The sequence below is a fragment of the Desulfospira joergensenii DSM 10085 genome, from assembly GCF_000420085.1.
Classification (GTDB): Bacteria; Desulfobacterota; Desulfobacteria; order Desulfobacterales; family Desulfobacteraceae; genus Desulfospira; species Desulfospira joergensenii.
The window spans coordinates 1,840,507-1,898,177 of sequence record NZ_ATUG01000001.1 but is presented as its reverse complement, the minus strand read 5'-3'; the positions used below and the strand labels follow the sequence as shown (position 1 = coordinate 1,898,177).

Here is a 57,671-nt window from a genome sequence, read left to right as displayed (position 1 = left end):
GAAAGACCTGGGAAGACAATTTCTATCCATCGGGCTGCATTCCAGGTTGTCAAAGGCATTTTCAGATTCTGTCCGGGGCTTAAGACGGATGCGGCCCCATAAAATGACAAAGCCAATTTTAAGAATGCCGGTCAGCCAGAAAACCGCAATATAAATCATGCAGAGTTGAAACCCCAGAAGAGGAAGGACAACGGGGAGTTGAAATGTGAGGGTCTCCTTAAAGTGGAAAGGAACGGTATTCAAGACCCCGGTCAGCAAAAGCTCCTGGTCGGACATCTTATGGTCGGCGCGGAATTGGGCAGCCATGGTGTGGGCGGCGATCATGGAGCCGATGGCGGCCAGAAAACTTAAGGCGCTTTCAGAGGGAAGGTTTGCAAGTCTTGCCACCGGTGTTCCAATGGGCTTAAGGTATTTCATCAACCCCATCTGCATGAACAATTCGATCCCGAAAAGACTGATGAACATGATTGAGCCCATGCGGAGAACGAGGGACAGAGTGGATTCAAGTGAGTATAAAAGGGGTTCCATGGACTCCTGTGCATTCCAATGGGCAATCATGTTCTCATCACTGCCGGGATTAAAGCCTATCTCCAATAGGGGCCTTTTGGCCCGATTTCTGCGGTGCAGGAAACTTTTAATTATTAGAGATAACCTAAAAGCTTTACAATACAATAATCAGATTACCGGTTCTGCCAAGGGTTGAAAATCCGCATTCAAGACTTAAATTAATCCGTATCAGGACAGGAGATCCATGGTTGATGAAAAGACATGGATCCTGACAACCTGTCCTGGGAACCTTAATCAAATCGTCCTGGGCCAAAAGGAGTTTCCAATGAAACCATTGTCTTCTTCTGACCGGGTCGACCTTTTCATTGACATCTCGTGGGAGCAGGACGGGATCAAGCATCAGGAACGGTATTTCGCCGACGGGTTGAACTGCTGGCGGGATGTTTTTCCCGGTTCCCCAATGGAAAGTCTTCTCAAAAACAAAAATGCCCCAAGCCTCTCCGTCGAAATCAAACCCGGAGAACTTGTTCCTGCCCATGATCCCAATAAAGTCCTTTTTATCCCCTGGTCCCGGCTGAACCGGGCCGAACCGGATCTGTTCCGGCCGGGACGCTTCTATCCCCAGGGGTTGATATCGGGGCAGCCGGGCATATTCAGGGAAAACCGGAACCCCTTCCGCTGTGTCGAAAAGGATTCAAAGGGCATTAGAGCGGATCTGAATCATCCCATGGCGAAAATTCCCCTGACATTGAATATGGAGGTTCTGAGCCGGTCCAGCAAGCTGGAGGAACGCGGCGGCGCCTGTACGGACTGGATGGAGCTTGCCCTGTCCGGGCCGGGCATGCAGGCCCGGTGCAGCGGCATTCCCACGGATTTTTTTTCCGGGAACAGCCTGGACCGGAGAAACCCGGATCCGGATCCGGATTTTTACCGGATCCACCGCTTCGTCCCTCATATTGATGCAAGGGCCAGCCGGAATCTGTCTGAAATATATGCGGAGCTGCTTTGCCCCGGGGCAAGGGTCCTTGATTTAATGGCCGGATGGGAATCCCACCTTCCCCGGGATCTTGATCTTTCTTCGGTTCACGGCATCGGGCTCAATAAAAATGAACTGGAAAGCAATCCCTGCCTTTCCTCCCATCATTTGCAGGATCTCAATGAAAACAGAGATCTGGATTTCGAGGATCAAACCTTTGATGCAGTGATCTGTTCCTTGTCCGTTGAATATCTGGTTCATCCCTTTCCCATCTTCAAGGAAGCGGCCCGGATACTGAAACCCGGGGGAGTCTTTGCGGTCACCTTTTCCAACCGCTGGTTCCCGGAAAAAGCGGTCCGCATCTGGGAGGATCTCCATGATTTTGAGAGGATGGGAATGGTAAAGGAGTATTTCCTGGGATCCGGGAAATATGAATCCGTTTCAACCCAGTCCCGGAGAGGCTGTCCCAGGCCTTACCAGGACAGATACTACCCAAGGATGAGATTGTCGGATCCGGTCTATGCCGTTATCGGGAAAACACCCGGAGGATAGGCCGGGGAAACCGGGAAAACTCTTTTGCAGGAAAATTCTGCTTCCCGGGCGCGGGCCGGTTCATCCTTTATCCAGTATCTGACGGATTTTCAGGGAAAGATCCTGGATGCCCACGGGCTTGTATAAAAAGCCTTTGATTCCATAGGATGCCGCCTTTTCCTCGGACATGGTTTCGCTGTAGCCCGTGTACAAAAGGATCGGTATATCCGGGCGTATTTTTAAGAGCTCAGCTGCGAATTTGTCCCCGGGCAATTTGGGCATGGCCATATCCGTGATGACCAGATCAAATTTTCCGGAGTTGGCCCGGAATGCCTCAAGGGCCTCTATGCTGCTGACCCGGGAAGTCACTCGATAGCCCAGGCTTTCCAGTATCTGCTCTTCCATTTCAATCACGTACTCTTCATCGTCCACCAGCAGAATGGTTTCCCCTTTTCCCGGAACCATTTCCGGAACCATTTGATCCTGTTCTCTAAGGGAAACTTTCTCCGCCGGAAAAAAGATATTGAATTCAGTCCCCTTGCCGGGTTCGCTTTTTACCAGGATCTCTCCCTTCATGTTTTTAACGATGCCGTGCACCACGGAAAGCCCCATTCCCGTGCCCTTGCCCAATCCTTTTGTCGTGAAAAAAGGGTTGAATATCTTTTTGATCGTATCCGGGTCCATCCCAATGCCCTGATCGGCAATACTTAACAGGGCATAACAGCCGGGTTCCAATTCCGAATTTTCAAATCCCTTTTCTTTGATCTCAATTTCCCTGAGGCTGATCTTCATCACACCTCCCTCATTTTCCATGGCATGGTAGGCATTGGTGGACAGGTTCATTATGATCTGATGGATCTGGGTCGGATCTGCCTTAACCGGACTGCAGTCGTCCTCGATATCTTTTTCGATGTCCACGGTTGCCGGCAGAGTAGACCGGATTAATTTTAATGCCTCTTTGATTACGGTTTGAACTTTCAGGAGTTTAAACTCGGTTTTTTCCTGCCTGGAAAAGGTCAGGATCTGATTGACCAGATCCTTTGCCCTCAGGGAACTGGTATAAATTTTATTTAATCTGTATTTGAGGGGGGTGTTCTCTTTGCCGATTTCCCCCAGCAGCATCTCGGTATAGCCCAGAATAGGGGACAGGATATTGTTGAAATCGTGGGCGATGCCCCCGGCAAGGGTCCCGATGGCCTCCATCTTATAGGACTGCTGCAATCTTTCTGCCAGTTTTTCTTTTTCCTTTTCAGCGTTTTTCAGGGCCGTAATATCTTCCACACTGGACCAGATAAATCTCTCATCCTCCCTGACCACGATCATCCCGTTTATTCTCACCGGCACCAGATGTCCGTCTTTATGGAAATACTCTTTTTCATAGGGCCCGTATTTTCCCGTCAATTCGATTCGTTCCATCTGCTCCCGGTCCTTTTGGACGCATTTGGAGGGGGTGAGATCCCAGAAGGTGGAGTCTAAAATTTCATCGATGCTGTATCCCATGATCTTTGCATAGGCAGAGTTGACCGATACAAATCGGCCGTCCATCCTTGTCAGTGCGAGTCCGATGGGGGATTGTTCCACCAGTTCCCTGTACTTGGCTTCGCTGCCCTGGAGCGCTTTTTCCGTTAGTTTCAGGGATTCATTTTCCCGGTGGAGCATCCTGTTCTGCCGGTGAATTTCCTTGACCGAAGCCCGGATCTGAAAAAAGATAAGAATCAGCAGGATCAGGACGGAGCCGGCGGTTTTGCCGATATATATGAGCTGGCTTCTGCGCAGATCTGACATGTACTGGCCGGTGCCGATATAGCAGCCCAGTTCCGGGATGCCCATGACAAAGGATATCTTTTCTTCGGGAGCCGGCTGCCCCGGCCGCTGGTAATAATACGAAACATAGCCCCGGCCTTTTTCTGATTTTGCCGTTTTTACCAGTTCCCTTATAATATAGGTCCCCCTGGCGTCTTTCAGGTCCCACATATCCGTCATCTCTTTTTGGGGTTCAAAGGGCTGAACAAGCATGATTCCGTCATAGGCACTCATGAAGATATAGTTCTTGCCTTCATGGTCATGGTAGACCATTCTCCGGACAAGGTCACGGACCTGTTCCAGGGTGTCCTCCATGGAGATGTCCTGGGAACGGTATTCAACCAGTATCGGTTCAATGGCATTCCTGGCAATATTAACGGTTTGCTTCAGCTGATCCAGCCTCTGGTTTTTTGTTTCTTCCATGTGCTGATGGGCCAGATAAACGGAAAGAACAATAAAAGCCGAACCCAGGATGAATCCGATACTGATCACTTTGGTTCTGGCTGACTTGAATAATGTACTGCTTTCCGTGCTGATCATACCGCCCTCAAATGTGGATTGTTGGATAGAAGAAAAGCATACGATAAAAAAGGATCAAATGCAAAAAAAAGGGAAATGCCCCAAGGGGATCATGGTTTATTCTTTCCGTCCGGCAGTCCGTTTCGGTCCTTTCCTGCCGCGGGAATTTCGGCAAAAAGAAAGCGCGGCGTTTCAAAAGGATTTGAAACACCGCGTTTTTATACGGCCAATGGCTTCCCGGTCATCTGTCCGGGGTTCTGAAACCGTTTCAGAAGACCTTGAAGGTCTTTTTACCGGGTTCAGGCAAGATCAAAACGGTCAAGGTTCATCACCTTGTTCCACACCCCTACAAAGTCGCAGAGGAACTTGCCCTGGGCATCCTCACTTCCGTAAACCTCGGCCAGGGCCCGGAGCTGGGAGTTGGACCCGAAGATGAGGTCGACACGGGTGCCGGTCCACTTGAGATCGCCGCTTGCCCGGTCACGCCCTTCGAAGACGTCTCCATCTTCCGAGGCCGGTTTCCAGACGGTTCCCATGTCGAGCAGATTGATAAAGAAATCATTGGTGAGTGCCTCGGGCCGCTGGGTAAAGACGCCGTGCTTGGACTGTCCGAAGTTGGTATTCAGGACACGCATGCCGCCGACGAGAACCGTCATTTCAGGGGCGGTCAGGGTGAGCTGCTGGGCACGGTCAACCAGAAGTTCCTCTGCCGATACACGGTATTTGGTTTTGAGATAGTTGCGGAATCCGTCCGCAGCCGGTTCAAGCACGGCAAAGGCCTCCACGTCGGTCTGTTCCGGGGAGGCATCTGTCCGTCCCGGCGCAAAGGGGACAACCACATCCTCACCGGCGTTTTTGGCTGCCTTTTCAATGGCTGCGCAGCCGCCCAGGACAATCAGGTCGGCAAGGGAGACCTTTTTCCCGCCCGACTGTGCATCGTTGAACTCCTTCTGGATCCCCTCGAGAGACTGCAGTACATTCATCAATTGGGCCGGCTGGTTTACTTCCCACTCTTTTTGGGGTGCCAGACGGATGCGGGCTCCGTTCGCCCCGCCGCGCTTGTCAGAACCGCGGAAGGTGGATGCCGACGCCCATGCCGTGGAGACCAGCTGGGGAATGGACAGGCCCGAAGCAAGAACCTTGGCCTTGAGATCTGCAATGTCTTTCTCGTCGATGAGCCCATGATCGACTTCAGGCATGGGATCCTGCCAGATCAGTTCCTCGGCCGGGACTTCTTCCCCGAGATAGCGGGAACGGGGGCCCATGTCCCGGTGGGTCAGCTTGAACCAGGCCCGGGCAAAGGCGTCTGCAAATTCCTCGGGGTTCTGCTGATAGCGCCGTGCAATGGGCTCGTAGATGGGGTCAAATTTGAGGGAAAGGTCGGCCGTGGTCATCATGGGCCGATGCTTTTTAGACGGATCATGGGCATCAACCACCATGTCCTCTTCGTCCACGTCCTTGGCCAGCCACTGATTCGCACCGGCCGGGCTTTTAACCAGCTCCCAGTCGTATTTGAACAGAACCTTCAGATAGCCCATGTCCCACTGGGTCGGGTTGGGCTTCCAGGCGCCTTCAATGCCGGAGCCGATGGTATCTCCGCCCTTACCGCTGCCGAAACTGCTCTTCCAGCCCAGACCCATCTCCTCAAGGGGAGCAGCCTCGGGCTCCGGCCCGACCAGGGCGGCATCTCCGGCTCCATGACACTTGCCAAAGGTATGTCCTCCGGCGACCAAGGCCACGGTTTCCTCATCATTCATTGCCATACGCGCAAAGGTCTCCCGGACATCCCGGCCCGAAGCCACGGGATCCGGGTTGCCGTCCGGTCCTTCCGGGTTTACATAGATCAGGCCCATCTGAACGGCCGCCAGGGGATTTTCAAGGTCCCGGTCGCCGGAGTAACGGCTCTTGGGCTTGTCGCTGGTGGCCAGCCATTCTTCTTCGGAACCCCAGTAGACATCCTCTTCCGGCTCCCAGATATCCTCTCGTCCTCCGGCAAATCCGAAAGTCTTGAATCCCATGGACTCCAATGCGCAGTTTCCGGCGAGGATCATGAGGTCGGCCCAGGAGATCTTTCTGCCGTATTTTTTCTTGATGGGCCAGAGCAGACGACGGGCCTTGTCAAGGTTCACGTTGTCGGGCCAGCTGTTCAGGGGAGCAAAACGCTGGGAGCCGGACCCTGCGCCTCCCCGGCCGTCGCCCATGCGGTATGTGCCTGCACTGTGCCAGGCCATTCGGATGAAAAGCCCGCCATAGTGACCGTAATCGGCCGGCCACCACTCCTGGGAGTCGGTCATCAGGGCATAAAGATCTTTTTTTATTGCCTGCAGGTCGAGTTTCTTGAACTCTTCAGCGTAGTTGAAATCCTTGTCCATTGGATTGGACAGGGTGGAATGCTGGTGCAGAAGATTGAGTTTTAACTGGTTCGGCCACCAGTCCCGGTTGGCTGTGCCGCCACCGGCAGTGGGGTTGCTGGTTTTTCCCGTTACCGGGCATTTGCCGTTTTCGCTCATAATGTTTCCTCCTTTTGGGATTTGAAATGATCTACCCAATTCTTTTGAATAAAGTGATTCAATGGGTTTTGTCTTTTTCGGCTGTGGATTTGTCATTTGATCCCGGTGACAATGGGCAACGTGAAAGCCTGTTAAAGAAACACCCCATTTTTTGGGCGCAAGATCCGGGGCCGTCTATCAATGGTTTTGATGCTCAGCCACAGAGGCGCCAACATCATGGATCAGTTTTTTCTTCTCAAACATATTGACCTCCTCATCTATCGGGTTAAAGAAACAAGATATTATATGATAATAAATATCAACTACTGACAAAAAAATATATTATTCTTTTTCAGACATGCAATCCGTGCATATGCCGAAAAAGTCCAATCGGTGATTCAGAATTTTAAAATGGGTCTCTGATTCGACCTCGCTCTTCATATCATCCAGGCTGTCAAGATCCGGATCGACAATTTTTTTGCATTTTATACAAATCACGTGGGGATGGGGATAGGGCCTTTTCCCGTCGTACCGGTTCCTCCCATCCGGGAAGCCTATTTCAAGAACTTCACCAAGTGATTTAATTAATACAATATTTCTGTATACCGTGGCAAGACTCATGGTCGGAAAATCTATTTTAATTTCAGCATGGATATCTTCCACGCTGGGATGCCCGATGCTCTTGGACAGGATCTTGGCAATGGCCAGGCGCTGGGGGGTTATCTTATGGTGATGATCCCTCAGCTTTTGGGTGATGGCTTCAAATCTTTTTTGATGATCAGACAAAATGAGTTCCCGTATCTTAAATGATAATCTTTATTATTTGGCATTTATTATTCCTTGTCAAGTTTTTTAAAATTTTAATTGTGTATTTTAAAGCAGGATTTTGATGAATCAGGAAGATGCCCCGGTCCGCCGGTAGGCGTCACCAGGATTCAGACCGAAAGAATCCCCGGAAACAGGTCCATTTTACAGGCAGGGATAAAGGGGGCAGACCCGGTCCATTCAAAAGGGCGGGTCTGCCCCCTTTATTTCCAGTGACAGATCTTTTTATTAATTCCCTGTTTTTATCTTTACCGCCGGCCTTTGATCTGATTCAGGCCGAGCCCGTTTAATCGCCGCAGCATCCGGCCGGACTTTCTTCGGCGCAGGTGCAGCATGAACTTTGGTCCTGATCATTGCAACCCGGTGTGAGACCGTTTTCAATGGCCCCAAGGACATTCTCCAGAACCAGTTGGGCGGTTTCTCGCCGTTCCGCTTCCGGGACATCATCCATGTCCATGATATCCGTATATTTCCTGTAATAGGAAAGGGCGTCAAAGATGAGCAACTGCTCCCGGCTGAAAAGACCCTCCAGAATCCGTCCATGGCAGTGCAGAAAGCAGCCGTCAATCACAATTACTTTATCCGACTGCTGTGCCCATTTGGCCATTGCAGACTGGGGGACTGAAATGATTTCACCGTGGCATCCGCGTCCGTACCCTTCTTGTTTGGCCAGCATATTGGCGGCCAGCCGGGCGATTTCTCCCCGGATACATGATCCCTCACAGGAGATCACCGGGATCTGCTGTTCCTGGATCATTTGTTTTCCTGTGATTTCACCGATCGGGCAGACACTGCCCGTGTTTTCGAACTTTACAGATACATCTGAATACATACTTTTTCCTCCATCATTTGATTCATTCCTTTTATACCTCTTTCTCACCTTCGGCCATGCATGAGGCCATTGCGCCGGCCAAATGCGTCTCATCAAAATCGAATTTTTCTTCACGTACCAGGTGCTGGAAAGCCTCCCTGTTCCTGACATTTTTGACCCGGTCTCTAAATTCCGGATTTTCTTTCATTTTTTTCACGAATAATTTTGCGCTTTGCAGTCCCATATTTATCTCCTGTTGCCTGTTCGGATTTCCATGTTTTGACCTCCAACTAGGCCACGGCCCTGTCAACGAGTCTCAATTTCCTTTTTTCTTTTTGGGGGCTGGGAATAACCCTGCAGTCGGCAAAGGAGATATTCCCCGGCAGTTTAAATTTCAGCTTGGCATTCATAATGCCTGTGAACTCCATGCCCTCAATGACTTTGCAGCCATTGGGATTAACAGCCCCATGGACGGTTTCGGTGGCAGAGTCACATCCCAGAACAATGACGGCTTCATAGGGTTCTGCCTGCCGTTTCAATTCTTTTTGCCGGCCTGCAGTCCACATGCACATGAACCATTGGTGATAGAGCCGGCTTTTGAACACCTTGGTTTTCACCCCATTTTTCTTTAACCGGGTTTGCAGTTTCCCCAGGTAATTTTCAAAGGGCGCGGATTTGAACGGGTTTTTGAACATTTGCATAAACGGTTTTTTCTCTCTGACCGCCACCGTAATGGCCGGGCACATATTGCAGGGAACGATCAGGGCGGAACGGATTCCTGCGGTTTCTGAAATGATATCCAGATCATTAAAGTGCAATGGCATCTGTCTTCTCCTCTCCTAAAGGGTTTGAATGGCGCAGACCTTGGATTTGTTTACCGTGTTTTTACGCCTGCTATTTCCATTGACGCAGGAGGAAGGGAAAAGGATACGCTCTAATTTGGTTTTCCTGAAAAAATCGGGGTGTGAACATCGGATCCCAGGCAGAAAAGCCCGGACTTAAAAAATTATTTGGGAGGCTTGGGCAGGATTTGGGATTGTTTCCGGTCGCAGACCAGGGTGTTTTGTTCATTGATGTAAAAATCGCATCCCTGGTCAAGTAATTTTTTAAGCTTTTTCCTGGCGCGGTGAAGACGGATCTTTGCATTTTCCAGAGAAATGTCGAGGATCTGTGATATTTCCTTGTTCGTCAGGCCTTCCAGCTCACTGAGGGCGATGATGATTCTGTAGTCCGGGGGCAGTTTGTCCACAAATTCCTGGACACATTCACTCATCTCTTTGCGGATCAGATTTTGTTCGGTCGTATTGGATGCCTGCATCGTCCAGATATTCCGGCTTTCAATATCGGATTTTACTTCAATGGGGATGTGTTTTAATGAATGCTGATACGCCGCCGACCGCAGTTTATCGATGGCGGTATTGGTTGCTATGCGATACAGCCAGGTTGAAAGCTTGGAATCTTCTTTCAGGTTTCCAATATGCTCATTTGCTTTGTTGAACACCTCCTGGGCCACATCCTCGGCATCATTGGCCCCGACGATTCTGATCAGATAATGAACGATTTTATCGTGATACTCTTCGTGGATTTCATCGAATGTGTGCCTATCCTTCATGGTAAAATGATATTAAAATAATTTTGTTTTTGCAAAAAAAATCTTGATGCCTCCTGTTCTCCCGGAAAATCATTTCAAATCAAAAGAACAGGGCTTCGCAATCAGAGATTTTCGGCATCCGGGAACCGGGATATCCCGTTTTTTTCGAAAGGGAAGACGGAAAAAATTCCTGGAATCCTAAATGGTTATCAAATTTAAAAAAAAGATATTGAACGGTTTTTCATTCTCGTGGGTTGCGCTTGACAAGGCAAGTGACCCGGTATAAATAGGGAAATATCATTTGCAAGCGGTTCCGGAGCATGGTTCCGGAGCCTTACAAGGGAAAACAGTGAAATCCTGTTGCGGTCCCGCCGCCGTGAATGGTGACCTGTTCTGCCGTATGCCACTGTGTAATCATGGGAAGGCGCAGAAACGGGGATGACCCTAAGCCGGAAGACCTGCTTGTGAATATTGGTTTCTGAACAGCGCGGTACTGTGCAGAGGCATGACAGAGATTTTAAAAACGGAAGATCTCGGGGATTGGCCCCGGGATCTTTTTTTTTGTTACTACCGCAGGAACAAAAGGGATGAAAAGATGAAAAGGACCAATCTGAAATGGATGGGGTTGTTGATCGTGCTGCTGCTCTCTACAACAGGTTTTGCCCGGGATCTGCCGTCTGAAGAGTCTTATGAAATGGATACCGTGGTGGTAACGGCCAACAGAACCAAGGAAAGATTGAGGGATGTCAGTCAGAACATAACCATTTTCACGGAAAAGGAGATCCGGCAGTCCGGAGCGGTTTCAGTGACAGACCTGCTGAAAAAAGCCGGAATCCAGGTTTACAGTGACGGGGGGGCGAGCTACGGTAACGAAGGCGTGGTTATTCGCGGCGGCCGCAGTTCCATGCACGGGTTTGATATTGCCGGAGATATCCTGGTGCTGGTGGACGGCCACCGCACCGGTTCGGATTTTCTGGGAAATATCGGCCTGGAAAATGCAGAACGGATTGAGGTGATCCGGGGGCCCGGCGCAGTCCAGTACGGGGCGTCCGCCATGGGCGGGGTCATCAATGTCATTACCAAACGGGGAAAAGAAAAGCCGGAAGGATTTATTGAAGTCGGTTTCGGATCCTGGGGGGAAGAGCGGTATAAGGCCGGTGCGTCCGGGAAAAAGGGGAAGCTGGATTTCGCAGTCTCTGCGGCTTATTCTTCAAGGGATGACTATGAACTGGGAAATGGTGAAGATTTCGAGAACAGCGATGTGGAAGACCGGATCCGCTACAATTTTAATACCGGCTGGAATTTTAACGATACCAACCGCCTGGGCCTGACTGTCCAGGGAACCGATACCAACGATGCCGGCAAGGGAGAGGATGAGGCCAGAACCTATTATTACTATACCCGTCAGGACCGGGACAACCACTCCATTGACCTCTCCTACGAGGGGGGGAGCGAATCCGGTTCCACCACCTGGCTGACCCGCTATTTTCAGGGAGAGGTCAACTACGATTTGAAGCGGTTCACCAGTTCCAGCACCACCCAGGTGCCGTTGTCGGAAAACGCCAACCAGTTCCGGGGATCCCAGGCCCAGGTCAGCCATGATTTCGGCCTGTTCCGCACCATTGCCGGCATGGACTGGATGTCCTATGAGTTTGACCAGCGCCAGGACGGGGAGGCGGCCAGTGCAGCCAGGCAGAACACGGCCCGGAGCGATTTTGACAATATCGGCGGTTTCCTGCTGGGGGAGGTCCATCTGCTGGAAAAAGAAAACCTGACCCTGTCCGCCGGGATCCGGTACGATGATTTTGATGTTTCGGTGAATGCCCGGAAAATCAGAGAGGATGTGACCGTATCCAGGGATATCGAAAAAGACAGCTGGAACCCGTCCTTTGGGATTGCCTTCAGCCCCATTGATATTCTCAAACTGCGGGCCAATTACGCCCGGGCGTTTAAAATGCCTCTGCCCCGGCAGATGACCGGATACACCATCATGAAGACCACCCCCTTTGTGGGAAATCCGGATCTGGAGCCGGAAAAAAGCGACAACTATGATCTGGGATTTGATCTGGACTGGAAGTCCTGGTTTGTCTCTGCCACCTGGTTTTACAGCGATTATCAGGACATGATCGGATACGAGACCCACAGCAGCGCAGATGAGCATTACAATGCCAAGCATTACTGGTATTATAATGTGGATTCAGCCGAGATCCAGGGCATTGAACTGGGTGTGAAATTTGATCTGGCCCGGACCCTGGGATACACATTCCAGCTGGAACCCTATATCAACTGGACCCATCTGCTGGTGTTTGAAGACGGCAATGGCTGGAAGCTGCCGGACCGGTCCCGGGACAGCATCGGTACCGGCCTGGTCTTTGGGTCCCAGGAGGTCGGCCTGACCCTCAGCCTGGATGCCACCTATTACGGAACCCAGTTTACGGTTGACCGGGAAACCGGAAGCAGTACTGTCGAATCCCAGGAAAAGCTTGCGGATGTCGGAGATGCCTGGGTTCTGGATCTCTCCTGTACCCAGCGTCTTTTCAAGCTTGAAAGACATGGGGAAGTCCGGGTAAAGGCCTCCATCCACAACCTGTTTGACGAGTACTATTCCACCAACGAGGACAATTGGATGCCGGGCCGTTCTTTTTATCTGGGTCTGGAATACCGGCTTTGACGGCAGGCATCCAGGCCCTGGGTTGTACAACCTTCTGACAAAAGAATTGAACCCGCACCACCCGGCCTGGAACCGGGTGATCTTCCGGGAATCCGCCTCCGGCGGATTCCCGGCTTCAACTCTTTCCTGGGCTTTGCCCAGCCCTTTTATTCATAAAAAATCCCGCCGATATAGGTGACGGTATCCGGGCCGTTGTTATAGCTTAATCCGGCCTCCTTCATCAGCTTCATCACCTCAATGCCGTAGGCCTCCACCGAGACAATGGCATCCTCCGGGTTTCTGCAGGGTTCCTGCTGCCCGTAGGTGCATGTGTCGCACAGCTTGCAGGCCCCGGCGCCAAGGGCGAGGAATTCAAATCCGGGATCGGCCTTTTTTATTCTCTTTTTTAATTTGAGTATCCTTGACTGAAAATCCCTGCCGCCTTTCTGCATGCCTTCCCAGTCAAAACTGTCCTGGAGCGGATAGACCTTATCCAGAAGAAGGAAGCGGTGGAACAAAGAAAGCTGCCCTTGAAGATCCTCAATGGAGTCAACAGCCGGGGGACAGGTCCAGCTTTTCCTGAAATTACCGCACATGTTCTGTTCGCAGAGTTTTCGGACTTCCTGGCTGAAGGTCACCTGTGAAAAGGGAATGGCTTTGGAATGGTCAAAAAGATCCTGGATAAATGGCTCAAATTTTTTCATTAAAACTCCTGTATGCCGGTCAGTACCGCCGGCGGACGGCCTGTGATTTTTATGCAAGGCTGGAGTGTATTATAGATCCTTACCCCGGGGTGTGCAATCCTTTGCCGGTTCAAAATCCTGTCCCGGCCCGGATAAAGTCTTCGAATCCTATAATTTGGAATTTTTACACAATCCTTTTCACGGGATAGAATAATTATTTCTATATTTCTATATTTTTTTATCAAATATTCTCACACAATGTATTTTTTAATCAGATATAAATATAAGATTTCTAAATTTTTTTATTGACAATGATTCATATTATTATAATAGAATAGGAAAATCATTTGATTCATTCGGCTCAAAAAGACGGGATTATTATGACAAAAGAAGAAGTCCTTTCAAAATACAAGATTGGCGAACAGGTCAAAGTTGAAAGAAAGTCACTCGGATTAAGACAGGTCGATCTTGCAAAGATGGCAAATTTGCCTGCAAGTCATTTATCCGATATAGAAAGAGGATCTTCAATCCCCACCATTCCTACCTTGTATAAAATCGGGAAGGCTCTGGACAGACCGTTGGAGTATTTTTTTCAGGAGAGCAACGACCTCCCGCGTTCTCTGGGCATGGTCTTCCATGAAACTTCTCTTGCGGGCAGAGCGGTCCTGAAATTTGCCGATTTGGTAAAGGAAAAGTCCAAAGGAGAAGTCAATCTCCATATATATCATCAGGCCTCTTTGGGATCTACCAAGGATCAACTGACAAGTCTTTCCCAGGGAGGAATTCAACTATTTTCCGATACCCCCATCAGCTTTGAATATTATTCCAGAATATCGGGCCCTATCTTTTTGCCTTATTTTTTCAATGACCGGGCCCATTACTACAGGTTCATCCGAAGTCCGGTTTTCAATGATGAAATATATCTTCCCTTGTTGAAAAAAGGCATCCGGATTCTAAATCCGCAGTCCCATTGGGAGTGCGGAGATTATGAACTCTTATTTTCAAAAGAACCTATCTTCTCTCCCGAAGACCTGAAGGGGAAAAAAATGAGGACATATAATTCCGAAGCAGCCATTGCCCTGAGAAATGAACTGGGCGCGGAACCGGTCACGGTGGAATGGGAAGACGTGTTCCACAGCTTTGAAAGAGGAGATATCGATGTTTTTTTATGTCCGTCTTCCTATTTTGATTCCCTGAAGCTTCATCGGGTGGCCAAGTATGCAACTTTACTCAGATATGGATACACTGCGAATCTGATCATTGCCATGAGTGAAAAAGAGTACTCAAAACTGGGACCCTCCATACAAAAGGTTTTGGTTGATTCCGCCGGGGCCGCCGGGATTTATTGTTCTGATCTGGCCAATAGCCAAGCTGAAATAGATCTGAAAAACCTGTCTTCAAAAAACGGAGTCCCGGTCATCCAGCCAAACCACGCCCTTTGGCGCTCTGCGTTTAGGAATGCCATCATCCGTGTCTGCAACAAAGGTTTTCTCGATATCGATCTATACGAAAAAATACAAAATTTATAGGGAAGCCAGATGAAAAACAGGATCAACCAACGATTTTTAAATGCTTTGAACGGAGGAACCGCATTGGCCGTTCCCATTATTCTGGCCGGTGTCATCGTGGCTCTGTTTTTCGGGCCCGCGTTTGAGCGGATTTATATCGTATTTTTGATCAGCTTAATGGTTGTTATCGGGATGGGCGTTTACAGCGGCAATTCAGGGATCATGAGTTTTGGCCATCTGTCTTTTATGGCCGTAGGTGCCTATATATCAGGAATCTTAACGATTTCTACAAATTTGAAAAAGGTGTCTCTTCCCCTGCTGCCGGATTTTTTAAAAGGGATTGAGATCGGGCTTGTGCCTTCCATCCTGGTCGTCATCGGTATTACAATCGCCTTTGCCTGGATTTCCGGAAAAATATTGTCCAGGCTTGAAGGTTCCGCCGCCAGTATAGCAACACTTGGTTTATTGGTAATCGTCCATGGTCTGGTCATTGCCGCCAGGGAATTTACAAGGGGCAGTCAATCTTTTTTCGGAGTTCCCAGGGACACGAACCTGGCTCTTTGCATCGTCATATCAGCCCTGATCATTATCATTGCCCGTCTGTTTCGGGACTGTCTTCCCGGCCTGCAGCTCAGGGCATCCAGGGATGATCTCGCCGCAGCAGAATCCATCGGTATCAACGCAAAGAAGCGAAGACTTCAGGCCTGGATCATCAGTGCTGTGATGGTGGCGGTTGCCGGGGTTCTCCTGGGTCATTTTCTAGGCACATTCTCCCCTAAGAAATTCTATTTTGTAGATACATTCGCCCTTCTTGCCATGCTCATCATAGGGGGCATGGAAAGTGTCAGCGGTGCAATCTTTGGTACGGTTCTGATTACCATCGCATCTGAATTTCTGCGTCGCCTTGAAACCGGGTTTGTGGTGTTCGGCGTCCAGATACCGGAAATTTTCGGCACAACACAGGTGGGAATAGGGCTTGTGATACTTTTTGTAATGTACTTTAGATCCGACGGTCTGCTGGGCCGGTTTGAAATCGATCACCTGTTCAGAAGGAAAAAATCCTTTGCGCCGAATAGAGAAAACTCTGTTGATTTTGAACAGATCGTTGGCCGCCAAAGCAGTGAAGGATGTCTCCAGGCGGAGAATGTCGTGATGAACTTTTCAGGCCTGAAGGCCGTTGACCAGGTCAGTATGAAGCTTTTTCCAAATGAGATCGTCGGTCTTATCGGCCCCAACGGGTCCGGGAAGACCACTTTGTTGAATATCTTGTCCGGAGTCCTCGAGAGTACTGCCGGCTCTGTTTCCATAGACAAAACGGATGTTACCGGGATGAAATCATATGAGATTGCCCGCCTCAATGTCTCCAGGACCTTTCAAAATATTAAGTTGTTTTCGGGACTGACCGTCAGGGAGCATATTGAGGTGGCAGCCGTGAGTTCAGGGGGGGGAGATGATTCGTCAGCCGGGGATCTTATCTCTGCGCTTCTCAGGTTCATGGGACTTGAAAAAGAGGCTTCCCGGCTTGCCGTTGAGCTTCCCTACGGACTGCAGAGAAAAGTTGAGATCGCAAGAGCTCTGGCTCTTAAGCCAAAGTTTTTACTCCTTGATGAGCCGGCTGCGGGAATGAACTCGGACGAATCCCGGCAATTGATGAAGGAACTATTGAAGCTCAGGGATGATATGGGGATAGGGGTGCTGATCATTGACCATGATATGGACATGATGATGGACCTGTGCGACCGGTTGATTGTCTTAAACGAAGGTCGTTTGCTTGCCCAGGGGACACCCCGGGTGATCAAAAATCATCCCGGGGTCATTGAGGCCTACATGGGAAGGAAAAGGAAAAATTAAACAACGGAAAACAACCTCTATTACAGGTTTGACTGAAACTCTAAATCAAATGAAGGAGAGACAAATGGGGAATGTAAAAAGACTGCATCAACGGATTGTTATTGTGACCGCTATTTTTCTTATGGCTTTCAGTGCGGCAGATGCCCAAACGCTCCGGGTAGGGCTGGCCACCGCCCAGACCGGGGGACTGGCTCCCTATGATGCGCCGGTAATGGAAGGTTTTAAAATTGCAATTGATGAAATAAATCAAAAAGGGGGCATCAACGGAAATATAAAAATAGAACTGGTGATGCGGGATGTCCGTTCCGATGTTGCCCAGACAGCGGTCGCAGCACAGGAATTGATGGATGCAAAAGTGGACATCCTGGTTACCCCCTGTGATGCAGACCCCTCCTTTGCCGCATCACAGATTGCCCAGGAAGCCGGTGTTCCGGCATTTTCAACATGTGCTTCTTCTCCCACGCTTCCACTCATGGGCGGCGATTATATGTTTGCAAATTTTCCAGGGGATAATGTGCAGGCGACGGTTTCTGCCTCTTGGGCAATCGAACAGGGGTTCAAGACCGTATATCTGCTCTATTCTCCTGATACCCAATATACCACAATGCCTCTATATTTCGGGGATGTCTTTACAAAATTGGGCGGTAAAATCGTCGGCAAGGATGAATATAAAATGAGCCAGCAGAACTTTTCATCCGAGGTGGCAAAGATCAAGCGGTTAAACCCCCAGCCGGATGTGATCATGACCTCTGCATATGAACCTGATTTTCCGGCGTTTATCCGTCAGCTGCGGGCCGCCGGAATCAAATCCCAGGTCATCGGAAGTGACGGGATTGATTCCCCGACAACCTTTTCCTTGGGTGATGCCGTGGAAGGCCTGGTATTTACAACGGCAGGTCATGCCCTGCCGGGAAATGCCCTGGACAAGTTTAACCAAAAGTATGAAAAAGTATATGGAAAAAAATCGGAAACGGTTTTCAATGCCATCGGGTATGATCTTGCAAAAGTAATTGAAGCGGCTGTTATGAAATGCGGATCAACAGAGGGAAAAAAGATCAGGGATGCCGTGGCCGAACTCGAAAATGTCCAGGGTGCAACCGGAAAAATCACATATAAAGGAACCAATGGAATGCCTCTGCGCCAGGTGGCGTTGATAAAAGTTAAAAAAGGCGGCCGGGAACTGGTGGAATTGAAATCACCCGACGCAGCTCTTGTTCCGGAAGCCCGAATGAATTAAGTCTGTCATGGCGATATTAAACATAAAAAATCTATCTGTAAACTATGGACCGGTGGCGGCCGTGAAGGGGATTGATCTTTCCGTGGCACAAGGAAAGATCATCGCCATTCTCGGTGCAAACGGCGCCGGAAAATCTTCAACGGTCAATGCAATATCCGGACTTGTTGCCCATCATGCAGACCGAATAAGCTTCAAGGAAAAAAGTATCCTGGCCCTGGGAACGGAACAGAGGATAAAGCAGGGAATTACCATGATTCCCGAGGGACGGAGGGTTTTTCCCTCCCTCAGCGTAAAGGAAAACCTTTTATTGGGCGGATATCTTTTAAAATCAAATAAGGCCGAGCTGGAAACCACCCTGGAAAAAATGTACGCGCTTTTTCCCATCCTTGCGGAACGGAACACCCAGCTTGCCGCAACACTTTCCGGCGGACAGCAGCAGCAGCTTGCCATTGCAAGGGCCCTGATGAGCCGCCCGGAAATCATCATGTTTGACGAGCCCTCCCTTGGCCTTGCCCCAAAGATCGTTGAAACGATTTTTGATCTCCTGGTCAAGCTGAAGGAGGATGGAAACACCCTTCTTGTGGTAGAGCAGAATGTCGGGATGATTCTTGATGTGGCAGACTATGTCTATGTTATGGCCAACGGAGAGATTCGCTCCCAGGGAACCGTGGATGAGCTGGGAGAAACCGAGGCCATAAAAAGAGCATACTTGGGAGGAAAGCCATAGATGGATTATTTTTTTCAACAGACAATCAACGCCGTTTCCCTGGGGGGGACCTATGCCTTGCTGGCACTTGGAATGGCGGTGATTTTTTCGATAATGGGAATGATCAATTTTGCCCATGGCGAGTTGATGACCATTACGGGATATGCGTTGTTTTTCTCCATAACATCAGGAATCCCATGGTACTTTGCGGTTCCTTTGGGACTCCTGGCCGGGATACTTGCGGCAACGGCAATGGAGGCCATCGCATTTCGTCCTGTCCGGGGCGCAAATGGAGCCACTCTTCTTGTGACGAGCTTTGCCGTCAGCGGAATCCTTCAGGTCCTGTTTCAGAATCTGATATCCACCCGGCCCAAAGCGGTCCCGCTTCCCGAGTTCCTGAGCAACTCCATCGCCATTGGGCCGCTGAGTATCGGAATAAACCAGACATTATCCATTTTTGCCACCATTTGCACCCTTGCTTTTTTGATTTTCTTTTTTAAAAAGACCTTTATCGGGATGGCAATGCGGTCTGCCGCTGAAGATTTTCCGGTGACCAGGCTCATGGGTATACCGGCCAATGCCGTGGTCTCCGGAGCATTTGCCATTTCAGGACTGTTGGCGGCAATCGCCGGAATTCTGTGGGTGGCCCAGCGGGCTTCCGTTGACCCTTTAATGGGATTTGTGCCGGTGGTCAAAGCCTTTATCGCAGCGATTCTGGGAGGACTCGGAAGCCTGACCGGCGCAGTTGCCGGGGGCTTTTCCCTTGGTTTTATCGAAATTTACCTTTCGGCATTTCTTCCCCATGCTCTTCAGGCTTACAAGGAGCCCCTGGGGCTTTTTCTGGTGATATTGATTCTGGTCTGGAAACCAAATGGTCTCATTCCCGCAGTAAAGATGGGGATTGACAAATGATCACGCCCATCCGGCCGGAAGAAAAAATGCTGCTGCCAGAAGAGCCAGACCCTGTGGGTATATATAACCCGGTGGAAAATGCATCCTTTCTTTTTCTTTGTGAACATGCGGAAAACCGTATCCCGGCTGCTTTGGACATGCTGGGCCTGCCCCGGTCGGAAATCAACCGACACATCGGATGGGATATCGGTGCATTGGAAACGGCAAAGGCGCTTGCAAAAAGATTAAATGCTCCGCTGTTTTTTCAAAGGTATTCCAGGCTTGTCATCGACTGCAACCGTCCCCTGGAGAGTGGGGGGCTGATTCCCCAAAAAAGTGAATCAACCCTCATCCCGGGCAATAAAGAGGTTTCAGAATCAGAACGGATACAGCGGATCGATGAAATATGGAATCCATACCAGCAGGCGGTTCGAAACTATCTGGAAAAAAAGAAACCACCCAAACCGTTCGTTATCACCATGCATAGTTTCACGCCGGTTTTCAGGGGTGAAAAACGACCCTGGGAGGTCGGCCTGCTGTACAACCGGTGTCCGGAAACGGCGGCCGTATTAAAAGAACGGCTGCGGGTCAATGCGCCCGGTGTGAACATCGGAATGAATCAACCCTATTCCGTTTCCGACGAAGAGGATTATACAATTCCGATATTTGGAGAGACCATGGGGTTTTACCATGTCCTTGTTGAAATCAGGCAGGATCTGATTGATGAGAGAGCCAAACGCGAAAAATGGATCAATCTTTTTTTAAAAGCGTTCAGGGATCTGGAAAATTATTTTTAGGAGAGACAAAAAAGCAAATGGGAAAGCTATCGCGCAACGTTCCTCTCAGGAAGAATAAAAGTGTCCTGTTGATTGTGGATGTTCAGAATTTTTGCTGCACAAGAGAAGGGGGGGAATATCAGGGCCTGACCCCGGAGGAATTTGAGAAACACGACTATTTTTTCAAGAGACTTCAAAATGAAGTGCTCCCCAATATAAAAAAGATCCAGACCGCTTTCAGGAATGCGGATATGGAAGTCATGTTCACTGTTATTGAAAGCCTTACTGAGGACGGGCGTGACAGGGGGCTTGACTATAAGATAACCGGTTTTAATGTCCCGAAAGGCTCTCCGGATGCAAAGGTTGTCAAGGAAATCGAGCCTTTCCATGATGAAATCATCATTCCCAAGACCTCATCCAGTGTATTTAATTCCACCAATATAGATTATGTGCTGCGCAATTTAAACTGCCGGCATCTGGTGGTCTGCGGTGTTGTCACAGACCAATGCGTAGAAAGCGCGGTCAGGGATGCATGCGATTTAAATTATCTGGTCACCCTGGTGCCGGATGCATGTGCCACCATCACCCCGGAACGCCACATCAATTCTTTGAATGCAATTAAAGGATACTGCAGGCAGGTCAGTACGGATGATCTGGTTCATGAGATCCATACCCATATAGAGCAGGAGAAAAAACAATGATCAGAACCGATTTGGTAATGATAGTGACCAGCGATATATCAGGACAGGTCCGGGGCAAGGGGTTTCCTGTTTCAAACCTCGAAAAAAGACTCAAACGGGGAATGGGATGGGTCCCGACAAATGTTCAGATTACCTGTTTAAACAGTATCGCGGAAAGCCCCTATGGCTCGGTGGGGGATCTCATCCTTGTGCCTGACGAAAAAACCGAAGTAAAAGTGGATTTTGAGGATAACGGGGCGGTTGAGCATTTTTTCATCGGTGATATCCTTCATTTGGACGGATCTCCATGGGAATGCTGCACCCGGGGCCTTGCCCAAAAAGCCCTGGCAGATCTTGAAGAAGAAACCGGATTGTTTTTCAACTCCACGTTTGAGCATGAGTTCTTTTATACAGGAGCCGATCAGACCGGTTGGAACGGGTTCGGTCTGGAGAGCTACCGGAAAAATTCTCTATTTGCCCAGACCTTTGTATCTGCCCTTGAAAAAGCAGGGGTGGATACAGACACTTTTCTGCCTGAGTTCGGTCCGGGACAGTTTGAGGTGACCACTTCTCCCTGCGTGGGAATCCGATCTGCAGACCAGAGCCTTATCCTAAGGGAGGTTGCCCGGGCAACCGCAGATAGATTCAATGAACGGGTCAGTTTCTCACCAATGGTCAAATCCGACAGTGTTGGAAACGGGGTTCATATCCATTTCAGTCTGCTGGACAGGGAGAATAAAGCTGTGACCTATGATCGATCCAATAAGCAGGGGCTCGGTGAGAAAGCCGGCATGTTCTGTGCCGGTGTTTTAAAATACATGCCGGCCATTACCGCATTAATGGCCCCGGGCGTTCTCTCCTATCAAAGATTGACCCCCCATAAATGGAGTGCCGCATTCAATAATCTGGCTGTCCAGGACAGGGAAGCCGGACTCAGGATCTGTCCGGTCATAGAAATCAAAGGGAAAGCAGGGAAAACAGCGGATCAGTATAATCTGGAATACCGTGCGGCTGACGCATCTGCCAGCCCCTACCTTCAAATTGCAGCCCTGGTAAGGGCCGGATTGCAGGGGATCAAGGATCAACTTCCCATACCTGAAGCGACTCAAGGCGATTTAAGTCTGATGTCCAAGGAGGAGTTAGAGAAAATGGGGGTCACAAGGCTCCCGCAATCCCTTGACCAGGCACTTGAGCTTTTTGAAAATGAATCGATAATAAAAGAATGGTTTCCCGGAAATTTTCAGGATGTCTATCTAAAACATAAATATCAGGAAATAAAAGATACCCGTGAAATCGAACCGGAAAAACTCTATGCGCTTTATGGCAGGGTATATTGATCACCCAAAGGCTGTGGATAATCAATTCATTACATTTGGACTCTGCGCAGACTCAGGGAGGAGCAGAGGTTTTCGCGGATTGGATTCCTTCGGGCGGCAGGACGTCGCGGGAGAAGGGATCCCCCTCGGAGAAAATCATGGATGATTTTCGAGAATGAGCGCAAAATCTTTGCTCCTCCCGGAATGAATCGGAATGTTATTTTCAGAACTGCTATAAAACTATATTTTTTTAAGCATCTTTTCAACGATGGTCCCGAAAATCTGCTGTTCCTCATCGGTTAAATCAGCGACAATCTCCCGGGTCATTTGAATATGAAAATGGTGGTGCTGCTTAAAATAGGCCCGGCCGGATTCGGTTAATTCGATGAGAAAGGCTCTTCGGTCGGTTTTACAGGGGTTGCGGACCAGCAGCTTTTTTTCCTCCAGCCGGTCCACGGCAACGGTCAAAGTTCCTGTGGTGACCCCGATTTTCTGGGCAAGGTCTTTCATCTTGATGGGGCCGGCATGGCCTACGATTTCGATGGTGTGCGCCTGGGCCGTGGTCAATCCGGAATCCCGGACAACGGAATCTTCCCAGGAAGAGAGCCTTTCATAAAATTCGACAATGATCTTCGATAATTGGGTAAGGTCCATACTCTTTCCTGATCCTGATTAAAATAAATTTTCTTTTATCTATCATAAGTCATGTCCCATGACAATAAGAATTGTTTGATTATCAAAATACTTGACGACCCATATGATTTTGTGTATTTAGCTCTTCTTATATATTGAGGTGCAATATATTTGATTGTCAAACAAAGAGGGTTTTATGATTGGAAGACATGGAAAACTGAATGTTTATAAAGAGATCTTTTCATCCGAGGATTTTATAAAAACAGCGGCCGGGGCGGCATTGATCCCTGCTGCCTTTGTGTTGAAATCCGTTCGGATCCAGAGTATTCCCCTTGTCACTCCCATGGATCTTATCCTGATTCTGTCGGTGGTGATCAATGGATTTCCCATTATCATCGAGGCGGTCAAAGGCATCATGAAAAGACAGGTCAACGTGGATGAGCTGGTCTCCATTGCCATTGTCGCCTGCCTGCTCAACGGCAACTTTCTGGAGGCCGCCATTGTTTCGGCCATCATGGTCACCGGTGCCCTCATTGAAGAGGCGGTCAGCGATTCGGCCAGAAATGCCATTGAGGGGTTGATCCAGATGACTCCGGATACAGCCATCCGTGAAAAAGAAGGAAAAGAAGAAGAGGTTACGGTTTCCCGGATCGCCAGGGGCGACATCATGATTGTCAAGCCGGGAAGCGTTATTCCGGTGGACGGAATCGTGATCGAGGGGATCACGGCCGTGGATGAATCCGCAGTCACCGGTGAACCCATTCCCAAACAGAAAAATCATGGAGACCAGGTCTGGGCCGGGACTGTGAGCACCGATGGATTTATCCGGGTCCGGGCCGAACGGGTGGGGGAGAATTCCACCATGGGAAAGATCGTCTCCATGGTCACGGCAGCGGAACAGTCCAAAGTGGAAACCGCCAAGATCGTGGATAAATATGCGGGATGGTTCACACCGGTGATCCTTTCCGCAGCCGTTTTGACCTTTCTGGTCACCCGGGACATGGAAAGGGCCGTCACGGTTTTGATCGTGGGCTGCCCCTGCTCCTTTCTCCTGGCCGGGCCCGTGGCCACGGTTTCTGCCATAGGACGGGCGGCCAGGGAGGGAATCCTGGTCAAGGGGGGAATCTATCTGGAAAATATCGCCAAAGCCACAGGGGTGTTTTTTGATAAAACCGGTACCTTGACCCAAGGGGTTCCCGAGGTGAAAAAGGTCATCCCCCTTCCCGGTACAGATGAAGATTTTCTGATTCAGACGGCAGCTTCCATTGAGCAGAAGATGAATCATCCCCTGGCCCGGGCCATTGTCCGGAAGGCAGAGGAACTTTCCCTGACGCCTTCCCGGGCCTCGGATGTCGTCAATATCCCGGGCCTCGGGATCAAGGGGCTCGTGGAGGGACTCCCCGTTGAAATCATCACAACGGAAAAGCATTCAGACCCGTGCTACACCTGTGTGGAAGTCAAAGTGAATCATGGGATCAGAGGATATATCTGCATGCAGGACCAGGCCAGGCCCGCTGCCGCGGCAACCATCCGGGAACTCAGATCCCTGGGTGTGGAAGATATCGCCGTGATCTCCGGAGATCAGGATGAACCGGTAAAGGCGGTCTGTGACAAGATCTGCATTGAAACGGCCCATGCCCGGCAGTCCCCGGCGGATAAGCTGGACCGGATATCCGGATATAAAAAAGGCTGCCTGGTCTATGTGGGGGACGGGATCAACGATGCCCCTGCCTTAAAAGCCGCTGACACCGGGATCGCCATGGGCCTGAACGGATCCGACGCCGCCCTTGAAACCGCTGATATCGTCCTCATGAACGACCGCCTGGATAAACTCGGCTTTCTCTTTTCCCTGAGCCGGACCATGTGCCGGGTCATCCGGATCAGCATCTGGATCAGCTTTCTCATCAATCTGTTTTCCGTATTTGCCGGATCCATGGGATGGCTCACACCGATCCTGGGGGCCGTCACACACAACATCGGATCCATCCTTGTGGTGGGGCTCTCGGCCTCCATCGGCTATTTTGCAAAGATGAAAAGCCCGGATATTTCATGAGATTGTAACGTCCTTTTTTTGGGGAGCCGGAGGAGATTTTTCTTAGGCTCCCATTTTTTCTCCTTTGACACCTTTGTCCTGCTGCCGGCTCCGGCACTTTCCAATGATCGCTAAAACAGAAAAACCGGTCAGCCAAAACCGGTCAGGTTCGTTTTTAGCAGATAAACGGTAAAAAAAGGCCGATTATCTGCCATGAACTCTTGTTTCCGGCAGAATCGGCAAGTGTTTTCCTGTCCGTTGGTTCAATTTTGTGTGATTCTCCCTCAATCATAAGGAGTTATGAATGGGTATTGATTTGCTGATTTTTTTTCGCAAAGCATCCGGGTCACCAAAAATATGGGATTTTCATGGAAAATTTTCGATTCGGGCGCGGTCATAAAATTCAAATATTTTTATAACCTATTAAAAATACAATAAATTCTATTTATTCCCAATAAATTTCTTTTTAAATTATCCCTGGCACCCCCTTTGCAATACCTATGGAGTCCCGCCGGATCTTCTCCTTCGGATTTGTTGAAGAAAGGGCGGTTGGATTCTGTAGAAAAACAAACCAGGGGTGAACCCAGAAGCAGACTTTGGATCAGGGGGATGAGCCCAGATGAATAAGGAATCGGCCAGCCGGTCCGGGAACCGGATCACAGGCTATGATATTGCCAGGGGCACAGCTGTTTTGATCATGCTGATGATCAATTTCAACGGCACCCTCTCCTTGGGCGGAGCCGGTCCGGAATGGCTTTTGGAGCTGATGGATTTCCTGAACCGGCGGGCCGCCGTGATCCTGGTCATGGTATCGGGAATCGGATTGTCTCTGTTTCTGGGGCCTTCCGCCCTGGAAAAGGGAGACCTCCGTACCACCCGCCGCAGGACATTGATGGACAGGGCCGCATTCCTGTTCATCTGCGGATATCTTTTGACTCTGATCTGGTCCGGGGATATCCTCCATTTTTACGCGGTCTTCATCTTCACGGGGATCTTCCTTTCCTCCAGGTCGCGCCGTTTCCTGATCCTCACAGCCATGATCATCTGGCTGGCCGGTTTTATCCAGTTCTTTGAGATCTTTGATCTCCTGCGCACCGAAAATCAGGCAGGCTTCTTCGCAGCTCAGGTGACCGATATCTTTTTTTCCGGGTATTATCCCTTTTTCCCGTGGGCCGCAATTTTTATCCTGGGCATGCTCCTGGGCAGGCAGGATTTTTCGGATAAAAGAAAAAGACAGAAGATGGCAGCCGCCGGAGCTGTCCTGTTTGTTTCTTCGGAACTTGCCTCAAGAGGGCTGGAAAACCTTTCCCTTGCCGTTTCCGGAGCCGCCGGCCAATATCCGGGATGGGCCGGAAAAATCATTTTTCTCCTTGGAGATCTCTCCTCCATGGATTTAAGTCAGCCGACTCCTTTTTCCGTCATCTCCGGCGTGGGTTTCGCCGTTCTTGTCATCATGGCCGGGTTGTCCCTGCCCCTCCGCCCCCGGACAGGAATCACCAGCGCCCTGGTGATCAGCGGCCGGAGTTCTCTCACCCTCTATATCGGACATATTCTTTTCCTGGTGGCTCTGGTCCAGGTCTTCAAGGGAACCCAGAATCTGATCCCTTTGATATCCGGCTCAGTCCTCTTTTTCATCATCTATGTCAGGATCATGTCGGCCTGGCTGAAAACCCATGGGAACGGTCCCCTGGAGACCCTTATGCGCAGCTTTTCCCCGGGCAGGATAATTTCAAAACCCCGCCGGCCTGCTGTGAACCAGGCATGATGAATATTCCAAGAAAGGGTGGCAGCTCGTTTCACTCAAACAGGCCACCCTTTTGCCGTTCCAAGCCGTCAAGAGCCCGTACAAAATTCCCCTTATATCTCCTCTGAAGTCCCTGCGGCCTTTGCACCGGTCCGGCAAGCCTTTTAAAAGGGAATCAGTTGCTGAAGATTTGATCTGTCAACGGCCGGCAGATCTGCATGCGATTGACCTGACCCGAACCTCCGGCCCGATTGCCTTTCCTTCCATCTTGGTTTACACTTTACCGGATCTGAATCAATCAATGGAAAGGACAGGGCATGAATGTCTGTGTGGAAGGAAATGTATTAAAAGAACTGCTGGGCCTGTTGAGCCTGGAAAAGATAGAAGAGAATATTTACAGGGGACAGAGTCAGGATCTGGGCTACGGGAATGTGTTCGGAGGCCAGGTGCTGGGGCAGTCTCTGTCTGCGGCTTCCCGCACCCTGTCCAAGGAGATGGCCGCCCACAGTCTGCACGGGTATTTCATGCGGCCCGGCGACGCCACCCGCCCCATTGTCTATGAGGTGGACCGCATCCGGGACGGCCGGTCCTTTGCCACCCGCAGGGTCAAGGCCGTGCAGAAGGGGCGGGCCATCTTTTCCATGTCCGCCTCCTTTCACAAGGGGGAAGAGGGCTTTTCCCACCAGGATCCCATGCCCGATATCCAGGGGCCGGAAGGCCTTGAATCGGAACTGGACATGGTCAAGCGGCTGTCCGAATACATCCCGGCCAAAATCCGTGAAAAACTGCTGTGCAAAAAGCCCATTGAGATCCGGCTGGTGAACCCGGTCAATCCCTTTGACCCCAAACCCAAGCCCCCGGAAAAATACATCTGGTTCCGGGCCATTGACAAGATCCCGGATGATGCAGCCATCCACCGCTACATGCTGGCCTATGCCTCGGATTTTCAACTGGTCACAACGGCCCTCTACCCCCACGGCAAGACCTTCTGGAGCCCGGATATGCAGGTGGCCAGTCTGGACCATGCCATCTGGTTCCACCGGGATTTTCGGATGGATGACTGGCTGCTCCATGTCATGCGCAGCCCCAGTGCTTCCAGCGGCCGGGGACTGAGTATCGGCGCCATCTATACCCGGGACGGAATGCTGGTGGCCAATGTGGCCCAGGAAGGGCTGCTGCGCCATCTGGAATAGAGCTATTCCGTCACTTGATTCTGCCCGGCGGCTTTGATCTGCTCATAAATGTCCATGGGGCCGGTCTGGTTGTTTTCGGCGATTTTTTTAAGGGTCAGGCTTTCCCCGGCCTGGATTCCGGCTTTGGACAGGTCCCGGATCAGGGTTTTGATGTTCAGGTTGAATTGGGCGCTCAGATCGGCCAGGGTCATGTTCCCGGTTCCGGGAGGGGGATCCCCGGGAAGTTTAACCGCCTTTCCGGCCGGGATAATCCGGGTCTCTGATTCTCCGGCCTTGGGCTTCATGGTCAGATAGATCTGCTGGGGAGGTACATGGTTCTTTTCAGCGATGTCGGCCAGGGTCTGGCCTGTATCCTCAACGGCAAATCCGGCCTCCCTGATCTGCGCCAGACTCTGGTCCAGGTCGAGTCCCGTTTTCCGGGCAAAGGTTTTTAATGAGGACAATTCAGCATGACCGTAGGGCGGTTCTCCGTATTTTTCAGCGGCCCGGTCTTTAATGGATTCGCTCACGGTCAGGATGCTTGAAAAGGGAGGGATTTCAAAATATGTTCCCAGGACGCAGACCAGGGTCAGGGCCAGGGCACCATTGAACTCCCGGGTAAAGATCTTCAGGTCTTTTGATCTGTTTTTAAGGTAGTTCATGATGGGAGTCCAGTTGTAATAGATGTGGAGTCCCAGGGCCAGTAAAAACAGGATTCCCGTATTGATGTGGATATTGCCCCATTGCTCTTTGCTCAGGCCCCAGAGCCGCCAGTCAGCCCAGTAAGCGATCCTTCCCTGGGGAACGATGTAGAGAACGATGCTGGTGAGAACCATCACGAGAAAGGCGAGGCCTGCCGTCAAGGATGTTATTTTTCTGAGTTTCATTTTTATTCTTTCCCGTTAATTCCTTCGGGTTTAAATGGGTGAAAAAAGGCCCCGCCGGGAGCAGGGCCTTTGGGTGAACAATCTGGAATCAGGTCTTGTCAGGCAGTTTCCAGGCAATGAGCATGAAAAGAATCCCGATACCCGCAGCCAGGAAAGCCCCCGGTATCATGGGCAGCAGGGCCTGGAATTTGTCTGATCCCGTGGCCAGCATGACCTTGCCTCCGGCGATTTTGTCAAAGAGCCAGGTTCCTTGGATGGAGCCGTAGACCAGGGTGTAGATCAGGGCACCCAGCAGGCCGCCGCCCACAAAGAACAGGGCGTCCTTCCTCCCGTCTGCCAGGGCAGTCAGGCCGGTTCCCGGGCAGTAGCCGGCCAGGGCAAAGCCCAGGCCCAGGATGGCCCCGCCCACAATCACTCCGATGTAGCTGCTCTTTACGGAGAGGTGGCCGGCGTCAATGAGGCCCATGGTCATGAGCAGGAATAAAAGGGTGCTGCTGAGGCCGATGGCGAAGAAAATCGCCTTCATCAGGTGCAGGTCCTTCAGACGCAGCATGTTGATGATATTCTGGGGATTGGTGGCCCCGACCCGCTGCAGGGCAAAGCCGAAGAAAATTCCAAGTATGATGGCAAGAACGATGGTCATGAAACACCTCCTATTTTCTCTTGTAGACCAGTACGGCAGCGGGAACCGCTGCGGCAAAAGCTCCGGCGGCGAACAGATACCCGCTCAGGGAAGTCTGCATCATCCCGCTCATCATGTGGCCGCTGGTGCAGCCGCCGGCCAGGCGGGCGCCGAAAAGGACGAGCACCCCGGCAAAAAAGACCGTTGCGTACCGCAGCAGGGGACTCTCCCCAAAGCGCTGCCGCCAGACTTCCGGGGCTCTCCGGTCCGGGCCTGTGGGCTTGGGCCCCCCCAGGCGGGAGGACAAAAAGGCTCCCGCGACCATGGCGATCACAAAGATAAAACTGTAGTTGACCGGGTTGGCCACGTTTTTGGCATATTTTCCCCCGCTCTTATTCAGATAGGCGTTGGGGCTTGCATAGCCTGATTTGCTTTCAGGTTCTTTTTGGATCACCTTGTCTGAGACCAGGTTCCAGACCATGCCGTCGGCGATGACAAACTGGGTGGATACCCCGATGGGCTTTACAAAAGCCACGGCCAGAAGAAAGGCTGCCCCCAGTAAGAGACCTCCTTTAAACCAGTTTAATTGTCCGTTCATAATTCTTACTCCTCGTTTTTGGTGGTGCAGTAGATGCGGTAAAGGGCCTCAAGGATTCCGGATGCGGCCCGGCTTTTGAGGCGGTAATGGATCACCTGGCCTTCCCGCCGGGTCTCCACAAGACCTGCCCGGCGCAGGCCGGCCAGATGCTGGGACAGGGCCGACTGGCTCAGGGGGATGGCCTGATTGAGTACACTGACCGGGCACTCCCCCCTCATGAGGTGGCACAGCACCATCAGGCGGCTGGGATGGCTCATGCTTTTGAGCAGTTGTGAGGCCTTTTCCGCGTTTTGTTCCAGTTTTTGTGGATCAATCTGTTCCATAAATTCTTTCCGGTTTTTATATTAGTCTTTTCTAATTTAGAATAATCTAATATATCCCTTTGTCAAGGCGGGATTTGAAAAAATTCGGTTCTCAAGACACAAGTTCCATTGACCCCGGGAGGGGCAAAATTTTACTCCCACCCAAAGAAAATCATCCATGATTTTCTTTGGGTGGGGAAACCTTTTCCTGGGGCCTCCTGCAGCCCGAAGGAAGACGCCCTCAATTTTTTAGAATAATGCTTTCGGCGGTATGATTTTAGGAAGATACGCTCAGTTTTTGAAGTGTATCCTTGGCTTTTACAAAGAGGATTTTTCCATCTTTCCATACAGGAGTTGACAGGTTCAAGGCATTCAGGTCGGTTTACCGTCAGGCATCGGCCCGGGGCAGTTTTTTAACGGCCATAAGGGCCAGAATGAGATAGAGCAGGGCGGCAGATGCAAACACGCTTCGGAGACCGAACCAGACGGCAAGCCCGGCACCCAGGAGGGGGGAAAGGGTCCTGGCAGCCGAGGAGATGGAGTTGTCCAGCCCGTATACTGCCCCTTCCTCCCCTCGGCCGGTGTGGGCCGAAAGCAGGGCGCTGATCCCGGGGACAAGGCCCCCGAATCCCAGCCCGAAAAGCGCCTGGAGCGTTAAAAGCTGCCATCCTGTTGAGACAAAGCCCTGAAAGGCCAGTGTGATGCAGCAGAAAAGGGAGGTGAAGATGACTATTTTCCGATAACCGATCCGGTCTCCCAGCCTCCCCAGATATATGGTGCTGGCTGTCATGGTGGCGGAGGTCACCCCGACCACAAGGCCGGTAAAGCTGTTGACCGCAGTGCCCGGGCCGATAAGCGTCTTAACGAAAAGGGGAAGTATGGGTAGAAAGAGCATCCGGCCCAATTGATTTGAAAATCTAAAAAAGAAGATTGTGACCACCCCTTTCTCATTGAGCACATGGCGCCAGTCGGAGATGAAATTGATCGGGGCTTTTTTGTTGGAGAGGGCAAAATTTTCATTGACCCCGTAAAGGACCAGTATGCCCGAGATAAGGAGCATGGCCCCGGTGATATAAAAGGCGGATCTGTACCCGAACAGATCTGCCACCACCCCGCCGATGAGAGGGCCTACGGCAAGCCCCAGGCCGGTGCCCATCTGGAGGACCCCCATGGCATAGCCGATCTTTTTTTTAGGAACAGAGGCGGCAACCAGGGCATTGGCTGCACCCACCGTACCGGTGACAAGCCCCTGGACCGCCCTGAGAAGGACCAGTTCCTCGGCAGACCTGGCAAAGGCCATGAGGGTCAGAATAAGGGAGCCCCCAAAGGTGGCCCTCACCACCATGGGTTTTCTGCCGTACCGGTCCGAGAGCGTCCCCCACACCGGAGAGATGATCATCATGGTAAAGGCCGGAACGGAAAATACAAGCCCCACGAGAAACTCCATTTTAAGGGAGGATACCTTTCCGATAGATTCAATATAAAAGGGCAGAAAGGGGAAAATACTTGAAAAACCGATCATATTGGTCAATTGAGAGAAAAACATGATCCACAATGTCTTCTTCCACAAGACAGGAGACGGGGAATTGGATAATTTCGATGCCATGATCCTAACCTGATCAAAAAAAGGACTCCTAATACCATACTTTTTCCTGTTTTGCCATTTCCTTTCCTGGTTTTATTTGAGCACCGCCTTTCAAGCCCACTTGACGGGAGGGGCGAATCCTCTGTTCGCACGGGATGGATCGAAAAAAATAGAGGATCTCTTCTGCACTTTGGGAGATGCCCTCCTATTGCCGCTCGGCTGGCCTTTTCCGGACAGTTCATCAGCCCTTGCCTTACTTCGGATTGTAGGGGTTGGCGCTTTAGTCCTTCTGCCACCGGGGTTTCTTCCTGAGATCGGTCCAGATCCCATGCGGATTGAACGGCGCCATAGAGGGCACTGAGTCGGTAGGTGAGTTCTTCCCCGATTCCTTTTCCAGAGTCATGGAGAATTCCATAAAATCGGATAGTGGGGGCTGTTTGAAGTTCACGGAGACATGAATACAGTCCCGCCCCAGGGAATTGAGGATTCCCTGTTCGCCGGCAGCCGCATCTTTGCTTTTATCAGGCATAGAATCGAAAGCAGCCTCATACCCTGTTGAATGACGGGCCAAAGGTTTGATCTCAAACCCGTTTTTACCTGGAAGTCTTGAATTCCGATTTTTTTTTATTGTACAGCAATTGCAAGGTTTCCCAGAGCAGGGTTGCAAGGTGCATGTTTTCATTATCATACCGGACCATCAATCCGCTTTCCCGCGTCAGTTGAGGGGTGCAAAAAGGATGGCAACGGAACTCATATAAGACACGGGTGTCAATATACGGCTCCGGAACGATTCCCACCCCCAGGTTATGGTTGACCATCATGATAATGCTGTCATAGGCGTCCAGTTCCATGAACGCGGGCAGTTGAAGTCCCCGTCTTTTCATAGCTTTATCAATTATGGTTTCCTGGAGCTTGAATGGTTTGAACCGTAAATACGGGCCTTCAAGAAGAAGCTCTTCATCTGTACCCCCGGTATATTCCGGAGGGGCAATAACGTAATACCGTTCCAGGGAGATGGGCCGCCAGAGAACACCTTTTGGCATTTGTAAAGGACCGACACCAAGGCTGACGTCAATTTCCCCGTCCCCCACCATTTGGGCCAGGTGTTTGGATACGCCTCCTGTATTGACCAGTTTAATGTTCATCTGGGGATATTTCTCCCTCAAGTGACGGATGGCCTGGGCAAAGATGCTGTTGACTGCGCTCCTGATATATCCCACCAGCAATTCTCCAGAAATCTCCTTTTTTCGATGCTGCTCCTTGAAATCTTCCCAAATGCTGATCATGGTCCTGGCAGATTTCAGCAGGTTGGCGCCTTCCTTGGTCAGGCTGACAGGGCGCCGGCTGCGGTCCAAAAGGGGAAAACCGGTTTCCCTTTCAAGTTCCCTTAACTGCTGGCTTACAGCCGACTGTGTCAAATTCACGGACTTTGAGGCCGCCGTGAAGCTGTTGAGTTCTGCAACGGCAATAAATGATTTTAACTTATCAAGGTCCATTCCCGTCTCCATTAAGTTTGTTACAAGAAGGTCCTAGTTATTATCACATTTTTTAATAAAGTTTATTAAAAATATTAGTTTTAATTTTACTGAAGGGCTGTGCTATAGGAGGCTATAATGATGAGAACAAGTTTCCATCGGAACCGGCCGCGGAAACTCAAAATCTTTTACATCCAAAGGAGGAGGGAAAAAAATGAAAAAGACAAGCAGAATTTTATTGCTTTTGATCCTGGCTGCGGGTTTTCTGCTGCCAGGCGTGGGGCAGGCTGTCGAACAGGCGAAGAATCAGAATTTAAAACTTGGGCTTCCCATCAGGGATATCCGAACATTGGATCCCGCCTTTTCAACCCTTACAGGGGAAAAATCCATTGTGGGCGAAATCTTCAGTGGACTGCTTCGCATGCCCTACGGCAAGGTGGATATTGAGCTGATCCAGGGAGACCTGGCTGAGAAATACGATATAAGCCCGGATGGACTGGTCTGGAAGTTTACCCTCCGCAAGGGGGTCAAGTGGCATAGAGGATATGGAGAGGTCACATCTGAGGATGTGAAATATACCTTTGAAAGGGTTAAGGATCCTGAACTGGCCTCCCCCTGGGCTAAAAAATACGACAACCTGGACCGGGTCGAAATCGTTGACAAGTACAATCTGAAACTCCATTTAAAAAAACCGAATCCCTTTTTCGGACTGAGCCTGGTTCCCTACCATGGTGGACAAATCGTATGTAGAAAAGCCGCGGAAAAAATGGGAAAAGAATATGGATTCAGCCCCATCGGATCAGGCCCCTTCATGTTTGAGGCCTATGACAAGGGCCAAAGCGTTTACCTGAAACGAAACCCTGACTTTTACAGGGGCGCGCCTATTCTCAAGTCCGTAGACTATCTTTTCATGCCGGACAACAGCAGCCGTCTTCTGGCCATTGAAAAGGGGGAGGTAGATATCAGCCGCGGCAAGCGCAAAAGGGAGTGGGCTGAAGCGACCATTAAAAAAGGAATCCGACTGGCCCCGCCCAACCCGCCCCAGCAGCAGCTTCTGATCATGAACATGACCCGCAAGCCCCTGGACGATCTCCGCGTGAGAAAGGCAATCGCCTATGCCGTTGACAGGGATACCTTTGTGGACATCATCGGCCCGGTTCTCGGCGGTCCCCAGATCAGCCCGATCCCCCCAGGCTATTTCGGGCACACTGAAAAAGGAATGGAACCCTATGACTTTGACCTTGAAAAGGCCAAGGCCCTTTTGGCGGAAGCCGGTTATGCAGACGGATTTGACCTGGGCTCCCAGTTCTGCTCCGAGTCGGACAATTACCTTCGCCCCATGAAGATCGTCCAGGAGCAGCTGCGGCAGATCGGTATAAAATATGATATCAAGGTGGTCGACCACTCAACCTACCATAAACTGATCCGCCAGGATAAAAACGCTCTTGTCATTTACGGCGGTGTCCGCCTGCCCATTGCAGAAACCCTGTTAACCCAGTTTTATGCGAAAAAGTCCATTGTCGGTACCAAAACCGCCATTACCAACTTCAGCCACTATGGAGAGGCTGCTTCCGGGATCGACCAATTCCTGGAAAAGGCGCAAAATACCAATGACCTGGAACAGAAAAAACATTATTATGAACAGGCCCAGTACAAGATCATTGAAGATCTTCCGGTCTATCCGCTCTATCTGAACCGGGTTGCCCTCTGTTATCAGCCCTGGGTCGATTTGGGGTATGATGTTGAAAATTATCAGACCCTGTACTACACCATTGAGATAAGTGAAAAGACAAGGTTGTTAAAGCATTAGCAGAAAAACAGGGGGCTGCTGATTTATTGGCAGTTCCCTGTCCAACCTTTTTAGCCCTGCGCAACATATTCCCGGGCTGCCGCCCGGGAATATGTTGCGCAGGGGATAATTTTGGTTTTTCCGGAGGCCTAAGATGTTCGCATACGCGATAAGGCGGATAATTTTTACCATCCCCATGCTGTTTTTTGTTTTTACCATCATCTTTTTTGTCATGCGGATGGCGGGAGGGGATCCCACATACGCGATTCTAGGGGATCATGCCAGTGAGGAAGCCATCGTGCAACTACGGCTGAAACTGGGACTGGATGATCCTGTCAGTGTCCAGTACATGACCGCCCTGAAGAATCTGATTAAAGGAGACCTTGGCAACTCGTTGATCAATGACCGGCCCATTGCCCCCCAGATCATGAGAGTGCTGCCGTATACCATTGAGCTGACGGTAGCGGCCATTATCATCGGCCTTGTGATAGGCATTCCGTCGGGCGTGGCCGCCGCCCTGAAACGGAACAAGCCCACAGACTACATCCTAAGGGTATGCAGCCTTGCAGGTCTGTCCATGCCCTCATTTTACCTGGGGATTCTTCTTTTACTGGTCTTTGCCGTGCAGCTTGACTGGTTCCCCATTATCGGGTTCACCCGGAGCGACAGCTTTTTGGAACGGCTCCACTACCTGTTTCTGCCGGCCTTGAGCCTTGGGCTGAACAAAGCTGCCTTTGTGTCCAGGGTGGCACGTTCAAACATGCTGGAGAGGATGGGCTCCGACTATGTCAGAACGGCGAGAGCAAAGGGACTGAGCGAATACATGGTGATCTTCAAGCATGCACTCAAAGACTGCATGATTCCCATTGTCACGGTCAGCGGGGTTTATGTCGGGGTCCTTCTGGGCGGAGCAATCCTTACAGAGAGTATCTTCAACCGCCCCGGGCTGGGAAAGTTCCTGGTGGAAGCCATCAGCCAGAGGGACTACAATGCTATCCAGTCCGGGCTGGTTTTTTACGGAATCGTCATCGTGCTGGTGAACCTGGCAGTGGATCTCGTCTACGGGTTTATTGATCCGCGGGTGAAATACGAATAAACGGAGAAAACAATGCTGCTATTTGACAAAAAAGCCCTTGCCGCATTCAGGCAGAATAAAATCGCGCTCGTCGGCCTGGGCATGCTGGTGATAATTGTGGGAACGGCGCTGTTTGCAGATTTTATCGCTCCTTTTGACGTGCGGGATCAGCACGTCAAGGACCGGTACCAACCCCCGAGCATGGAACATTTCATGGGAACGGACGAGTTTGGCCGGGATGTATTTTCCCGGGTGGTCGTGGGATCCCGCATATCAATGATGGTGGGAATCATATCCATTTCCCTGGCAATGGTGGCGGGCGTCCTCCTTGGCGCCTATGCGGGATTCAAGGGCGGATGGATCGATCAGGTCCTGACCAAGGTTATTGACGCCCTGATGACCTTTCCCTCCCTGATCCTGGGCATTCTGGTGGTATCGGCCTTGGGGCCAGGAGAAAGGAACGCGGTTATCGCCATTGCCATTGCCTTTGTTCCCAGGTTTGCCAGGGTGGCAAGGGGACCTTCCATTGTATTGAGGGAAAATGAATTTATCATGGCATCCCGTGCCTGCGGGGCAACCGATTTCAGGGTGCTCTTTGTTCACATTCTGCCCAACCTGGTGGGTGAAGTCGTGGTGATGGGCAGCCTCTGGGTCTCTACGGCCATTATCATAGAGGCCAGCTTAAGTTTCCTGGGCCTTGGTGTACAGCCGCCTACTCCCTCATGGGGCATGATGATCAAGGCCGGTGTAGAGGAGATTCAGATGGCCCCCTGGCTTGCCATTTTCCCGGGGCTTGCCATTTCATTCGCAGTGCTGGCCTTTAATCTTCTCGGGGACGGCCTTCGCGATCTTCTTGACCCCAAACTGCTGAAATGATCGAAGGAAACCAGATGAAACCGATATTGGAAGTAAAAGATTTAAGTGTGACGTTTCAGACCTTTGAGGGGAAAGTACAGGCGCTTGACCAGGTCAGCTTTGATCTGTTTCCCGGAGAGACCCTCGGTATTGTCGGCGAGTCCGGGTGCGGAAAAAGCGTGACTTCGCTTAGCATAATGCGCCTGATTCCCGATCCTCCCGGGAAGGTCGAACAAGGTAAGATACTGCTTGACGGCAAAGAACTGCTCTCCTATTCACCGGCACAGATGAGAAAGGTCAGGGGAAATCGGATCTCCATGATTTTCCAGGAACCCATGACTTCGCTCAGCCCTGTCTTTACTGTAAAAGAGCAGATCGCAGAAGTGTTCAGGCTGCATCAGAATCTCTCAAGGAAAGAGGCGGTGCGCAAAAGCATAGAAATGCTTGAACGGGTGAATATTCCCGATCCTGCAAAGGCTGCAGGGTATTACCCCCACCAGATGAGCGGGGGCATGCGTCAGAGAGTAATGATTGCCATGGCCCTGGCCTGTAAACCGGATATTCTCATTGCCGACGAACCGACAACCGCCCTGGATGTGACCATCCAGGCCCAGGTCATTGACCAGATGAAGGCGTTACAGCAAGAAATGGGCATGTCGGTACTTTTTATCACCCATGATCTGGGGGTTATCGCACACACTGCCAAGCGCGTCATTGTCATGTATGTGGGACGCATTTTTGAACAGGCATCGGCTGCGGATCTGTTTGCCGAGCCCCTGCATCCCTATACCCGGGGTCTTATGGAGTCCATCCCAAAGACAGGGGCAAAACTTACCGGCAAACAAGGCGACTTACAGGAAATCAAGGGAGTGGTTCCCTCTCTTCTGGATCTGCCGCAAGGATGCAAGTTCTGTGAACGGTGCCCGGAAAAAATGGATATCTGTGCCCAAAAGGAACCTGAATTGATACCTGTTTCACCGGAACGCAGCTGCCGCTGCTGGTTATATAAAAAGGAATAGGGATATGACTGACCCCATATTAAAAGTTGAGGCTCTGGAAAAACGGTTTCCCATTAAAAAAGGCCTTTTCCGCAAGACCGTGGGCCATGTCCACGCGGTTGACGGAATCAGTTTTGAAATAAAACCCGGGCAAAGCCTGGGGCTTGTCGGCGAGTCAGGGTGCGGAAAAAGTACGGCTGTAAAATCATTACTGCGTCTTATAGAACCCAGCGGCGGGAAAATAATTTTTAACGGTGTTGATGTCACCCACCAGTCCCTGGACAGCTTAAGACAGCTTCGCCAGGACCTGCAGATTATTTTCCAGGATCCGTACTCTTCCCTGAATCCAAGGCTTAAAATCAGCCGGTCTGTCGGCGAACCCATGGATGTGTTCAAGACCTGTGCAAGCAGAGAGGAGCGCAGGGAACGCATCGGAAGTCTTTTGGAAAAGGTGGGGCTTCGGCCCGAATTTGCCGACCGGTACCCCCATGAATTCAGCGGAGGCCAGCGGCAGCGGATATGCATTGCCAGGGCATTGGCCTTAAATCCCAAAGTCATCATCGGGGATGAGCCCGTATCTGCACTGGACGTGTCCATCCAGGCCCAGGTGATCAACCTCATGAAAAAACTTCAAAGGGAATTTTCCCTCTCCTATCTGATTATCTCCCACGATCTGGCCGTTGTGGAACATATGTGTGACTGGATCTGCGTCATGTATCTTGGCCGGTTTGTTGAGACCGCCGCAGATAAGGAGATGGTTAAAAATCCCCTTCATCCCTATACCCGGGCCCTGCTGTCATCCGTGTACGAGCCTGATCCGGCCCAGGAGCACAAAAGGACCATGCTTGAAGGGGATGTGCCCTCCCCCATCAACCCACCCCCGGGATGCCATTTTCATACAAGATGCCCCCATAAAAAGAAGGTCTGCACTAAAGAGGCGCCAAAGTTAAAGGAGATTGTCCCGGACCATATGGTTGCCTGTCATTTATACGAATAGAAAAAAACTTATTTTTTGTTGTTAAAATTTCCCGGAGGAAACTCATGTCTATTACAGCCAGTCATTTAAGCCAGGTAAAGCCCTCGGCTGTTTCGGTGATAACCGAAAAATCAAATCAATTGGAACGGGAAGGCCAAACAATTATACGGCTTTCCGCAGGAGAGCCTGATTTTGGCACCCCTGACCATATTAAAATGGCCGGGATCAAGGCTCTTGCCGAGGGCAAGACCGGGTATCCTGCGGTCCAGGGAGTTTTTGAACTCAGGGAGGCTGTCTGCCGTAAACTTAAACGGGACAACAGCCTTTCATACACACCTGAAGAGATCGTTATCGGGTGCGGGTGCAAGCAGGTATTGTTCAATGCCATGGCCGCTACCCTGAATCCCGGGGACGAGGTGATTCTTCCCACACCTTACTGGATCAGCTACCCTAATATGGTAGGCATTAACCGGGGTCTGCCTGTGTTTGCAGCCACTTGCCAGGAAAACCGGTTCAAGCTGACTTGTGAGGACCTGGAACAGGCTATAACCCCACGTACCAGGTGGCTTTTCATTAACAACCCGGGCAATCCTTCCGGTGCGGTTTACAGCGAAAAAGAGCTTATAGCCCTGGCCGAAGTGCTGCGAAAACATCCACATGTCTGGATATTATGCGATGATATCTACGAATTCCTTGTATATGACCAGGCCCGGTTCCTGACCTTGCCCCAGATTGCGCCGGATCTAAAATCCAGGACACTGGTGGTCAACGGCGTATCAAAGGCTTACGCAATGACCGGCTGGCGTGTAGGATACGGTGCAGGACCCAAGGAACTGATCAAAACCATGTTTAAAATACAGTCCCAGTCCACCTCCGGCACCAGTTCCATCTCCCAGTGGGCTTCCATCGAAGCCCTGGACGGCGACCATTCCTTTATCGAAAAAAATATTCATGAACTCAAACGCCGTCGTGATGTGGTGGTTTCCCTTCTCAACCAGGTTGAAGGACTGTCCTGCGAATCTCCTGAGGGCGCCTTTTACTGCTATATTTCCTGCAAGGGCGTGATCGGCAAAAAAACACCCAAAGGAAAAACCATTGCCTCGGACCTGGATTTTTCCACCTTTTTGCTGGAAGAGTGCGGGGTCGCGGTAGTCCACGGGGAAGCATTCGGCCTTTCTCCCTATTTCAGGATTTCTTTTGCAACCAAAATGGAACTGCTGGAGTCCGGGTGCCGCAAAATCGCTGACGCCTGCAGGCTTCTCAAGGATTAAATTGCGAACAAAACGCTTTAGATACAAGGAGACATTATGAGCGTTCATATGACAGATACCACCCTTTTTGCAGATTCCGTGGGAACACGGGAAATGCGGGATGTGTTTGATGAGAACAACATGCTTCAAAGCTGGCTGAACGTGGAGGTGGCACTGGCAAAGGCACAGTCCGCTCTGGGGGTGATCCCTGCCGATGCCGGTGATATTATTGCCGCCGGGGCTGACATTTCCCGTATAGACCTGGATGCGGTCAAGGAGTCAGGCAGAGTGACAGGACACAGCCTGATGGGGCTTTTAGGCGAATTCAGAAAGATTATCGACCATGAGTGTGCCCGTTACGTACACTTCGGGGCCACTACCCAGGACATCCTGGATACCGGAATGATGCTGATGGTCAAGGACGGGTACGATATTGTCCTGGCCCAACTGACCCGGTGCATGAAATCCTTGTCAGATATCGTGGCCTCACATGCGGATACCGTGATGGTGGGCCGGACCCACGGCAACCACGGCATGCCCATCACCTTCGGCTTTAAGGCGGCCTCATGGCTGTCAGAACTCGGCCGGCAGAAGGAACGGCTAACCCAGGCCCGGTCCAGGATTCTGGCAGGCAATCTGACCGGTGCTGTGGGCACCTTTGCTTCCTGGGGGGGGAAAGGCGTGGACATCCAGGCAAAGGCCCTTAAAATACTGGGGCTCAACGCACCTGATATTGTCTGGCATTCCTCCAGGGACAGGATTGCAGAGCTGATGTCCCTGTGCGCCCAGCTTGCCGGGTCTTCCTGCCGGATTGGCCGGAATGTCTATCATTTGAGTCGGACGGAGTTCAGGGAGTTAGAAGAGCCGTCCAAGGGAAAGATCGGTTCCAGCACCATGCCTCACAAAAAAAATCCGGTTCACAGCGAATGGATTATGATCCTGGAACGGACTATCCGCGCCAATTCCTCCATCTGCCTGGAGGTCATGGGCCAGGAGGATGAACGTGAGGCCGCCCGTTGGAAAAATGAATGGATCGCTATCCCCGAGACCTTTGTCATGCTGTCCGGAATCCTCAACCATCTTGGTATCATCCTTGGCGGACTCACTGTGAAAAAGGAGCAGATGCTCAAAAACACTGGCATCCTCAAGGGGATGCTTTCGTCCGAGAAAATCATGTTTCTTTTGGAAAAGAAATTTCCCCTGCCCGAAGCTCATACAAAAGTCTACAATGCGTCGGTCAGTGCTGTGGAAAATAATACATACCTTATTGACGAACTGCTTTCGGACATTGAGATCTCCGGCTGTTTCACCCGGGAAGAGTTGGAAAAGGAACTGGATCCGGCAGGCTATGTGGGATTGTCTTCAAGCATTGCCTTAGGGGTCCTGGAAAAAGTTAAGGGCCAGATCGAGCCGGTGGATTAATGAAAAATTCAGACGGCAAACCCCTGGCTGTTCTTTACGGGCAGTTTTCCCAAAATCTTGGATGGACGGATCTGCCCGGGTCTGTCCGGGAAACCGCCCTTGACCTGGTGGCCGACTGGATCGCCAATGCGGCAGCCGGGTTTTCTTCAAAAATAGGAAAGGCATTGTACAAGGCCGGATTGATCCGGGGTGGCAGGGCTCTCCTTCTCGGCAGCCTGGAGCGGGTCGATCCTTTTTGTGCGGCCCTGGTCAACGGCGGAGCCAGCCATGCACTGGAGTTTGACGATGCGTTCAGGGCCGGCCTTTATCATCCCGGGGCGCCTGTGATTTCAGCAGCCTGGGCTGCGGCATGCCAGAACAGGATAAGCGGCCGGCGGTTTTTAACTGCTGTTGTGGCAGGATATGAAGTGTCCATGCGTCTGGCTGAGGCCGTCAATCCCGGGCACAATACCGTCTGGCACACCACGGGGACAATTGGATCTTTCGGGGCGGCCGTCAGTGCGGCCCACTGCATGGGAGCCAGCGCGGACCAGCATACCGGGGCCTTGGGGCTTGCCGGCACCCAGGCCGCGGGACTGTGGGAGATCCTCCCGGATTCTCCCCAGGCCAAGGGGCTTCACGCAGGCAAGGCGGCCGCCAGCGGATTGCTGGCCGCCCGGCTTGCCCGACAAGACCTGTTCGGCCCTTCGACTATTTTTGAAGGCAACAGGGGGTTTTTTAGTGCGGCGGCCAGGGAGGGTGTGGATATGGATACCTGCCGCCAGGGGCTTGGACAGGATTTTTGGATGCCTAAAACAACAATCAAGGCATATCCGGTCTGCGGCCATGCCATGACCGCCATTGAGTCGGCCCTGAAATTGGCCGGACAGATCAGATCCCCAAAGGATATTAAAAAAATCGAAGTCAGAGCCCATCCGGTTTCCTTTGGCATCGCAGGGAATCCAAACCCAGGAAACGGGCTTGAGGCACGATTTTCCATCGCCTATTGCGTAGTTGCCGCTCTGCTCCGGCACAGGATCACTCTGGATGAATTCTCCCCGGCCGCCCTTGAAAATGAGGATGTGACCAGGCTGATGGCAAAAACCACAGTTATCAGCGATGACGTCCTTGTCCATCCTGAAGGATTCCGGCCGGCCCGGGTCTGCCTAACCCTGGCAGACGGAACGATCCTGTCGGAAACCAAGGCCTGCCGCAAAGGAGACCCGGAAAATCCCATGACAGGGAATGAACTCAAAGCCAAATTCATTGGGTTGGTCAAGGATGTATGGGGCCGTGAAACAGGACAAGATGTTTATGAATCGGTCCGCAGCCTCCAGGAATGCGATGATTTCAGCCTTTGGACAAAAAAGACTTTTGAGTCAAAGCAAAAAACAAATCAAATCACAGCAGAATAAGAGGTGAATATGAAAAGAGATGCATTGGTAATCAAGGACAGGGACAACATAGCTACTGCCATAACGGATATCCAGGCCGGTGCGGACGCTGTCGTAGGTATCGGCGAGGACGCCGTGACTGTCCGGGTGTCTGAAAATATCGCCCTTGGGCATAAGTTTGCCGTCACCGACATAGAAGTCGGTGCGGATGTTTTTAAGTACAATTGCGTGATCGGCCGGGCCACCCGGGATATTAAAAAGGGAGAGCATGCCCACGTTCACAATATGGAGAGCCTGAGAGGCCGGGGTGATTTGTAACATTTCAAAAAAGAGGTGAGTTGATGAAATTTTCAGGATATAGAAGGCCCGACGGCCGGGTAGGTACCAGAAATTATGTGGGTGTGCTTTCAACGGTTGTCTGCGCCAATGAAGTTGCCAGGGGCATAGCAGACAAGGTGGCGGGCAGTGTGGCGTTTTCACATCAGCAGGGGTGCTGCCAGACCCCGCCGGATCTGACGCGGGTGACCCAGGCTCTGTGCGGACTTGCCTGCAACCCCAACCTGGCCTCTGTACTGCTCATCGGGCTTGGATGCGAGGGAACACGGATGCCCGAGATCGAAGAAGCTGTCAGGGCTTGTGGAAAACGGGTTGAGACCCTGATGATCCAGGAAGAAGGGGGAGCGGCAAAAACCACGGCCAAAGGCGTGCTCCTGACCCAGGAGATGGCCGGGGAGGCCTCCCGGCTCAAGCCGGTGGACTGCGGCCCGGAAGACCTGGTGCTTGGATTGAAATGCGGTAGTTCAGACACTACCTCCGGCCTGGCTTCCAATCCCTCCCTGGGCGTGACGGTGGAAAAAATGGTGGATGAGAATGCCAGTGTGGTCATGGGGGAGGTCACCGAATTCATAGGAGCCGAGCATATCATGGCAGATCATGCAAAGGACGAGGCCACCGGCAGAAAAATCCTTGATCTTGTGGAACGTATGGAAAACCGGGCCAAGATGGCCGGGGTGGATATGCGGGGAGGACAGCCCACACCGGGCAATATTGCAGGCGGCCTTACCACCATCGAAGAAAAGTCCCTGGGCGCCATTGCAAAGGCTGGAAACGCCGTGGTCCAGGAGGTGTATGAGTACGGAGAGCGGCCAAAAGTAAAAGGCCTTGTGGTGATGGATTCCCCGGGCCGCGAACCCGAACTTTTAACCGGGCTGGCCGCGGCCGGCTGTAATGTCATTGTATTCACCACCGGACGGGGCGCACCCCAGGGGTTCCCCTTTGTCCCGGTCATCAAGGTGACGGGAAACGAAAAGACCTGGCATCATTTGCGTGATCATATGGATCTGTCGGTCCACGGGGTCATGGACGGCAGCCAGACCCTGGGCCAGGCCGGCGAGCTCATTTATCGGGCCGTTGAAGAGGTTGCTTCGGGTGCCCTCACAAAGGCTGAACTGTCCGGGTATGTCCAGGCCATGGATATTTACGTCACCGGTCCGGTAATATAATGTCTGAACGAAGTATTCGTCCAGACACGGGACCGGCCTCGGTTAAAAACTTAAAACAGATTGGGAGAGATCGAAAATGATTCATGTCATGTCCCAGACGCTTGAAACCTTTATAAAAGGCATTCTATCAAAACTTGGCGTGCCGGAAGACCATGGTACAATGACGGCCAAACGATTGGTTGCGGCCCATATGAGGGGATTTGATACCCACGGGATCCCCTGTCTGATAGGATATGTGGATGCTCTTGACAAAGGCCGGATTAAATCTGCTCCTGCACTTAATGCAGAAACTCTCAGCCCCTGGCTCACCCGGGTGGACGGAGACAATGGGCTTGGCCAGGTGGCAGGCACCACTGCCATGGAAGCCTGCCTTAAATCAGCAGATACTTTTGGCATCGGTTGTGCCGTTGTCCGGCGGAGCAACCATTTTGGTGCGGCCAGTGCCTATTCCCTGATGGCCTTGGAACATGATTGTATCGGCATTGTCACTTCCAACGCTTCTGCAGTTACGGCCCCGTTCGGGGCGGCGGAACGGCTTTTGGGCACAAATCCTTTGTCCGTTGCCGTTCCGGCGGGAAAGAACCCAGCTTTTGTGATTGATATGGCCACAAGCGAAGGGGCCATGAAAAAGGTGCGTAAGGCCCTGGAAGAGGGAAAGTCCATTCCACCCGGCTGGGCCCTGGATGAAAACGGCAGGAAAACCATAGATCCTGAAGCCGCACTCAAGGGCGTGATGCTGCCATTTGGAGGGGTCAAGGGGTCTGGGATTACCATTTTAACCGACATCCTTTCCGGGGTCCTGTCAGGAGCCAATTTCGGGGGCCGGGTCTTAAGCGTGTTTACCAACCAGGAGCGGGAATCCGGCAATGGGAACTTTATGCTGGCCATCAAGGTGGCCTCGCTGATGCCCATGGACGAGTTCAAAGCCCGCATGGACGAGGAATTGGACAGGATCATGGCTCTAAAGCCTGCCAAGGGGGTTGAAAAGGTGGCTTATCCCGGATTTTTTGAACATCAGACCCAGGTCCGCCGCATAAAAGAAGGCATTCCCCTGGAAAGAAAGCTGGTTGAAAAAATGAGCCGGATGGGCAATGAACATGGGGTTTTGTTTCCATCAAGCTGAAGGGCAGACCATGACTCATTTAAGCTTTGCACATTCCATTGACCTGGTAGAGTAAATCTGGACACTTTCCCTAGAGTGAAATAATAATTCAGTCAGGAGAGTGTTTATGAAAAGCAAAAAATGAAAAAATTATACGAAGTCATTCAAAGAAGAGGCTGTGAAGCTGAAAACGGATGAGGGGTATTCTTTTGCAGAGGCGGGCAGGAATCTGGGGGTAAACCCAATTTAATAATCAGTCGCTGGAAAAGAGAGGTTGATGGGGGGGAGACCTATAAATGAGCACGGGACAAATGGCAGCCCTCCGGGCGGAACTCAAAGAACTTGGCAAAGAAAATAAACGCCTTAAGATGGAACGTGAAATCTTAAAAAAGGCGGCCGCCTTCTTCGCAAAGGAATCAAGCTAAGATATCAATTCATTGATGTCGAGAAGAAGGCGTATCCTAATAGGCCTGCTATGCAAAACAATGAAAGTCAGCAGAGGTGGCTATTATGCCTGGAGAAATAATGGAAAATCCAAACACCAGAAAGAAAATGAAAATTTGATTCCTGTTGTACTGGAAGCCCATCGTGTATCTTAGGGCAGTTATGAGGTCAGGAGAATGGCTGAAGAAATCACCCAAAATGCGATAGAAATAAAGCACCTTTCTAGAAAAGAGAAATTCAGGATGGTGGATGCCTTGTGGGCGGATTTATTATCAGAGGAAGAATTACTCGAATCTCCGACCTGGCATAAAAAGGCCCTTCAGGTTCAATATATGGAAGATTGAAAGGCAAATCGGGTATAAAGCTCTCTTTTAACAGGAACTCTACCAGGACGGCCCATTCCCGGATGCTCTCCCTACCTTTTCGATCTGTCCCATGTTTTCTGTCCCACACTTTTTAAGAGAAGGCGAAATTATTCCATGGCCATGCACCCAAAAGGAGGGGCCGGGAGATTTTGGGCTTCCAGGGCCTCCCATTATCTGTAATTTGGTTGAGAATTTATAATTCAAGATCTTATCCTGTTTGCTGTGACCCGGCTTCCTGTGTATAATTAAAGATCCAATCCCATCTAATGTGCAAAATGGAGGAAAGATATGAAGAATGCCCGAAAAATAAAACGAGTATTCACCCGCCAGCCCGTCATGGAAGGGGCAGGGGTTCATCTGAACCGGGTATTTGGCCACAGTGAAGCCCCGGCCCTGGACCCGTTTCTCATGCTGGACGATTTCAGGTCAGACACGCCTGAACATTATCTCAAGGGATTTCCATGGCATCCCCACCGGGGCATTGAGACCATCACCTATGTTCTGAAAGGAGATGTGGAGCATGGAGACAGCCTGGGCAATAAGGGGATCATCTCTTCCGGGGATGTGCAGTGGATGACGGCCGGAAGCGGGATTATCCATCAGGAGATGCCCAAGGGAGATGCTGAGGGCTCCATGCACGGTTTTCAACTCTGGACCAACCTGCCGGCATCCCAGAAGATGATGCCTCCCAAATACCGGGATATTAAAGCGGACCAGGTCCCGGAAATCCGGGTCCAGGATGGGGTGAGCATCAAGGTGATTGCCGGGAATGTCCATGGCACAAAAGGCCCCATGGACGATATCATGATTGATCCGGAGTTTTTAGACTGCACCCTCGCGGCAGGCAGAACCTTTGTCCACGGGGTGGATCCTTCATATACGGCCTTCATATATGTGATCGGAGGGCATGGAACCACAGACGGCAGGTCCATTGAAAACGGGACCCTGGTCCTTTACGATACCGGGGACCATCTCTCCCTGAAAGCCGGGGATGAACCCCTGCAATTTCTTCTGCTCATTGGCAAGCCCCTGAACCAGCCCGTGGCCTGGCAGGGCCCCATCGTGATGAACACCCAGGAAGAACTGGCCACTGCCTTTCAGGAATACCGGGACGGGACATTCATTAAAGAGAAATGAGTTTCATCAGCGGTCTGATTCTTTCGGAACAGTCCCTGCTGGATCATCTCATCTGTGAAGGCAGCCACAGGGCGATATCCTGAAATGCAAAAACAAGAACAATCCCGATCATAAGGATCCCTACAAAGGGAACCACACTCTTTATGATAAACAAGAGGGGTTCGTCCACAATCCCCTTGACCGTGAATATATTCAGTCCCACCGGAGGTGTGAGCAGGGCGGTTTCAATGAGCATCATGAGGATGACCCCGAAGGCAATGGTGTCGATCCCCAAGGCCGGAAGCATGGGGGCGATGACGGGAACCGTTAAAACCGTGATGGATCCGCCGTCCAGAAACATTCCCAGGCAGAGGTACAGCATCACAATCAAAAGGATGACTCCCCAGACGGGCAGCCCGGAAGAGAGAATGAATTCCGTCAGATCTGCCGGAACCTGGAGAAGGGTGATCACGTTGGACATCACCAGTGCCCCGACCATGATCATTATGACCATGGTGGACAGGACGCTGCTGTCGATCAGGCACTGGACAAATCCCTTCCAGTTGATGGTGCGGTAGATCAAGGCACAGAAAAGGCTGTAAATCACAAGGATTGCACCGGCTTCCGTGGGGGTGGCAACACCGGTGTATATACTGCCCAGGACAAAAACAGGGCCGAGAATGATGATAAGAGATTTCTTCAATGAGACCAGCCGCTCCTTCCAGGAAAAGGAAACGACCTCGTATTTTCCGCTGGCCCTGCAGCTGATCACGATATAGGCGCTGAACAGGACCACCAGCATGATTCCCGGAACCACACCGGCCATGAAAAGATCCCCAACCGATGTATCGGTCAGAAACCCGTAGACAATAAAACCGATACTGGGAGGGATGATCAGTCCAAGGCTGCTTCCGGTCACGGTGCCGATGACCAGTTTCTTGTCATAACCCCGGTCCAGCAGGGGTTTCATGGCAACAAGGGTGATAATGGCGGTCACCGCCGTGCTCGATCCGATCATGGCGGCCAGGATTCCCCCGGTGATACATGTGCCTACCCCTAAGCCCCCCGGCATCCAGCCGAGCCATTTGCTGCTCAACTCATATATCTGCTCCCCCAGGCCGCTGCGCGACAGGATTAATCCGCCCAGGGTAAAGAGAGGAATGGCCAGTAAAATAAAGTTTGTGGCCGTATTCTCCGCCACGATGGGCAGGGTATTTAGTCCCCCGATGCTCTGGTGAAAGAATAACAGGCCGGTGAGGCCCACCAGCCCCAGGGCAAAGGCAATGGGCACCCCCCAGAACAGGAGTGCCAGGGCAAAGATCAGGATGCCCAGGGGCTGGCTGAAAAAGTATACACAAATGCCGGCCCCTGCGGATAGGAAAAAGCAGGAGACCATTATCCCCGGGGAAAAAACAGAATGTTTAGAAGATTTTTCAGGGCTGTTTTTCATCCGGAAAAGCCGGGTCCTGATTTTTCCTAGGGTCTGAATGGCACTCAGGGCCATTCCAAAGGGAATGGAAAGGAGAACAAGCCACATGGGATAGCGGAACAGGCCGTCACTCATGGATCTGTATTCAACAGCCTCCATGAAATGGATAAAACCGAAAATCCCCAGGGCCGCGATAAAAATCAGGGATGCCGTATCCGTGGCAATCCCGACGGCCTGCCTGCTTGGATCCGGCAGGCGGGTAACAAAGATATCACAGGCAACGTGTTTGTCCAGTTTTATGCCGTAGGGAACGGACAGAAAGGTGAACCAGATAAATATCAGGGTGGAAACCGCCAGAACCCATGAGGTCGGCTGGTCCAGAAAATGGCGGGAAAATGCCTCAAAAGACATGAACAAAGCCACGGACAGCATCAACAGACCTGCCGTCAGGGAAAAAATAAAGGAGATGCGGCCGATCAGCCCCCCTGGCTTTTGTTCATCCATGTGTTCCATTGTATCCATTCTGTTTTTTCAAAAGGGCCGGGACAAACCAGACCCTTTATTTTGATTTTTCCAGCAGACTCCAGAGCTCCTGAAATTGCCCGCCAAGCTGTTCTTTTGCAAATTTTTTCATGACCGGTTTGACCGTCCGGATCAGTCTGGCTTTCTCTTCACCGGGAAGTTCCACAAGGGCCTTTGCCTCTGTTTTCAGGAAGGCAATATCCTCTTTTCTTTCCTTTGCGGCAAACTCTCTTGTCCAGCTTTCGTATTCCCTGGCGGTTTCGGAAATAATCTTTTGATCCTCCCCGGAGAGCTTGGCCCAGGCTTTTTTGTTGATGACCAGCCACATACTGAAATAGGGAATGGTCGGGTCAACGGTCAGATACGGAGCCACCTCATAGAGTTTACTGCGCCGCCATCTGGAAACGCCGGAGCCGGCCCCCTGGATGGTGCCGCGCTGCAGCCCCGTATAGATTTCTTTGGAACTCAGGCTGATGGGAATCACTCCCAGAGCCTGGTAGAGGGTGGCCATGGCGGTTCCGGATGTCCGCATCTTCAATCCTTTAAAGTCATCCACCCTTTCAATGGCCTTGTCCCTGCGCCCGAGCAGACTGGTTCCAAAAGACCAGGCAGAGAGCAGCCTGGAGTTGAAGTATTTTTCAAATTCAGCAGAGGCGATTTCCCGGATTCTGGGGGTATCCAGAAACCTGTAATAGTGGTCATAGCTTTCCCAGCATCCCATGGCGCCAAAGGATCCTACAAATTCGAGTACCGGAGAACGCCGCCCCACAAGTGCCACATGCAGGAGGCCGATATCGATCTGGTTGTTGGAAATGGCCGGCATGATGGACTTGGCATTGTACAGGGAGCCGGCCCCGTAATGTTTAATCTGGATTCTGCCCCCGGTTTTTTGGGCAATGGCCTCGACAAATTTTCCGGCGGCGATTTCATGGTTGCTTTTTGGCGGGGTGGTTGTGGCCAGAGTCAGTGAAATCTGCCCGGCAACCGCATCGCCTGAAGCCGTCATAACCGGACACAGGGAGGCAAATAAGAAAAATGCGGCAAAAATGAATTGTTTCATTTTATTTCTCCTTCAACAGAAAAGCCCTGGGATCTGTTGTATTATGAGTGAAAATAAGTACGCTCCAGGGAGCGCAGGACATCAAGCTCCATCAGGCTGTTAAATTGGTCAAAGGAGACCATCCGGTCCGTGAACCCCTCGGTGGTTCCCGTGGCGGATAATTCAGCCATGAGATCTCCAATGACCTTTGCAATTGCATATGTTGCGGCAACCGGAAAGACAACCGTGCTGTAACCGATTTTTTCCAGCCGGGCAGCCGGCAGCAAAGGGGATTTCCCCCCTTCAATATTATTGGCCAGTAAAGGGGCGTTTATCCGGGAAGTGATTTCCTGCATCTGTTCGATTGTGGTGGGCGCTTCCACAAAAATCAGGTCCGCACCGGCCCGGGCAAATAGATTCCCCCTTTCAACGGCATCTTCCAGGCCGTTGACGGCAAGGGCGTCCGTACGGGCCATGATCACGAAATCATCATCAACCCTGGCATCCACTGCCGCCTTGATTTTGGCAACCATCTCCTCTTTTTCAATGACCTGTTTATCCGCCATATGGCCGCATCGCTTGGGAAAGACCTGATCTTCAATGAACATTCCCGCGGCTCCGGTTCTTTCCATTTCCCTGACCGTGCGCTGGACATTCAGGACGCCCCCGTGTCCGGTGTCCCCGTCCGTGAAGACCGGAATATCGGCGGCATCAACGACCCGGCGGACGCAGTCCGCCATTTCCGTCAGGGTCAGAAAGGATAGATCCGGCTTGCCCAGGATCGAGGCGGAGGCCGCGTATCCCCCTATGGTCAGGGCCTTGAAACCGGCCTGCTTCACAATTTTTGCGGTCAGTGCATCATGGGCACCGGGCATGACCAGGATCTCGTCTTCAAGTATATATTTTTTGAGCAGACGGGTCTTTTTCATATTTCACAGACTCCTTTGTTTGCTATGGGCAAACCTGACAGATAAAAAAAATCACTCCCCGTGTACCGGATTGCAGAAAACCACCAGCACCCTGGCCGGTTTGGGCCCGATGCTCCGGGTCATATGAGGCCGGTCGGAATCAAAGTAGATCGCATCCCCGGGCCCGAGCGTATAGGTCTGCCCGTCATAGTAGAATTCACTCTCCCCTTCCAGGGTAACGGCCAGTTCCTGGCCTCCATGCAGAAGCGGCTTGGGCGGATACTCTCTGCCGATGGTAACCACATAGGAATCCATGAACCTATTGGATCTGTTAAAGGGAAAGGATTCGTAAATGGAACCGGGAGCCGCCCCTGTGTGGGATATGGGCTGGCGCTCATCTGCCCTGACCAGGGCGAATTTTTTCTCCTTGGGCCTGGGGTTCTCTCCGGTGATAAGGGAAACCGCATCCAGGCCCAGGCCAAAAGCGATCTTGGTCAGGGTTCCCAGGGTCGGCGTCTTTTCATCGTTTTCGATCTGGGACAGATACCCTTTGGACAGCCCTGCGGCCTTGGCTAGCTGATCAAGGGTCCAGTTGCGCTCAAGCCTTTTGGCCCGGATGCGCCTGGCAATCTCTTTTTCCAGGTCCTGCCCGTTTTTCTCACTTTGTGTCATATCCCTCTGTTTACTAATGGAAAACAAAAAGGTCAAATACTTTTTGTTGAACTGTGATTGCCGGGCTTGGGATTTGTGGCCCGGTGCTGAAATCAATTATGCAACAGCCAATTTACATCCAAGAGCCTTGGTAACCTTGCTGATAGTGGTAAATTTCGGGTTCGCACCGTCGGCAAGTGATTTGTAAAGGCTCGCACGGGTAACCCCTGCTTTTTTAGCCACCTCGGTCATGCCCATTGCTCTGGCGGCAATGTTCAACGCATGGATAAAATCGGATTCATCTCCAGTATCTGCGACCTCCTGCAAAAAAATGCGGATATCATCAGGAGTGTTAAGGTGTTCTGCAATGTCGAATACTTAGTCAAATACTTAGAATACTTAGGGTCAAAAATACTTAGAAAAATACTTAGAAAAATACTTAGGGTCAGGTCTTGAATAATCACTTTCTTATTTTTCAAGACCTGACCCCGTCTGTGTGTGACCCCGTCTGTGTGTGACCCCGTCTGTGTGTGACCCCGTCTGTGTGTGACCCCGTCTGTGGTGCTGTGCCTCGAGGGCTCAGGTCAGAAAACGAACTGGACCTCGGCCAGGAGGCTGTGGCTTCTGGCGTGCTCCTCCAGGTCGCCCTGGTAGCGGGCGGTCAGGATCAGATTCTTTTCGTCCAGCAGGAAACGGACGCCTGCGCCCAGGCGCAGGGTGTCCTCGGAAGCCTCGGCCAGGGTGTCCGAGAAGACCGTGCCGGGCAGGCCGGTCATGGCGTAGGTGATGGCCCGGTCCTGGGTCAGCCACTGGTGCAGCCACATGGCCGAAAGCTCGGGGATGATCATGCCCCAGCCCGTTTCCCAGGTGCGGTCCACGGTCAGGCCCAGGCCGCTCTCCAGGAAGTTCGCGTCCGTATCTCCCATGACCAGGTTGGCCGCGCCCGCACCGGTTTCGGTGTAGCCGTCCTGGTGGAGGCGGGTGTACTCCAGGGAGGCGCGCGGGGTCAGGCCCCAGGTTCCGGTCTCGAAGCGATACCCGCCCTCGGTCTTGGCCGAGAGGGTGTGTCCGTCCGGATCGGCCGTGGCCGTGGCGTCCAGGGCGGGCAGTTCGCGGTGCAGGTCATGGCGGTTGTATATGGCCGCGAGGACGGTGTCCACGTACCAGTCGTTCCGGAACCAGGAGCCGTAGACCCCCAGGGCGTAGCTGTCCATGGCGGAGCGGCTCCCGCCCTGGTCGTCGTAGTCCGCCTGGGTGGTTCCGTACCCCGCGCTGATTCCGGCCAGTACGCTGTTGCCGAGCACATGGTCGTAGCCGCCGGAGAGGATGAAGGTTTGGTGGTCGTAGCCGCTCTGGCCGCCGTGGCTGTCCATGCTGCCGGTGCGGCCGGCGGTCCGCAGATACAGGCTTTGTGGATTGTCTTCGGGGGAGCGGCCGAGCAGGCCGGAAAGATCGCCGATGGCCGCGGTTAACGGCCAGGACCCGGGATCGTCCGGGTCGGGGGCGGTGGCCCTGCGGCCCAGGTAGGCCAGGTAGGTCCGCCTCCCGGCCATGCGCGACTGGGTGAACAGGGACTGGAGATGCGCCGCACCGAGGGTCAGGTCCATGCCCTGGCCCAGGAGCGGTGAGGTGAGCTGGGCCATGGCCGATTCAGCCTCGGCCTGGCTGTCGGACTGCTCTATGGCGGAGATCAGGTCGGCCAGATCGCCGGTAGCCGTGCCATAATTGTCGTCCAGGGCTTCGGCCACCTGCTCCCAGGTCTGGTCGGTGCCGCGGAACACGTCCGTGAAGCTGTTTTTGGTCAGGTCCACGCTGTTGGCGTTGACCGCGGCGGTGAGGAAGGGGGTGGTGGTATAGGTTCCCGTGCCTCCAAGGCCGCCAGCGCCGGTCAGGGCCGTGAAGGTGGTACCCGTCGCGATGGGAGTGTTCAGGGAAAAGAGCACGGTGCTGTTGTTGGTCACCGTGCCAGTGGCCTTGATCGTGGGCGTGGCGGTCTGGCTGATCTTGACCTGCAGGGTGCCGTCGCTCACGGTCAGGGTGTCGGTAGAGATGGACCCGGTGGTGGACCAGGTTCCCGAACCGGTCTTGGTCAGTGTGGTGATGTTGCTTATGTCGCCGATGAATGTCCCCAGGTCTTCCAGGGTCAGCAGGTTAGTGCCGCCGCCCAGTTCGATGTTTCCGGTAACGGAGGCACCGCTGCCCAGGGTCACGGTGTCGTCGTACGCGCCGCCCACGGTCCAGCCGCCGCTGCCATCTTCGACTCCTGCGGCGATGGCATAGGCCTTTCCTCCACCCGAAGTGTCCGTGGCCTTCAGGGTGCCGGTGACGTTCAGCTTCATGCCATTGTTGGCGCTTACGGCCACGGCCAGCCCGTTCGCCTTGGCCGTGACCTCGCCGCTGATTTCCGCAGCCCCGCCCGAGCTGTTCTGCAGGGTACCGGCGGAATACACGCCGAACGCGCCGTACGAGCCCGCGCTGGCCGTAACCGAGCCGGAAAGGGTGTCCACGGTCAGGTCGCCGCTGACACCGGCGGCGTAGAGCCCGAAGGCTCCATTCCCGCTGTCCGCTGTGGCCGAGACCTTGCCGGACAGGGTGTTCACGGTCAGGGTCTTGTAGCCAAAAAGCCCGTAGGCGTATTGGTTGCCCGCGCTGGCCGAGACCGATCCGGACAGGGTGTTCACGGTCAGGTCGCCATTATGGCTGCGGAGTCCATAGGCGTCTCTGGTGCCCGCGCTGGCCGTAACCGAGCCGGAAAGGGTGCCCACGGTCAGGGGACTGTAGCTGTAAAGCCCATGGACAATTTTGCCGCCCGAGCTGGCCGAGACCGTGCCGGCCAGCTCGCCGGAAAGGGTTTTGTTCCAGCCCCAGAGAAGGGTGGAAATGTCGGAGGCGCCGGTACGGACCAGGGTGACATCCTCGCCGCCGGAAAGGGTCACGGAGTTCAGGTCCGGAAGGTCCGAGGCCAGGGTGATGGTGCCGGACAGGCCCGAGTCGAACTCGATGGTGTCTCCGTCCGAGGCGTTGGTGATGGCCTCGCGCAGGGAGCCCGGGCCGGAGTCGTTGAGGTTGGTGACGGTGTAGGTTGCGGCCCTGGCCATGTCGGGCCCGACCGCAAGAACGGCAATCACCACGGCGACCAGTACGGCCATGGCGGCCAGTGAGGCAATGAATGCTCCGACGATGCCCCGGATACGTATCAGGAATTGTTTCATAGAACCTCTTTTTTTAAACATGCCTGCACCTGTACTCCCCCTGCCCTGCACCGCTTTTCAAGTCTGCCCGTTGGCTGCGAGGGAAGAGGGTTCCTCAAAGCCATGCAAGCGTATTTCATAGAAGAGGGGGCTTTCAAGAAAAATTCACTGTTAAAAACCGTGAAAGTAGACCAAAGATATTGTAATGATAGAACTATTTTCTGCAGAAAAATGAATCCCCCCGCGGCATTGGCTTGACATCGGGGGCTGCCCTAGGGTTAAATACACCCGATTAAGACCCATTTTTATGAAATATTCTCCACAAAGAGGGCTTTTTTAGAGAGGAATGCATGTCTAAAGCGGTAGAAAAAGCAATCAGGGAAATGGTGCTGGACAGACGCGGGAACCCCTCTTTTGCATCAGCGCCTGATTACTCAAAAGCGGACGGCCTGCGGCCCTTTTGGGAACAAATGGAATCAACGGGAAATTTGATCACCATCGTCTGGGACTATATCAAAAATGACTTTCTCTATCTTTCCGACAAATTTTTCAGTTATTTTGGATTCGATCCTGAAAAGGTTTACCGGGAAAAACTGGCCTATCCCTTAAACCGGCTGATCCCTGTTGATGCCATGATCATGATCAACGGATCCGCCTTTGTCTGGGATTACGTGTCCGGCCTCCCGGTTGATCAGCGCAAAAATTACAAGGTGATCGCGGAATACCGGATGCAAAACGACTATGATAAAATGATCCGCGTCCACTACCAGAACATTACGCTTGAATTGACGGATACGGGCGACGTCTGGCTCAGCATGATGCTCTTTGAACTCGCCCCGGACCAGAATATGGAAACCCTTGGCAATATCTCATGTATCGACGCCGTCTCCGGGGAAGCCATATTGACGGTGGAGCAGGTCAAAGAAAACCTTCTCAAAAAAATATTGTCCGGGCAGGAAATCGATGTGTTAAAGCGGATATCAAAGGGAGAGGACACCGGGCAGATTGCCGCCGCGCTGGGCATCAGTGAGAAAACGGCGGACCAGTATCGCATAAAAATTTTCAGCAGACTCCAGGCTGCGGATATCAACGATGCCGCAGCTTTAATCAAAGATGTATGTCTTGATTCAGATCCTGCCCGGAACCAGGTTGTCCACAAAAAAAATCCGGCATCGCTGCCTGAACGTATTGTTGATCTGATGAACCGGACCATTCATTATTGGGTGGAATCCACCGGCCTTACAAAGGCGGACCTGGCAGAGGATTCCAAAATCTGGAGCGTTTATCCCGACCCCAATGGATGGCGGCGGACCCAGACCCTGGATAAATATCTGGATATTCATACCCTGCCCAAAAGATCCCGCATCTCCCAAGTTCTGCAGACCGCCTATTACGTTTTAAAGACCTGCCAAACCCCATCCCCCCGGCGGGATCAGCTTGAGGCCGCAATTCAAAGTGTAAGGGAAAAACAGGGGAGCTGAAAAAAAGGGCTTTAGTATAAATGCCGTGCAAACTCTCCGGCCCCCTCTTGTTTCCCCTTTGGGAGAATAGCTGCGGCCGTAATAACAGTCATTGCACAGGCGTCCCCTGATATTGTCTGAAGAGTAAAGTTCTCCGCGGGATCTTCATGGGCTGGTTGGCCGACAGGGTCAAGCTCCCGCTTTGTCCGCCGGTCCGCTTTAAACAAAATATTTTTAATCCCCCCAGGCCATGCATCTGCGTCCACCCATATCTTCATTTCATCCTCCGGCTCTGATCGCTTGATATCCAAGGGATTTCAGATGCTCCGTCAGCAGGTCCCTGTGATCTCCCTGGATTTCGATCACCCCCTTTTTCACCGTACCGCCGGTGCCGCATTTCTGCTTCAGTTCTTTGGCAAGAGCCTTTAAGGAGGAGGCTTCCAGGGGAAGGCCGGTGATGAGAGTCACCCCTTTTCCTTTTCTTCCCTTTGTGGATCTTTCCACGCGGATCTTCCCGTCTCCTTTGGGAATCATATCTGTTTTCTTCTTCTTGCAGATACATTTATCGGACGGCTTTCCGCAGGACGGACAAATCCGGCCCGATTCTGTGGAATAGACAAGTCTGCTGTTGGTGTCTGAGTTTTTCAATGCAATCCCTTTGTTTCCTGAGAGGTTGTTTGTAATGGTTTGAATTTGTAAAACGCCTTCCCTGGCCTTCAGCAGGGTATCAGATGGAAGGCGCCAAGGGAGTGACGAGTGAGGTGTATAACTCATACTCCGCAGGGAGGAGCGACCGAAGGCAAC

The 57,671-nt window shown here is 51.8% G+C and carries 53 protein-coding genes, 1 pseudogene and 1 riboswitch (1 of these 55 running past the window's edge); of the genes and pseudogenes, 30 read left to right on the top strand and 24 right to left on the bottom strand.

Features of this window, described 5'->3' with window-relative positions; genetic code table 11:
* Positions 1-528, bottom strand: partial view of a hypothetical protein gene (locus F608_RS0109635; RefSeq protein ID WP_022665422.1) — the 5' portion only. Its footprint begins 450 nt before the window's first position; only the first 528 of its 978 coding nucleotides appear in the window; the start codon lies at positions 526-528; the stop codon falls past the left edge of the window.
* A gap of 304 nt (positions 529-832) precedes the next feature.
* Between F608_RS0109635 and F608_RS31340 the strand changes: the two genes are divergently transcribed.
* Positions 833-2,035 (top strand): methyltransferase domain-containing protein, encoded by a 1,203-nt coding sequence (locus F608_RS31340; protein WP_033398404.1) that lies wholly within the window; start codon positions 833-835, stop codon positions 2,033-2,035.
* A 60-nt stretch (positions 2,036-2,095) separates the two neighbouring features.
* Here the strand turns inward: F608_RS31340 and F608_RS31335 are convergent, their stop codons facing one another.
* Together F608_RS31335 and katG are read right to left on the bottom strand one after the other, a co-directional pair.
* Complete coding sequence (locus tag F608_RS31335) at positions 2,096-4,357, bottom strand: cache domain-containing protein (protein ID WP_084681033.1); 2,262 nt, start codon at positions 4,355-4,357, stop codon at positions 2,096-2,098.
* A 278-nt stretch (positions 4,358-4,635) separates the two neighbouring features.
* The gene (katG, locus tag F608_RS0109610) at positions 4,636-6,846 is read right to left on the bottom strand and encodes a catalase/peroxidase HPI (RefSeq protein ID WP_022665418.1); all 2,211 of its coding nucleotides are present in this window, start codon (positions 6,844-6,846) and stop codon (positions 4,636-4,638) included.
* Positions 6,847-6,872: 26 nt separating this feature from the next.
* Here katG and F608_RS36155 point away from each other — a divergent pair, with 26 nt between their 5' ends.
* Entirely contained in the window at positions 6,873-7,094 is a 222-nt protein-coding gene (locus F608_RS36155) for a hypothetical protein (RefSeq protein WP_153307476.1), read from the top strand.
* A 73-nt stretch (positions 7,095-7,167) separates the two neighbouring features.
* On the opposite strand, the gene F608_RS0109600 is transcribed toward F608_RS36155, so the two are convergent.
* The 5 genes from F608_RS0109600 to F608_RS0109575 all read right to left on the bottom strand — a co-directional run bounded on the left by F608_RS0109600 (position 7,168) and on the right by F608_RS0109575 (position 10,073).
* A complete protein-coding gene (locus F608_RS0109600) occupies positions 7,168-7,611 on the bottom strand; it encodes a Fur family transcriptional regulator (RefSeq protein WP_022665416.1) in 444 nt (147 codons plus the stop codon).
* A 325-nt stretch (positions 7,612-7,936) separates the two neighbouring features.
* Entirely contained in the window at positions 7,937-8,482 is a 546-nt protein-coding gene (locus F608_RS0109590) for a putative zinc-binding protein (protein ID WP_022665414.1), read from the bottom strand.
* A gap of 31 nt (positions 8,483-8,513) precedes the next feature.
* Positions 8,514-8,705 (bottom strand): Nif11-like leader peptide family natural product precursor, encoded by a 192-nt coding sequence (locus tag F608_RS0109585; RefSeq protein ID WP_022665413.1) that lies wholly within the window; start codon positions 8,703-8,705, stop codon positions 8,514-8,516.
* Between the two features lie 46 nt (positions 8,706-8,751).
* The gene (locus F608_RS0109580) at positions 8,752-9,285 is read right to left on the bottom strand and encodes a hypothetical protein (protein WP_022665412.1); all 534 of its coding nucleotides are present in this window, start codon (positions 9,283-9,285) and stop codon (positions 8,752-8,754) included.
* Positions 9,286-9,467: 182 nt separating this feature from the next.
* Positions 9,468-10,073, bottom strand: coding sequence for an RNA polymerase sigma factor (locus tag F608_RS0109575; RefSeq protein WP_022665411.1), 606 nt, complete (start codon positions 10,071-10,073; stop codon positions 9,468-9,470).
* 270 nt (positions 10,074-10,343) lie between these two features.
* A riboswitch (cobalamin riboswitch) is annotated at positions 10,344-10,532 on the top strand.
* Between the two features lie 115 nt (positions 10,533-10,647).
* Here F608_RS0109575 and F608_RS0109560 point away from each other — a divergent pair.
* Positions 10,648-12,723 carry a TonB-dependent receptor plug domain-containing protein gene (locus tag F608_RS0109560; protein ID WP_161626841.1) on the top strand — a complete coding sequence of 692 codons (2,076 nt, stop codon included), beginning with the start codon at positions 10,648-10,650 and terminating at the stop codon, positions 12,721-12,723.
* A 146-nt stretch (positions 12,724-12,869) separates the two neighbouring features.
* Here the strand turns inward: F608_RS0109560 and F608_RS0109555 are convergent, their stop codons facing one another.
* Positions 12,870-13,406, bottom strand: coding sequence for a DUF2284 domain-containing protein (locus tag F608_RS0109555; RefSeq protein WP_022665408.1), 537 nt, complete (start codon positions 13,404-13,406; stop codon positions 12,870-12,872).
* A 359-nt stretch (positions 13,407-13,765) separates the two neighbouring features.
* Here F608_RS0109555 and dctP point away from each other — a divergent pair, with 359 nt between their 5' ends.
* The 8 genes from dctP (at position 13,766) to F608_RS0109515 (ending at position 22,371) form a co-directional block, all read left to right on the top strand.
* Positions 13,766-14,914, top strand: coding sequence for a TRAP transporter substrate-binding protein DctP (gene dctP, locus F608_RS34595; protein WP_153307475.1), 1,149 nt, complete (start codon positions 13,766-13,768; stop codon positions 14,912-14,914).
* Positions 14,915-14,923: 9 nt separating this feature from the next.
* On the top strand, positions 14,924-16,744 hold the full coding sequence (locus F608_RS31325; RefSeq protein WP_022665406.1) for a branched-chain amino acid ABC transporter ATP-binding protein/permease: 1,821 nt from the start codon (positions 14,924-14,926) through the stop codon (positions 16,742-16,744).
* Positions 16,745-16,808: 64 nt separating this feature from the next.
* Positions 16,809-17,981, top strand: a complete 1,173-nt coding sequence (locus tag F608_RS0109540; RefSeq protein ID WP_022665405.1) for an ABC transporter substrate-binding protein — start codon at positions 16,809-16,811, stop codon at positions 17,979-17,981.
* 7 nt (positions 17,982-17,988) lie between these two features.
* Complete coding sequence (locus F608_RS0109535; protein WP_022665404.1) at positions 17,989-18,708, top strand: ABC transporter ATP-binding protein; 720 nt, start codon at positions 17,989-17,991, stop codon at positions 18,706-18,708.
* Positions 18,709-19,599 (top strand): branched-chain amino acid ABC transporter permease, encoded by an 891-nt coding sequence (locus tag F608_RS0109530; RefSeq protein WP_022665403.1) that lies wholly within the window; start codon positions 18,709-18,711, stop codon positions 19,597-19,599. It abuts the gene before it with no gap.
* On the top strand, positions 19,596-20,375 hold the full coding sequence (locus F608_RS31320; protein WP_022665402.1) for an N-formylglutamate amidohydrolase: 780 nt from the start codon (positions 19,596-19,598) through the stop codon (positions 20,373-20,375). Before F608_RS0109530 ends, F608_RS31320 begins: the two co-directional genes overlap by 4 nt.
* Before the next feature lie 17 nt (positions 20,376-20,392).
* A complete protein-coding gene (locus F608_RS0109520) occupies positions 20,393-21,055 on the top strand; it encodes a cysteine hydrolase family protein (RefSeq protein ID WP_022665401.1) in 663 nt (220 codons plus the stop codon).
* Positions 21,052-22,371: a type I glutamate--ammonia ligase gene (locus F608_RS0109515; RefSeq protein WP_022665400.1), complete on the top strand. Its 1,320-nt coding sequence runs from the start codon at positions 21,052-21,054 to the stop codon at positions 22,369-22,371. The genes F608_RS0109520 and F608_RS0109515 overlap by 4 nt, the downstream gene beginning before the upstream one ends.
* Positions 22,372-22,590: 219 nt before the next feature.
* Here F608_RS0109515 and F608_RS0109510 read toward each other — a convergent pair whose 3' ends face one another.
* Positions 22,591-23,004, bottom strand: coding sequence for a MarR family winged helix-turn-helix transcriptional regulator (locus tag F608_RS0109510; RefSeq protein ID WP_022665399.1), 414 nt, complete (start codon positions 23,002-23,004; stop codon positions 22,591-22,593).
* Positions 23,005-23,179: 175 nt separating this feature from the next.
* Here F608_RS0109510 and F608_RS0109505 point away from each other — a divergent pair, with 175 nt between their 5' ends.
* The 3 genes from F608_RS0109505 (at position 23,180) to tesB (ending at position 27,952) form a co-directional block, all read left to right on the top strand.
* Entirely contained in the window at positions 23,180-25,036 is a 1,857-nt protein-coding gene (locus tag F608_RS0109505) for a heavy metal translocating P-type ATPase (RefSeq protein WP_022665398.1), read from the top strand.
* Positions 25,037-25,634: 598 nt separating this feature from the next.
* Positions 25,635-26,780: a heparan-alpha-glucosaminide N-acetyltransferase domain-containing protein gene (locus F608_RS0109500; RefSeq protein WP_022665397.1), complete on the top strand. Its 1,146-nt coding sequence runs from the start codon at positions 25,635-25,637 to the stop codon at positions 26,778-26,780.
* A 296-nt stretch (positions 26,781-27,076) separates the two neighbouring features.
* Positions 27,077-27,952, top strand: a complete 876-nt coding sequence (gene tesB, locus F608_RS0109495) for an acyl-CoA thioesterase II (RefSeq protein WP_022665396.1) — start codon at positions 27,077-27,079, stop codon at positions 27,950-27,952.
* 2 nt (positions 27,953-27,954) lie between these two features.
* On the opposite strand, the gene F608_RS0109490 is transcribed toward tesB, so the two are convergent.
* The 6 genes from F608_RS0109490 to F608_RS0109455 all read right to left on the bottom strand — a co-directional run bounded on the left by F608_RS0109490 (position 27,955) and on the right by F608_RS0109455 (position 33,421).
* Positions 27,955-28,818, bottom strand: a complete 864-nt coding sequence (locus F608_RS0109490; protein WP_022665395.1) for a DUF4405 domain-containing protein — start codon at positions 28,816-28,818, stop codon at positions 27,955-27,957.
* Between the two features lie 88 nt (positions 28,819-28,906).
* On the bottom strand, positions 28,907-29,461 hold the full coding sequence (locus F608_RS0109485; protein ID WP_022665394.1) for a DUF6691 family protein: 555 nt from the start codon (positions 29,459-29,461) through the stop codon (positions 28,907-28,909).
* 10 nt (positions 29,462-29,471) lie between these two features.
* A complete protein-coding gene (locus tag F608_RS0109480; protein WP_022665393.1) occupies positions 29,472-30,038 on the bottom strand; it encodes a YeeE/YedE thiosulfate transporter family protein in 567 nt (188 codons plus the stop codon).
* A 5-nt stretch (positions 30,039-30,043) separates the two neighbouring features.
* Positions 30,044-30,361 (bottom strand): ArsR/SmtB family transcription factor, encoded by a 318-nt coding sequence (locus tag F608_RS0109475; RefSeq protein WP_022665392.1) that lies wholly within the window; start codon positions 30,359-30,361, stop codon positions 30,044-30,046.
* 367 nt (positions 30,362-30,728) lie between these two features.
* Positions 30,729-31,946: an MFS transporter gene (locus tag F608_RS0109465; RefSeq protein ID WP_022665390.1), complete on the bottom strand. Its 1,218-nt coding sequence runs from the start codon at positions 31,944-31,946 to the stop codon at positions 30,729-30,731.
* Positions 31,947-32,518: 572 nt separating this feature from the next.
* Positions 32,519-33,421: a LysR family transcriptional regulator gene (locus F608_RS0109455; RefSeq protein WP_022665388.1), complete on the bottom strand. Its 903-nt coding sequence runs from the start codon at positions 33,419-33,421 to the stop codon at positions 32,519-32,521.
* A 193-nt stretch (positions 33,422-33,614) separates the two neighbouring features.
* Between F608_RS0109455 and F608_RS31315 the strand changes: the two genes are divergently transcribed.
* The 15 genes and pseudogenes from F608_RS31315 to F608_RS0109385 all read left to right on the top strand — a co-directional run bounded on the left by F608_RS31315 (position 33,615) and on the right by F608_RS0109385 (position 47,688).
* Entirely contained in the window at positions 33,615-35,210 is a 1,596-nt protein-coding gene (locus F608_RS31315; RefSeq protein ID WP_022665387.1) for an ABC transporter substrate-binding protein, read from the top strand.
* Between the two features lie 133 nt (positions 35,211-35,343).
* Positions 35,344-36,285, top strand: coding sequence for an ABC transporter permease (locus F608_RS0109445; protein ID WP_022665386.1), 942 nt, complete (start codon positions 35,344-35,346; stop codon positions 36,283-36,285).
* 12 nt (positions 36,286-36,297) lie between these two features.
* Positions 36,298-37,140, top strand: coding sequence for an ABC transporter permease (locus F608_RS31310; protein ID WP_022665385.1), 843 nt, complete (start codon positions 36,298-36,300; stop codon positions 37,138-37,140).
* Positions 37,141-37,154: 14 nt separating this feature from the next.
* Complete coding sequence (locus tag F608_RS0109435) at positions 37,155-38,138, top strand: ABC transporter ATP-binding protein (protein ID WP_022665384.1); 984 nt, start codon at positions 37,155-37,157, stop codon at positions 38,136-38,138.
* Positions 38,139-38,142: 4 nt separating this feature from the next.
* The gene (locus F608_RS0109430) at positions 38,143-39,114 is read left to right on the top strand and encodes an ABC transporter ATP-binding protein (RefSeq protein WP_022665383.1); all 972 of its coding nucleotides are present in this window, start codon (positions 38,143-38,145) and stop codon (positions 39,112-39,114) included.
* A 44-nt stretch (positions 39,115-39,158) separates the two neighbouring features.
* Positions 39,159-40,364: a pyridoxal phosphate-dependent aminotransferase gene (locus tag F608_RS0109425; protein WP_022665382.1), complete on the top strand. Its 1,206-nt coding sequence runs from the start codon at positions 39,159-39,161 to the stop codon at positions 40,362-40,364.
* Positions 40,365-40,400: 36 nt separating this feature from the next.
* Positions 40,401-41,765, top strand: coding sequence for a class-II fumarase/aspartase family protein (locus tag F608_RS0109420; protein WP_022665381.1), 1,365 nt, complete (start codon positions 40,401-40,403; stop codon positions 41,763-41,765).
* The gene (locus F608_RS31305) at positions 41,765-43,159 is read left to right on the top strand and encodes an MmgE/PrpD family protein (RefSeq protein WP_022665380.1); all 1,395 of its coding nucleotides are present in this window, start codon (positions 41,765-41,767) and stop codon (positions 43,157-43,159) included. The genes F608_RS0109420 and F608_RS31305 overlap by 1 nt, the downstream gene beginning before the upstream one ends.
* A 9-nt stretch (positions 43,160-43,168) precedes the next feature.
* Positions 43,169-43,456, top strand: a complete 288-nt coding sequence (locus F608_RS0109410) for a UxaA family hydrolase (protein WP_022665379.1) — start codon at positions 43,169-43,171, stop codon at positions 43,454-43,456.
* 23 nt (positions 43,457-43,479) lie between these two features.
* On the top strand, positions 43,480-44,640 hold the full coding sequence (locus F608_RS0109405; protein WP_022665378.1) for a UxaA family hydrolase: 1,161 nt from the start codon (positions 43,480-43,482) through the stop codon (positions 44,638-44,640).
* Positions 44,641-44,716: 76 nt separating this feature from the next.
* On the top strand, positions 44,717-45,763 hold the full coding sequence (locus F608_RS0109400; RefSeq protein ID WP_027362618.1) for an Ldh family oxidoreductase: 1,047 nt from the start codon (positions 44,717-44,719) through the stop codon (positions 45,761-45,763).
* 139 nt (positions 45,764-45,902) lie between these two features.
* Positions 45,903-45,992: pseudogene (locus F608_RS37345) on the top strand (hypothetical protein); the annotation flags it as partial.
* A 46-nt stretch (positions 45,993-46,038) separates the two neighbouring features.
* The gene (locus tag F608_RS37120; protein WP_279615075.1) at positions 46,039-46,167 is read left to right on the top strand and encodes a hypothetical protein; all 129 of its coding nucleotides are present in this window, start codon (positions 46,039-46,041) and stop codon (positions 46,165-46,167) included.
* A gap of 195 nt (positions 46,168-46,362) precedes the next feature.
* The gene (locus F608_RS35660) at positions 46,363-46,530 is read left to right on the top strand and encodes an addiction module protein (protein ID WP_022665376.1); all 168 of its coding nucleotides are present in this window, start codon (positions 46,363-46,365) and stop codon (positions 46,528-46,530) included.
* 309 nt (positions 46,531-46,839) lie between these two features.
* On the top strand, positions 46,840-47,688 hold the full coding sequence (locus tag F608_RS0109385; protein WP_022665375.1) for a pirin family protein: 849 nt from the start codon (positions 46,840-46,842) through the stop codon (positions 47,686-47,688).
* Between the two features lie 43 nt (positions 47,689-47,731).
* Here the strand turns inward: F608_RS0109385 and F608_RS0109380 are convergent, their stop codons facing one another.
* The 6 genes from F608_RS0109380 to F608_RS31290 all read right to left on the bottom strand — a co-directional run bounded on the left by F608_RS0109380 (position 47,732) and on the right by F608_RS31290 (position 55,428).
* A complete protein-coding gene (locus F608_RS0109380) occupies positions 47,732-49,618 on the bottom strand; it encodes a TRAP transporter large permease (protein ID WP_022665374.1) in 1,887 nt (628 codons plus the stop codon).
* Between the two features lie 37 nt (positions 49,619-49,655).
* On the bottom strand, positions 49,656-50,678 hold the full coding sequence (locus tag F608_RS0109375) for a TRAP transporter substrate-binding protein (RefSeq protein WP_022665373.1): 1,023 nt from the start codon (positions 50,676-50,678) through the stop codon (positions 49,656-49,658).
* 41 nt (positions 50,679-50,719) lie between these two features.
* A complete protein-coding gene (locus tag F608_RS0109370) occupies positions 50,720-51,586 on the bottom strand; it encodes an isocitrate lyase/PEP mutase family protein (RefSeq protein WP_022665372.1) in 867 nt (288 codons plus the stop codon).
* Positions 51,587-51,637: 51 nt separating this feature from the next.
* Positions 51,638-52,237, bottom strand: coding sequence for a helix-turn-helix domain-containing protein (locus F608_RS34590; protein ID WP_153307474.1), 600 nt, complete (start codon positions 52,235-52,237; stop codon positions 51,638-51,640).
* A 96-nt stretch (positions 52,238-52,333) separates the two neighbouring features.
* Positions 52,334-52,585 carry an addiction module antidote protein gene (locus F608_RS0109360; protein WP_027362616.1) on the bottom strand — a complete coding sequence of 84 codons (252 nt, stop codon included), beginning with the start codon at positions 52,583-52,585 and terminating at the stop codon, positions 52,334-52,336.
* Between the two features lie 215 nt (positions 52,586-52,800).
* Entirely contained in the window at positions 52,801-55,428 is a 2,628-nt protein-coding gene (locus F608_RS31290) for an autotransporter family protein (protein WP_022665369.1), read from the bottom strand.
* A 329-nt stretch (positions 55,429-55,757) separates the two neighbouring features.
* Between F608_RS31290 and F608_RS0109350 the strand changes: the two genes are divergently transcribed.
* Positions 55,758-56,888, top strand: a complete 1,131-nt coding sequence (locus tag F608_RS0109350; RefSeq protein ID WP_022665368.1) for a helix-turn-helix domain-containing protein — start codon at positions 55,758-55,760, stop codon at positions 56,886-56,888.
* An 11-nt stretch (positions 56,889-56,899) separates the two neighbouring features.
* Here F608_RS0109350 and F608_RS36685 read toward each other — a convergent pair whose 3' ends face one another.
* Both F608_RS36685 and F608_RS0109340 read right to left on the bottom strand, forming a co-directional pair.
* On the bottom strand, positions 56,900-57,145 hold the full coding sequence (locus F608_RS36685) for a PIN domain-containing protein (RefSeq protein WP_022665367.1): 246 nt from the start codon (positions 57,143-57,145) through the stop codon (positions 56,900-56,902).
* A 1-nt stretch (position 57,146) separates the two neighbouring features.
* Positions 57,147-57,641: a translation initiation factor Sui1 gene (locus tag F608_RS0109340; protein WP_084681029.1), complete on the bottom strand. Its 495-nt coding sequence runs from the start codon at positions 57,639-57,641 to the stop codon at positions 57,147-57,149.
* Between the last annotated feature and the right edge of the window lie 30 nt (positions 57,642-57,671).

Bases quoted from the DNA above. Each gene is read 5' to 3' on its own strand.
- F608_RS37120 (WP_279615075.1), top strand. From the start codon at position 46,039: ATGAGCACGGGACAAATGGCAGCCCTCCGGGCGGAACTCAAAGAACTT.
- F608_RS0109410 (WP_022665379.1), top strand. From the start codon at position 43,169: ATGAAAAGAGATGCATTGGTAATCAAGGACAGGGACAACATAGCTACT.
- F608_RS31310 (WP_022665385.1), top strand. From the start codon at position 36,298: ATGCTGCTATTTGACAAAAAAGCCCTTGCCGCATTCAGGCAGAATAAA.
- F608_RS0109455 (WP_022665388.1), bottom strand. From the start codon at position 33,421: ATGGACCTTGATAAGTTAAAATCATTTATTGCCGTTGCAGAACTCAAC.
- F608_RS0109520 (WP_022665401.1), top strand. From the start codon at position 20,393: ATGGGAAAGCTATCGCGCAACGTTCCTCTCAGGAAGAATAAAAGTGTC.
- F608_RS0109430 (WP_022665383.1), top strand. From the start codon at position 38,143: ATGACTGACCCCATATTAAAAGTTGAGGCTCTGGAAAAACGGTTTCCC.
- F608_RS31335 (WP_084681033.1), bottom strand. From the start codon at position 4,357: ATGATCAGCACGGAAAGCAGTACATTATTCAAGTCAGCCAGAACCAAA.
- F608_RS0109425 (WP_022665382.1), top strand. From the start codon at position 39,159: ATGTCTATTACAGCCAGTCATTTAAGCCAGGTAAAGCCCTCGGCTGTT.
- F608_RS34590 (WP_153307474.1), bottom strand. From the start codon at position 52,237: ATGACACAAAGTGAGAAAAACGGGCAGGACCTGGAAAAAGAGATTGCC.
- F608_RS0109535 (WP_022665404.1), top strand. From the start codon at position 17,989: ATGGCGATATTAAACATAAAAAATCTATCTGTAAACTATGGACCGGTG.
- F608_RS0109375 (WP_022665373.1), bottom strand. From the start codon at position 50,678: ATGAAACAATTCATTTTTGCCGCATTTTTCTTATTTGCCTCCCTGTGT.
- F608_RS0109380 (WP_022665374.1), bottom strand. From the start codon at position 49,618: ATGGATACAATGGAACACATGGATGAACAAAAGCCAGGGGGGCTGATC.
- F608_RS0109515 (WP_022665400.1), top strand. From the start codon at position 21,052: ATGATCAGAACCGATTTGGTAATGATAGTGACCAGCGATATATCAGGA.
- dctP (WP_153307475.1), top strand. From the start codon at position 13,766: ATGACAAAAGAAGAAGTCCTTTCAAAATACAAGATTGGCGAACAGGTC.
- F608_RS0109575 (WP_022665411.1), bottom strand. From the start codon at position 10,073: ATGAAGGATAGGCACACATTCGATGAAATCCACGAAGAGTATCACGAT.
- F608_RS0109400 (WP_027362618.1), top strand. From the start codon at position 44,717: ATGATTCATGTCATGTCCCAGACGCTTGAAACCTTTATAAAAGGCATT.
- F608_RS0109580 (WP_022665412.1), bottom strand. From the start codon at position 9,285: ATGCCATTGCACTTTAATGATCTGGATATCATTTCAGAAACCGCAGGA.
- F608_RS0109590 (WP_022665414.1), bottom strand. From the start codon at position 8,482: ATGTATTCAGATGTATCTGTAAAGTTCGAAAACACGGGCAGTGTCTGC.
- F608_RS0109475 (WP_022665392.1), bottom strand. From the start codon at position 30,361: ATGGAACAGATTGATCCACAAAAACTGGAACAAAACGCGGAAAAGGCC.
- F608_RS0109350 (WP_022665368.1), top strand. From the start codon at position 55,758: ATGTCTAAAGCGGTAGAAAAAGCAATCAGGGAAATGGTGCTGGACAGA.
- F608_RS0109540 (WP_022665405.1), top strand. From the start codon at position 16,809: ATGGGGAATGTAAAAAGACTGCATCAACGGATTGTTATTGTGACCGCT.
- F608_RS0109420 (WP_022665381.1), top strand. From the start codon at position 40,401: ATGAGCGTTCATATGACAGATACCACCCTTTTTGCAGATTCCGTGGGA.
- katG (WP_022665418.1), bottom strand. From the start codon at position 6,846: ATGAGCGAAAACGGCAAATGCCCGGTAACGGGAAAAACCAGCAACCCC.
- F608_RS31340 (WP_033398404.1), top strand. From the start codon at position 833: ATGAAACCATTGTCTTCTTCTGACCGGGTCGACCTTTTCATTGACATC.
- F608_RS0109510 (WP_022665399.1), bottom strand. From the start codon at position 23,004: ATGGACCTTACCCAATTATCGAAGATCATTGTCGAATTTTATGAAAGG.
- F608_RS36685 (WP_022665367.1), bottom strand. From the start codon at position 57,145: ATGAAGATATGGGTGGACGCAGATGCATGGCCTGGGGGGATTAAAAAT.
- F608_RS0109555 (WP_022665408.1), bottom strand. From the start codon at position 13,406: ATGAAAAAATTTGAGCCATTTATCCAGGATCTTTTTGACCATTCCAAA.
- F608_RS0109465 (WP_022665390.1), bottom strand. From the start codon at position 31,946: ATGGCATCGAAATTATCCAATTCCCCGTCTCCTGTCTTGTGGAAGAAG.
- F608_RS0109405 (WP_022665378.1), top strand. From the start codon at position 43,480: ATGAAATTTTCAGGATATAGAAGGCCCGACGGCCGGGTAGGTACCAGA.
- F608_RS0109505 (WP_022665398.1), top strand. From the start codon at position 23,180: ATGATTGGAAGACATGGAAAACTGAATGTTTATAAAGAGATCTTTTCA.
- F608_RS0109500 (WP_022665397.1), top strand. From the start codon at position 25,635: ATGAATAAGGAATCGGCCAGCCGGTCCGGGAACCGGATCACAGGCTAT.
- F608_RS0109480 (WP_022665393.1), bottom strand. From the start codon at position 30,038: ATGAACGGACAATTAAACTGGTTTAAAGGAGGTCTCTTACTGGGGGCA.
- F608_RS0109585 (WP_022665413.1), bottom strand. From the start codon at position 8,705: ATGGGACTGCAAAGCGCAAAATTATTCGTGAAAAAAATGAAAGAAAAT.
- F608_RS0109530 (WP_022665403.1), top strand. From the start codon at position 18,709: ATGGATTATTTTTTTCAACAGACAATCAACGCCGTTTCCCTGGGGGGG.
- F608_RS0109385 (WP_022665375.1), top strand. From the start codon at position 46,840: ATGAAGAATGCCCGAAAAATAAAACGAGTATTCACCCGCCAGCCCGTC.
- F608_RS0109560 (WP_161626841.1), top strand. From the start codon at position 10,648: ATGAAAAGGACCAATCTGAAATGGATGGGGTTGTTGATCGTGCTGCTG.
- F608_RS31305 (WP_022665380.1), top strand. From the start codon at position 41,765: ATGAAAAATTCAGACGGCAAACCCCTGGCTGTTCTTTACGGGCAGTTT.
- F608_RS0109370 (WP_022665372.1), bottom strand. From the start codon at position 51,586: ATGAAAAAGACCCGTCTGCTCAAAAAATATATACTTGAAGACGAGATC.
- F608_RS0109490 (WP_022665395.1), bottom strand. From the start codon at position 28,818: ATGAAACTCAGAAAAATAACATCCTTGACGGCAGGCCTCGCCTTTCTC.
- F608_RS0109485 (WP_022665394.1), bottom strand. From the start codon at position 29,461: ATGACCATCGTTCTTGCCATCATACTTGGAATTTTCTTCGGCTTTGCC.
- F608_RS31325 (WP_022665406.1), top strand. From the start codon at position 14,924: ATGAAAAACAGGATCAACCAACGATTTTTAAATGCTTTGAACGGAGGA.
- F608_RS0109445 (WP_022665386.1), top strand. From the start codon at position 35,344: ATGTTCGCATACGCGATAAGGCGGATAATTTTTACCATCCCCATGCTG.
- F608_RS31315 (WP_022665387.1), top strand. From the start codon at position 33,615: ATGAAAAAGACAAGCAGAATTTTATTGCTTTTGATCCTGGCTGCGGGT.
- F608_RS36155 (WP_153307476.1), top strand. From the start codon at position 6,873: ATGATCTACCCAATTCTTTTGAATAAAGTGATTCAATGGGTTTTGTCT.
- F608_RS0109340 (WP_084681029.1), bottom strand. From the start codon at position 57,641: ATGAGTTATACACCTCACTCGTCACTCCCTTGGCGCCTTCCATCTGAT.
- F608_RS31320 (WP_022665402.1), top strand. From the start codon at position 19,596: ATGATCACGCCCATCCGGCCGGAAGAAAAAATGCTGCTGCCAGAAGAG.
- tesB (WP_022665396.1), top strand. From the start codon at position 27,077: ATGAATGTCTGTGTGGAAGGAAATGTATTAAAAGAACTGCTGGGCCTG.
- F608_RS35660 (WP_022665376.1), top strand. From the start codon at position 46,363: ATGGCTGAAGAAATCACCCAAAATGCGATAGAAATAAAGCACCTTTCT.
- F608_RS31290 (WP_022665369.1), bottom strand. From the start codon at position 55,428: ATGAAACAATTCCTGATACGTATCCGGGGCATCGTCGGAGCATTCATT.
- F608_RS0109435 (WP_022665384.1), top strand. From the start codon at position 37,155: ATGAAACCGATATTGGAAGTAAAAGATTTAAGTGTGACGTTTCAGACC.